This is a genomic window from Azospirillum rugosum, from assembly GCF_017876155.1.
Lineage (GTDB): Bacteria > Pseudomonadota > Alphaproteobacteria > Azospirillales > Azospirillaceae > Azospirillum > Azospirillum rugosum.
Window position 1 is genome coordinate 1 of sequence record NZ_JAGINP010000036.1, and the last position, 54,649, is coordinate 54,649.

Sequence of the window (54,649 nt, forward strand, 5' to 3'; positions counted from 1 at the left end):
ATCGCGTGGTCGTTCTGGCGAAGACGCCACCAGCAGCGGGCGCGGCGCTCTCATTGGAAACGCCGCACCCAAACCGATAGAGCCCGGCTGTAGTATTAGGGGCTCGGCCATGCCGGGCTCCTAACACTCCGTCTGTTGCGGCGGCTGGTGTGGCCAGTGCCACGCCGCATGATGAGCGGCAGCGGTCAGGTACTGGCCGGGATCTTCGCGCTCGCTGTGCACAAACGCAAAGAAACCCGGTTCCGTTTCCGGACCGGGCTTCTTGGGCCTGTGAATTTGGTTGCGGGGGCAGGATTTGAACCTGCGACCTTCAGGTTATGAGTCAGTTTTCAGCCCTCTACGCCAAGCTTTCCGGTCGCTCTCCACAGTATCCGTTACTTCTATAACACCTTGATTCCACTTGCACAATCCCAGGAACCGGCCATTTCTTTCTTACGCCACAGCCCCACGCGATTTTCATCCTGGTGCTTCCACGGCGCTGCCACGAACCGGATGGAATTATGCCCGGGGGACGGAGGGAAGACATGCCGAAACTTACCAAGCGCACCGTTGAGGCACTCGAAACCAGAGCCAAGAACTACATCGCCTTTGACGCCGAACTGCCGGGATTCGGCGTCCGGGTGATGCCCAGCGGCAAGCGCTTCTTCCTCGTCCAGTACCGGCGCCATGGCCGCACCCGCCGCATCATGATTGGCCAGTTCGGCCCCGTGACCGCGGAGATCGCCCGGCAGAAGGCGATGGCCCTTCTCGGCCAGGCGAAGGGAGGTGGCGACGACCCGGCGTTCACCCGCGACGCCCTGCGCCAATCGACGACCATGGAACAACTCGGAGCCCGGTTCCTGAAGGAGCATGTCGCCATCCGCTGCAAGCCGACCACCCAGCGGGAGTACCAGCGGTCCATCGACCTGTTTCTCAACCCCTTCTTCGGCACCCAGCGTGTCCGGTCGGTCACCGCTGCCGATATCGCCGAACTGCACGGCTCGCTGGCCCACATCCCCTACCAGGCCAACCGGACCCTGGGCGTCCTGTCGAAGATGATGAGCCTGGCCGAAGTCTGGGGCTTGCGCGACCGGCACACCAACCCCTGCGAGGAGGTCGAGCGGTATCCCGAGCACAAGCGCGAGCGGTTCCTGTCCCAGAAGGAGGTCGAAGCGCTCGGCCGGGCGCTTGCGGACGCGGAAGCAGAATGCATGTACGCGGTGGCCGCCTTTCGCCTTCTTCTGCTGACCGGCTGCCGGCTGGGCGAGATCCAAACTCTCCGCTGGGAGCATGTCCATCTCGCCGAGGGGGAACTCCGATTGCCGGACAGCAAGACCGGGGCAAAGGTCGTGCATCTGGGCACTGCGGCCATCAACGTGCTCCGCTCCATTCCGGTGGCAGACGAGAACCCATTTGTGATTGTAGGAACGAAGCCCGGAACCCACCTCACCGACCTTCAACGCCCCTGGCGGCGGGTCCGCGACAAGGCGAACCTCAAACAAGTTCGCATTCACGATTTGCGGCATACTTTCGCGTCCGGTGGGCTTGCGGTCGGCGAGGGACTCTCCATGATCGGTAAGCTGCTGGGACATACGCAGGTGCAAACCACCGCTCGCTATGCCCATCTCGCCGCCACACCAGTGAAGATGGCAGCCGACAAGATTGCCGAGCGTCTTGCCTCCGCTCTGCTCATAGCTACTGGTGAATCTGGCGGGCGTTGATGAACACCTTAACGGCAATATTAGCCGGCTGCTGAGACACATTCAGATTTAGACCACCACTTCAGATTCAGACTACCACCCGCTGCACCCTTCCCCCGAGGCAATGGATATCTCTGTCAAGCTCCCGTCGGGGGCGGAGAGGTGGTTGATGGCGACAACACGGCGCTTTTTCTCGGACGAGATCAAGCAGGAGGCGGTGGCCCTACCGGAAAACAGCGACCGTCGCCCTGGAGCAGTGGGCAGGCAGAGGCGCAGGTCCACATGCTGAAGCTGCCCAGACATCAGATATGGACGTGCTAACTTCGATTCGCCTCGCCATCGCGCCCTGCTCGCAGCCTGATCCACGCAAAGTGCAAAAAAGCTATAGCTCCGGAGGACGCTCAGTAATTCTTTCCCATGACCCGCTCAGCCTATTTACCCGCTGCAACGCATTCACCGCCTCATCCGAGATCCGCTCCACGATGCGCGCCATCGGTTCGACGCGGTCCGCAAAGGCTACTGACTGGCCCAGCGACAGCATTCCCGTCTGCGTCTCGCCCGTCTCGTAGGCCTGCCGGCCAAGCTTGCCGCTGATCAGCGGCATCAGTGCCGCGAGGTTGCCGGGGGTCTCCTTCTCAATCGCCTGGATGCGCTCCGTCGTCTCGTTACGCAGCGCGCGCACCGTGTTGCGCAGGGATTGCATGACCAGCATCGTGTCAGCCTCCTCCGCCTTCACAAGACGGCGCTTGTACGCGGGGTGCGCCCACACTTCCTCAGCGACCAGGAAGCGCGTCCCCATCAGAACGCCGTCCGCCCCTAGTGCCAGGGCAGCCACCAGTTGCGCGCCGGTGCCGATTCCACCGCCAACCACCAAGGGTATGGTGATATCCCGCGCCGCTAGTGCAGCTTGGACGATGGTGCCGACCAGCGCCATACCCGGATGGCCCCCGGCCTCCGCGCCGATGATCTCCACCATGTCCACGCCCAGCGCCTGCGCCTTGCGGGCGTGCTTCACCGTGGACACCTTATGCACCACCTTAATGCCGGCAGCGTGCAGGCACGGCAGGTGGGGCTCCGGATTGCGGCCTGAGGTTTCGACGAAGCGTACCCCCTCGTCGGCGATCAGGTCAAAGATCGCCTCGGCACGGTCGCCCTCCACCAGCTTGGGCAGCATCGACACGTTGACACCGAAAGGCCCCCCCTCGCACAGGTCGCGGCAGCGCCGAATTCCGGCGCGCAGGGCCGGCAGGTCGGGGAAACTGGCTGCGGTCATGAAGCCCATGATGCCTGCACGCGATGCCGCCGCAGCATAGTCGGCGGTCGCCAGCCATTGCAGGCCGCTGGCGACGATGGGCAGGCGGGTCTCGAAAAAGGCGGTGACACGGGTATTCAGCATCGTTCACCCCACCCCGCCAAAAGCCGCGGGGCGCTTCTCGCGGAAGGCGGCGATCCCTTCCCCCGCATCAGCGTGGAACAGGTTGGCAACGAAGCTGTCGCGCTCGCAATCCAACTGCGCATCCAACCCGCCAGCGTACGCCGCGTCCAGCAGGCGCTTGATGGAAGCAATTGCCTCCCCCGGCCCCGTGGCCAGCGTTCCGGCGCGGGCGAGCGCCGTGTCCAGCGCAGCGCCCGGTTCGCACAGAGCGTTGACGATCCCCGCCTGATGCAGGCGCTCGGCCTCCACCACGCCACCCTCCATGGCGAGTTCCGCCGCCAACTGGCGCGGGAGGGTCTGCGCCAGGAAGGCCGTGGCACCGCCGTCCGGGCTCAGCCCCACCTTGACGTAAGCCAGCACGAAGCGAGCGCCGCGCGCCGCTACGACCAAGTCACAAGCCAGCATCAGGGAGAAACCGGCCCCGGCCGCCCCGCCCTCCACGGCGGCAATCACCGGCTTCGAGCAAGTGCGGATCGCCTGCACGAAACCATGCAACCCCTGGATCCCTGCGCGCACCGCCTCCGGTGTACCGTCGCGCAGGCCGGCCAGCCGGTTCAGGTTACCGCCGCTGCTGAAGGTCGCGCCGGCACCGGTCAGCACTACAGCGCCGATGCCGGGATCCTCACCGGCACGCCGCAGCGCCTCCGCTCCCGCTTCGTAGATGTCCGGCCCCAGCGCGTTGCGTGTCGTCGGGTCGTCGATGGTGAGAACGAGCACCCGCCCCCGCCGTTCCCCGTGCAGTACCGCCATGCTTCACTCCCTGTTCGATATTGACTTCCGTTCGCCGAGCTACGCTCGCCGACATCACATACCCGGATAGTTCGGCCCGCCGCCGCCCTCCGGCACGGTCCAGGTGATGTTCTGGGCTGGGTCCTTGATGTCGCAGGTCTTGCAGTGGACGCAGTTCTGCGCGTTGATCTGCAGGTGCGGATCGGTGCCATCCTCGCTGCGGACGATCTCGTACACGCCGGCCGGGCAGTAGAGCGTCTCCGGCGCGTCGTAGAGCGCCAAATTGACGCGGATCGGCGTCTCCTTGTCCTTCAACTGAAGGTGCGCCGGCTGGTTTTCTTCGTGATTGGTGTTGGACAGGTACACCGACGACAGCCGGTCGAACGACACCACACCGTCCGGCTTGGGGTACGCGATCTTCGGTGCCTCGCTGGCCTTCACCAGCGTCTCGTTGTCGGCGTGGCGGTGATGCAGCGTCCAGGGCGACCGACCTTTAATAGCGGTCTCATAAGCCGCGTTCGCCAGCCCGGCCCACAAACCCTTCTGGAAGCCGGGGCGGATGTTGCGCACCTCCCACAGCTCCTTCCACAGCCAGGAGTCCTTCAGCCGCTCCGGGTAGGCGGTGACCTCGGGGCCATCGGCGCCGCCAACCAGATGGTCGAACACCGCCTCCGCGGCCACCATGCCCGACTTCATGGCGGTATGGTTGCCCTTGATTTTCGGCACGTTCAGGAAGCCCGCGGCATCGCCGACGATCAGCCCGCCGGGGAAGGTCAGCCTGGGGATGGACTGGAACCCGCCCTCGCTGAGCGTCCGCGCGCCGTAGGCGATTCGCCGGCCACCTTTGAAGGTCGGTCGGATCGCCGGATGCGTCTTGTAGCGTTGGAACTCTTCAAACGGCGAGAGATGCGGGTTGCTATAATCCAGCCCGACCACGAAGCCCACTGACACCAGATTGCCATCCATATGGTACAGCCAGGACCCACCATAGGTCTTCTGATCGAGCGGCCAACCGATGGTGTGGACGATCAGGCCCGGCTGCGATTTGGCCGGGTCGATCTCCCACAGCTCCTTGATGCCGATGCCGTAGGTCTGCGGGTCAACGTCGTCACGCAGGTTGAAGCGCTCCATCAGGGCCTTGGTCAGCGAGCCTCGACAGCCCTCGGCGAAGATCGTCTGACGAGCGTGCAGTTCGACACCGCGCGTGAAGTTGCCGGTGGGCTGGCCGTCCTTGCCGATGCCCATGTCACCGGTCGCCACGCCAGTCACCGTCCCGGACTCGTCGTACAACACCTCGGCCGCTGCGAAGCCGGGATAAATCTCCACCCCCAGTTCCTCAGCCTGGACGGCCAGCCAGCGGGCCAGATTGCCCAAGCTGATGATGAAGTTGCCGTGGTTGCGCATCTGTGGCGGAATCACCGGCAGGCGGTACGCGCCCGTCCGGGTCAGATGGATGAACCGGTCCTCGCAGGCGGGCGTGGCCAGCGGCGCGCCATGGTCACGCCAATCCGGAATCAACTCATCCAGGGCGCGCGGCTCGAACACAGCACCCGACAGCAGGTGTGCGCCGACCTCCGAACCCTTCTCGATCACACAGACGCTCACCTCCTGCCCGGCGGCGCGGGCGCGCTGCTTCAAACGGATGGCCGCGCTCAGGCCCGAGGGGCCGGCGCCGACCACGAGGACGTCGTACTCCATCACCTCGCGCACAAGCGACATCACAGATCTCCGGCAACAGGGCCGGGCTGCTCACCGCCCGACCAGGGAATGGGGAAGCGCTGAGCGGGACTGCCCAAGCTCTTGGAATAGTCATAGAAACCGCGGCCGGTCTTGCGGCCGAGCCAGCCGGCTTCCACGTGCTTCACCAGCAGTGGACACGGGCGGTACTTGCCGTGCGCCAGCTTTTCGTACAGTGCCTGCAACCCGATCAGGCAAGTATCCAAGCCGATCAAGTCCGCCAGTTCCAGGGGACCCATGGAATGGCCCGCGCCTAGCGTCAGCGCCGCATCGATGCTCCGCGCCGTTCCGATCCCCTTGTGCAGCGTGGTGACGGCTTCGTTGATCATCACCAGCAAGGTGCGGTTCACGAGAAAGGCCGGAACGTCCTCAGCCACCACCGTGGTCTTGCCGAGTTGCCTGGCCAAGCCGCGGATCGCGGCGAAAGTCTCCTCATCCGTGGCGAGACCGCGTACCAGCTCGACCAGCGGCACGGCCAGCGCGGGGTTCAGGAAATGCATGCCCATGAATTTGGATGGGCGGTCTGTCGCGGCAGCCAGATTGGTGACCGACAGCGACGAGGTGGTGGTAACGATCAGCGTCGCTGGCTGCAGATGTGCCGCCAGCGCGGCGAAGACGGCGCGCTTCACCGCCTCGGACTCGGTCGCGGCCTCAATCACCAGATCGACCCCGTCGATAATCGAAGGATCGGTACCGATGCTGATGCGGGCGAACGCGGCGGCGGCCTCAGCCTCGCCCATGCGGCCCTTGGCGACCCGACCTTCCAGCCCCCCGGAGATCCGGGTGATGGCGGTGTTGAGAATCTCGTCTCCCACGTCCAACAGCACCACCGGGAAGCCCGATTGTGCGCAGAGCTGGGCAATGCCGCCACCCATCTGGCCGGCACCGATGACAGCAATCGTCCTGATCGACGGCATGTGCGCCTTTGCTGGGAGAAGGACCGGTGTTGGAGAAAGAGGGACCGGGCGCGCGAACGCCCGGTCCAAGGTTCCACACCCGAGAGGAACTACCCAAGTGCGGGGGAACGCTTCGTTCGATACCGAGTCGCCGGCTTGGCGGCTGCGTCCGGCATCAAAGGTGGCGACAAAGGAGACACTAAAGGGCAGCGACCAGCTCCGGCACCGCCTTGAACAGGTCGGCGACCAAGCCGTAGTCGGCGACCTGGAAGATCGGCGCCTCCTCGTCCTTGTTGATCGCGACGATGACCTTGCTGTCCTTCATGCCGGCGAGGTGCTGGATGGCACCGGAGATGCCGACCGCGATGTACAGCTCGGGCGCCACGATCTTGCCCGTCTGGCCGACCTGGTAGTCGTTCGGCACGAAGCCGGCGTCCACCGCGGCGCGCGACGCACCCACCGCCGCACCCAGCTTGTCGGCCAGCGCTTCCAGAAGCGTGAAGTTCTCGCCCGACTGCATGCCACGCCCGCCTGACACGACGACGCGTGCCTGGGTCAGTTCCGGCCGTTCCGACTTCGTCAGCTCCTGGCCCAGCAGTTTGGACAGGCCGCCGCCGCCCGCGGCGGCCACGCTCTCCACCGCCGCCGCACCGCCCGTGGCGGCGGCGGCCTCAAAGGCGGTGGCACGCACGGTAATGATCTTGACGGGATCGCGGGACTGCACGGTGGCGATGGCGTTGCCAGCGTAAACCGGGCGCTCGAAGGTATCGGCCGACACGATGCCGGTGATGTCGGAAATCTGCGCCACGTCCAGCAGCGCCGCCACGCGCGGCATGACGTTCTTCCCCTCCGAAGTGGCGGCGGCCAGCACATGGCCGTAGGCGGGTACGAGGGAGATTACCAGCGCCGCCACGGGCTCCGGCAGGCGGTGCTCGTACTCGGCCGCATCGGCCAGCAGCACCCTAGTGACGCCGGCCACCTCGGCAGCCGTATCGGCCACAGCTCGGGCACCCTTGCCCGCGACCAGCACATGGATGTCGGATCCGATCCTGGACGCGGCGGCCACGGCGTTCAGCGTGGCGGGCTTCAGCGTCGCGTTGTCATGGTCGGCGAGGACGAGAATAGCCCCGTTGGAACTGGTCATGTCAGATCACCCGTGCGTCGTTCTTCAGCTTATCGACCAGCGCGGCGACGTCGGCCACTTTCACACCGGCCTTACGCCTGGGGGGCTCGACCACCTTGAGCGTCGTCAGGCGCGGCGTCACATCCACGCCCAGGCTGCCCGGCGTGAGGGTTTCGAAGGGCTTCTTCTTCGCCTTCATGATGTTGGGCAGGGAGGCGTAGCGCGGCTCGTTCAGGCGCAGATCGGCGGTGACCACGGCCGGCAGCGTGAGTTCGATGGTCTCCAGGCCACCGTCGATCTCGCGCGTCACGGTCAGGGCGTCGTCGCCCACGGCGACCTTGGAGGCGAAGGTTCCCTGCGGCCAGCCCAGTAGGGCGGCCAGCATCTGGCCGGTCTGGTTGCAGTCGTCGTCAATCGCCTGCTTGCCGAGCAGGACGATCCGCGGCTGCTCTTTGTCCACCAACGCCTTCAACACCTTGGCGACAGCGAGCGGCTGCACCTCGGCGTCGGTCTGCACAAGGATGGCACGGTCGGCGCCCATCGCCAGCGCCGTGCGCAGGGTTTCCTGTGCGGCGGACGGGCCGAGGCTGACCACGACCACCTCGGTGGCCTTGCCGGCCTCCTTCAGGCGGACGGCCTCCTCGACGGCGATCTCGTCGAAGGGGTTCATAGAGAACTTCACGCTGGCGGTCTCGACGCCCGTGCCGTCCGCCTTCACGCGGATCTTCACGTTGTAGTCGACCACCCGCTTCACGGGCACAAGGATCTTCACGACGACCTCACGGAGCAAAGGCTTGTAGGCCGGTGATGGCCCGGCCAAGGATCAGAGCGTGCACGTCATGCGTGCCCTCGTAGGTGTTGACCGCCTCCAGGTTCATGGCGTGGCGGATGACATGGAACTCGTCGGCGATGCCGTTGCCGCCATGCATGTCGCGGGCGACCCGCGCGATGTCCAGCGCCTTGCCGCAGTTGTTGCGCTTGATCAGCGAGATCATCTCCGGCGCCACCCGGCCTTCGTCCATCAGCCGGCCGACGCGCAGCGCCGCCTGAAGGCCCAGCGCGATCTCCGTCTCCATGTTGGCGAGCTTGAGCTGCGGGATCTGATTGGCCGCCAACGGCCGACCGAACTGCTTGCGGTCGAGCTGATACTGGCGCGCCTGATGAAAGCAGAACTCCGCCGCTCCCATAGCGCCCCAGGCGATGCCGTAGCGCGCCCGGTTCAGGCAGCCGAACGGGCCGCTCAGCCCGTCGGCGTTGGGCAAGCGGTTCTCCTCCGGCACGAACACCTCGTCCATGACGATCTCGCCGGTGATTGAGGCGCGGAGGCTGAACTTGCCTTCGATCTTCGGCGCCGACAGGCCCTTCATGCCCTTTTCCAGAACGAAGCCATTGATCCGCCCGGCGTCGTTCTTCGCCCAGACGACGAAGACGTCCGAAATGGGGGCGTTGGTGATCCACATCTTGGATCCCGTGAGAATGTAACCGCCGTCCGCCGATCGCGCGCGCGTCTTCATGCCTGCGGGGTCGGAGCCGGCGTCCGGCTCGGTCAGGCCGAAGCAGCCCACCCATTCGCCGGCGGCGAGCTTCGGCAGGTATTTTTCCCGTTGGGCCTCGCTGCCGTAAGCGTGGATGGGGTGCATGACCAGCGAGGACTGCACCGACATGGCCGAGCGGTAGCCGCTGTCCACCCGCTCCACTTCGCGGGCGACCAGCCCGTATGAGACGTAGTTCACCCCCGCACAGCCGTATCCCTCGATGGTGGAGCCGAGGAAGCCCAACTCGCCCATCTCGTTCATGATCTCCCGGTGGAAGACCTCGTAGCGGTTTGCCTCGACGACACGCGGCAACAGATGGTCCTGGCAATAGGCGCGTGCGGCGTCGCGAATCATCCGCTCGTCTTCGGTCAACTGGTCGTCAAGCAGAAGCGGGTCGTCCCACGCGAAGGACCCCAGCTTGGCCGAGGAAGGGCCGGTCTTGGTCACCATGATTTTCTCTCCCGTCCTCAGACCCGCTCGATCACGGCGGCGATGCCCTGACCGATGCCTATGCACATGCTGACCAGCGCGTAACGCCCGCCGGACCGCTCCAACTGGCGCAACGCCGTCAACGTCAGGCGCGCGCCGCTGGCGCCCAGCGGATGCCCAACCGCAATGGCGCCGCCGTTGGGGTTCAGCCGGCTGTCCTCCGCCGACAGCTCCAGCAACTTGGCGCAGCCCAGCACCTGGACGGCGAAGGCCTCGTTGATCTCGATAACGTCCATGTCCTTGAGGGCAAGGCCGGCACGCTCCAGCGCTTTGCGAATGGCCGGGACGGGACCGAGGCCCATGGTGCGCGGCTCCACGCCGGCGATGGCGCCGGCCAGAATACGCGCACGCGGAGCCACACCCACCGCCTCGCCCTGTGCACGGCTGCCGATCAGAACCGCCGCCGCGCCGTCGTTGATGCCCGACGCATTGCCGGCGGTAACCACGCCGCCTTCGAACAGCGGGCGCAGCTTCGCCAGCGTGTCCATGTCGGTGTCCGGCCGGGGGTGCTCATCCTCCGACACCACCACCGGTGCAGCCTTGCCGCGGGTCGGCAGTTCGATGGGCAAGATCTCGCCGGTGAAGAAGCCCTCCCCTTGGGCAGCGTGGAACCGGGCCTGAGAGCGCGCGGCGAAACGGTCGCTCTCTTCCCGCCCGATGCCCAGGTCCCGGGCGACATTGTCGGCGGTCTGCGGCATGGTGTCGGCACCGAAGTCCTTGGTGATCTTCGGGTTGGGGAAGCGCGCTCCCATGGTTGTGTCGTAGATCTCGGCGCTGCGGCTGAAGGGCGTCTCCGTCTTCGCCAGCACGAAGGGAGCGCGCGTCATGCTCTCCACCCCGCCGGCAACGAACAGCGTGCCCTCGCCGGCGCGCACGCAACGTGCCGCGTCCAGCACCGCGGCGAGGCCGCTGCCGCACAGCCGGTTGACCGTCAGTCCTCCGGTCTCGATGGGAAGCCCGGCCAGCAGGCCGGCATGGCGCGCCACGTTGCGGCTGTCCTCGCCGGCCTGGTTGGTGCAGCCGGCGATCACGTCCTCGATCCCGGCCGCAGCCAAAGGAGTGCGCTTGACAAGCGCGGTGATCACGACGCCCAGGAGGTCGTCGGGGCGGATTCTGGACAGGGCACCGGCATGGCGCCCGAAGGGGGAACGCAGTCCGTCGTAAAGAAAGGCGTCGGTCATGGGGGCAGATCCAATCAAGCTTCCGGGGTGGACAGGGAGACGCCGAGCATGGCGCGGCGCTTGAGCCACGGGCTGGGGCGATAACGGGGGTCGCCGGTCTGCGCGAGAAGCGCTTCCAGAACGGCCAAAACCCGTGCGGGCCCCAGCCGGTCGCCCATGGCAAGCGGCCCCTGCGGGTAGCCGAGCCCCAGCGGCACGGCCTTGTCGATGTCGGCGGGGGCGGCGATTCGCTGCTGGGCGATGTCACAGCCGATGTTGACGATGCAGGCGACGACCCGCTGCGACACAAAGCCGGGGCTGTCGTGGATCACGGTGACCGGCACGCCGTCCGCAGCCAAAGCGGCCCAAGCCGCGTCGCGCGCCTCGGTGCTGGTGACCGGCGTGGTCATCAGCACCCGGCGCCCCTGCAACCCGAACAGCGTGTCCACCGCCAGCGTGAGAGTCGGGTCCAACCCCGCCGTCAGAGCGGCGGTGGTGGCGTCCTCGCCCAGCGGCGTCACCAAGCACACCGACCCGGCGGCCGGCCGCTCGCCATGGTCCAGTGCGGCGCCGCCAGCGGCCAGCCGCTCCGTCAGCGCCATATGCGCCGTCGGGTCACGACGGCTGACCCACAGTGGCCGGCGGGCGGCAGCCGGCACTTCGGGTTCAGGGTCCACCACCGGCTTGCCGTCGGCGTAGCGGTAGAAGCCGCGACCGGTCTTGCGGCCCAGCAGCCCGGCAGCGACATACTGTCGCGGCAGCACCGAGGGGCGGAAACGTGTCTCGTGGAAGAACTGACCGTAGATCGACTCCATCACCGACTGCGACACGTCGATGCCGATGAGGTCCAGCAACTCGAACGGCCCCATGCGGAAGCCGGCCTGCTGCACCAGAACGCGATCCACGGTGGCGGGATCCGCCACCCCCTCACCAACCACGCGCAGCGCCTCGGTGCCGTAACCGCGTCCGGCGTGGTTGACCAGGAAACCGGGCGTGTCGCGCGTCTCCACCGCGGCATGGCCCATGCGCGTGCCAAGCCCCACCAGGGCGTCGGTGACCGCCGGGTCGGTCAGCACGCCCGGTGCCACCTCGACAATCTTCATCAACGGAACGGGATTGAAGAAGTGGAAGCCGGCCACCCGGTCCGATCGATCGACCCCGGCTGCAATGGCGGTGACGGAGAGCGAGGAGGTGTTGGTCGCCAGCACGCAGTCCGGCGACACCACAGCCTCCAGCGCGGCGAACAGCGCGCGCTTGGCCTCCAGATCCTCCACGATGGCCTCAACGACCAGATGGCATGGGGCGAGACCGTCCAGTCCGCCCACCGGGCACAGCCGCGCCGCGGCCGAGTCGGCCGCCGCGTCGCTCATGCGTCCCTTGCGGGCCAGAGTACGGAAGGTATCAGCCACCGCGGCCACGGCCTCACCCGCCGCGCCTTCGCGGGCGTCGTGCAGCAGAACATCGATGCCGGCCACAGCCGCGATCTGGGCGATGCCACGCCCCATGGTGCCGGTTCCTACGACGCCCAGCACGAGCGCGCCGTTTTGTGGATCGAAGCTCATCCTGTCCCCTTTCGTCGCAATCGGGAGTCGGCCGGCGGTGCGCACCACCGCGCCCTTCCGTTCGGTGCCGGCTACGCCAGCCACCTCTCTTCCCGATCAAATTCCGTTGTGCGGAACCAAATTTCATTCTCTTGACGCCGACCATAAACGCTGCCAGAGTGTCTTTCAATGAAATCTTTCGCCCCGCATTCTTGCGGAGCATCAACAAAACGCCCGAGGGAAGAAATCCATGCGCAAGCGGGATGAAGGCCTTGCCGTCGACGATCATGATATTGACGAGGATAAAGACCCTCGATTCGTGACGGCCCTGGCCAGAGGACTCGACATTCTGCGCTCGTTCCGGCGGAATGAGATCGAACTTGGCAATCAAGACTTGGCAGCTCGTACCGGATTGCCCAAGGCGACGGTGTCGCGTCTGACTTACACCTTGGGAAAACAGGGCTATCTGGTCTACAACGCCGCGTCCGGGAAGTACCGGCTGGGCACGCCGGTGCTATCGCTGGGCTACACCTGCCTGTCGGGCATGGGCGTCCGGCAGGTGGCGCGCCCGCTGATGCAGGAACTGGCCGACCACACCGGTCTGTCGGTGGCGCTGGGCGGGCGGGACCGGTTCAGCATGATCTATCTGGAATGCTGCCGCGGCGACAGCCCGGTCACGTTGCAGCTCGACGTCGGCTCGCACCTGAAACTGACCACCAGCGCCATGGGGCGCGCCTATCTGGCAGGCCTGCCCGACACCGAGCGGGCGGCGCTGATGGACAAGCTGGAAGCCCACGAGAACGAACGGTCCCCCGGCCGCTGGCCGGGAATCCGGGACGGCATCCTGCAGGCGGTCGAGGAATACCGGATGAAGGGGTATTGCCTGTCGCTCGGTGCCTGGAAGACCGAGGTGAACGCGGCCGGCGTGCCCTACGTGCCGCGCGACGGCTCTCCCGTGCTGGCTTTCAACTGTGGTGGCCCGTCGTTCCTGCTGCACCGCAAGACGCTGGAAGAGGACCACGCCCCGCGGCTGGTGGAGTTGGTCCGCCGCATCGACGCCGTCCTCTTCAATTCCTGAACAAATTCTCTCCCCGAGGAGACACGAATGCCATTGGATCCGGAGACGCTCGGCCAATTGGTCGGCACGGTGTCGCGCTTCGTGCGCGAGCAGTTGATCCCGCTTGAACACAAGGTCGCGGACGACGACGCCATCCCGCCGTCGGTCGTCGCAGCCATGCGTGAGATGGGCCTGTTCGGCCTGTCCATCCCCGAGGAATACGGCGGCATCGGCTTGTCCATGGCCGAGGAGGTTCAGGTGGCCTTCGAACTGGGCCAGACCTCCCCCGCTTTCCGTTCGCTGATCGGAACCAACAACGGGATCGGGTCGCAGGGCATCGTCATCGACGGCACCGACGAGCAGAAGCGCGCCTACCTGCCCCGGCTCGCCAGTGGCGAAATCGTCGGTTCTTTCGCCTTGACGGAGCCGGAGGCCGGTTCCGACGCCGGTTCGCTGCGCACCACCGCGCGGCGCAACGGCGACCATTACGTGCTGAACGGTACCAAGCGCTTCATCACCAATGCGCCGCATGCCGGCCTGTTCACCGTCTTCGCCCGCACGGGCACTCAGGAGGAGGGCGCGCGTGGCGTCACTGCCTTCCTGGTGGAGGCCGGCACACCCGGCATCACGCTCGGGCCGCTGGACAAGAAGATGGGCCAGAAGGGCGCCCACAGCTGCGACGTCATTTTTGAGGATTGCCGGGTTCCCGCCACCGCCGTGCTCGGTGGCCGGGAAGGCCAGGGCTTCAAGACGGCGATGAAGGTGCTGGACCGCGGGCGTTTGCACATTTCCGCGGTATGCGTCGGCGCCGCCGAGCGGCTGATCCGCGACAGCTTGGCCTACTCCATGGAGCGCAAGCAGTTCGGCCAGCCCATCGCCGAGTTCCAGCTCATCCAGGCGATGCTGGCCGACAGCCGGGCGGAAGCCTACGCGGCGCGCTGCATGGTGCTGGAAACGGCGCGCAGGAAGGATGCGGGGACGGACGTCTCCACCGACGCGGCCTGCTGCAAGATGTTCGCGTCCGAGATGGTCGGGCGCGTCGCCGACCGCGCCGTGCAGATTCACGGCGGTGCCGGCTACATCGCCGATTACGGGATCGAGCGATTCTACCGTGATGTGCGCCTGTTCCGCATCTACGAGGGGACGACCCAGGTCCAGCAGCTCGTCATCGCCCGCAACATGATCCGCGAGGCGGCGTGACGATGGACCGTTTTGCGAGCATGATTGCAGCGCTGCCCGCCCGCATCAGCCATCCGGTCCTGGACTGGGCCGAGCGCACCCCCGATGCCCCCGCGCTGCGCGAAGACGACACCGAATGGAGCTACGGCCGCTTCGGCGCGGCGATCCGCCGGATGCAGCAGCACCTTTCCGCGCTGGGCGTGCGCGGTGGCGACCGGGTGATGATCGTCTGCGAGAACGGTCTGGCCGTCGCCACCCTGGTGATGGCCGCCAGCGAGCTGGACGCTTGGCCGGTCATCGTCAACGCCCGCCTGTCGGAGCGCGAGGTCGATACGATCCGTAACCACTGCCTGCCGCGCCGGATCGTCTACACCGACGCCATTTCCCGCGACGCGGCGGCGCACGCCGCCTGTCACGGGGCCACGGCGCTGGATGATCCGGAGCTTCCGCCCATGGCGGTCGGCCCGCTGCTGGAGGCCGATCCGGAGCCGGTGCATGCCGATGCGGCGAAGCAGGTCGGCGCCGTCATTTACACCTCGGGCACCACGGGGCACCCCAAGGGTGTGATGCTGTCCCATCGCGGACTGCTGTTCGTGGCGTGCATCTCCGGCCACATGCGCGGGCTGAACCGCAACGACCGGACCTACGGCGTGCTGCCGATCAGCCATGTGTTCGGACTGGCCTCCACCTGCCTCGGCACGCTGTACGCCGGCGGCTGCCTGCATGCCATCGCGCGCTTCGACCCGAAGGCCGTATGGGACGCGCTGGCGCACGACGGCGTCACCGTCTTCCAGGGCGTGCCGGTCATGTACGCCAAGCTGATCGAGCACGGCAAGGTCACTGGGCAGGCGCCGGCCGCCCCACACCTGCGCTATCTCTCGTCGGGCGGTTCGGTGCTGGACTTGGCGCTGAAGCAGGCGGTGGAGGCCACCTTCGGGTTGCCGCTCCACAACGGCTACGGCCTCACCGAATGCTCGCCCACCATCACACAGACCCGCCTGGACGCGCCGCGCGCCGACACCTCCATCGGACCGCCGCTCCCCCTGGTCGAGGTGCGCTTCGTCGACCACGCCACCGGTGTCGACGTCCCGGCGGGTGGCTCCGGCGAGCTGTGGGTGCGCGCGCCCAACGTCATGCTGGGCTATTATCGCGAGCCGGGCCTGACGGCCGAGATCATCACGCCCGACGGCTGGCTGAAGACCGGCGACCTCGCCCGGATGGAACCGGACGGGTGCCTCAGCGTGATCGGCCGCCTCCGCGAGATCATCATTCATTCCGGCTTCAACGTCTACCCGGAGGAGGTGGAGGGCGTGCTGTGCAGCCATCCCGCCGTGACCTTGGCGGCGGTGGTCGGCCATTCGGAGGCCGGCAACGAGTCGGTGGTCGCCTTCGTCCAGCTTGCCCCCGGCCGCACGGCCACCGAAGAGGAGTTGAAGGCGTTCGCCGCCGAACGGCTGGCTCCCTACAAACGCCCCGCACGCGTCGTGGTCGTGCCGGCTCTGCCCGCCAGTTCGACCGGCAAGCTGAAGAAGAACGACCTGCGCACGGTTGCCAGCCAAGTGATGGCGACACGCTCCTGACCGCCGACGCCCCGTCGGTCCCTTGATACCAAGAAGCCGCCAACGAAACCCAGGAGGAAACAATCTATGGTGCGAATGACTGGCCTTATGACCGCGGCCGTCGCCCTGACACTGGCGCTGGGTGCGCCCGGCGTTGCGGACGCGAAGGACTACCTGCTGGGATCGCAACTGCCGCTCAGCGGCAATCTCGCCCGCGTCGGCCAGGGCATGAGTGAGGGCATCGCCGTCGCTGTCGACTTGGCGAACAAGCAGTACGCCGGCAAGCATACCTTCAAAGTCACGACCATCGACGACGAAACCTCGCCAGCCAAGGGCGTGGCGGCGGTGGAAAAGCTGATCGCGCAGGGTGTCGTTGCACTCACCGGCGGCTACGGCTCCAACATCATCGGCCCGGCGTCGGAAGCGGCGCAGAAGGCCGGCATGGTCTACATGACCTCCGGCGGGGTGACGCCCGACCTGACCGGGCGCGGCTACAAGACCTTCTTCCGCATCAACAACACCGAAGGCTACGCCAAGGCGATGATTGGCCTGCTGGGCGACATGCAGGTGAAGAAGGTGTCGGTCGTCTATCTGAACAAGGAAGCCACCAGCAACCTCGCCAAGCAGGTGCAGGCGGATCTGACGGCCAAGGGCGTGACGGTCGGGATGCATGAATTCGACGGGGCCACCAGCGATTTCAAGCCGCTGCTGAACAAGGTCAAGCTGCAGGACCGCCCCGACGCCATCGCCATGGTCGGCTACGAGAACGATTATGTGGGCGTTCTGCGCGCCGCCAAGGTGCTGAAGCCGGACGTCAAGGCGGTGGTCGGTGTCTGGTCGCTGGCCACCGCGCAGATGGCAAAAGAATTTCCCGATTTGATGGAGAACGTCTACGGCACCTCCATGCTCCCCTACCCGGTGGAATTCACCCAGCCCGAAGCCATCGAGTTTTCCAAGACCTACGCTCGGCTGTTCAATAAGGAACCGGACTATCTGGGCCAGTTCGGCTATGTGCAGACGAAACTGCTGATCGAAGCCGTGCTGCGCGCCGACGAGGCCGGCACGCTCGACAAGGGCGGTCTGGCCGACGAGTTGCGCAAGACCGACGCCCAGACCCTGATCGGCCGCGTCACCTTCGACGAAAAGGGCGACAACCCCAATTTCTCCCACCGCATGGGCCAGCACCAGCAGGGCAAGGTCGTGCTGGTCTGGCCGCCGGAAGCGGCAAACGGAAAGATGAACTTCCCCGCCAGGCCGTGGTGAACGGCATGCTGTCCCTGACCCTGCAAGCCCTCTTTTCCGGCGTTCTGGCCGGCGGATACTACGCCATGGTGGCCGTCGGTCTGGCGCTGGTGTTCGGCACCATGCGCATCATCAATCTGGCCCACGGCGAACTGGTTCTGCTGGCGGCCTATGTCGCCTATGCCGCGGAATCCCAGTACGGGCTGAACCCGGTGATGGCGATCCCCTTCGCGCTGGTCATCGTCGGGGCCAGCGCCGCCCTGGTCTATGCGCTGCTCAGCCGGATCGATCAGGACCGGGAGATCAATTCCCTCATCCTCACCTTCGGGCTTGGCATCATCCTGACCAACGCGGTGCTGATGATCTGGGCCGCCGACATCCATTCCACCACCGCACCCTGGTTCCAGGAATCGGTGGTGGTCGCCGACACGCTGTTCGCCATGCGCAGCGAGGTGGTGTTCTTCGTCGGCGGGCTGGTGCTGATGGCCGGCGTCCACGGGTGGCTGAACCATTCCTGGCAGGGGCGTGCGGTGCGCGCCCTGTCGTCCAACCGCAACGCCGCCAAGCTGATGGGCGTCAACCCGCGCCGGACGGAGATCCTGTCCTTTCTGGTCGCGGCCCTGCTCGCCACCTTTGCCGGCATCGCGATCTACACGGGCAAGACCATCTTTCCATCCCTGGGTCATGTGATGACGGTGAAGGCCTTCATCATCACGGTGCTGGCCGGCATGGGGTCGATCCCCGGCGTGCTGATCGGCGCCGTGATGATCGGGTGCATCGAATCCCTGACCGTCACCTACGTCTCCGCCTCGCTTCAGGAGCTGGCCGGGATGATCCTGTTCCTCGTCGTGCTGTTCGTCATGCCTTCGGGCCTGTTCGGCGGCAGAAAGGCGATCGCCCGATGAAACGGTTTCTCGTCCCCGCCGCGCTGGCGGTGGCCTATGTGGCTGTACCGCTGGCCTTCGGCGGCAACCCTTACGTCATGGGGCTGATCGTCGCCGCCCTGACCATCGGCGGGATCGCGGTGGCCTGGGCGCTGCTGGGCAATCTGGGCGGCATGGTCAGCTTCGGGCACGCGGCGTTCTTCGGCGTGGGATCCTACACCTCGGCGGTGCTGTCCATGAAGCTGGGGGTGCCGCCCCTGGCCGGGCTGCTGCTGGGCGGGCTGGGGGCGGCCATCGCCTCCATCGCCACCATGCCGGCGCTGCGGCTGAAGGGGCCGTACTTCGCGCTCGCCATCCTGGCCTATGCCCACATCTTCCAGATCCTGGCGACCGAGATGACCGGCGTCACCGGCGGCGCCGGCGGCCTGCTCAGTATTCCGCGCTTTCCCACCCTGCTGGGGGTCGATCTGGGGTCCAAGACGGGCGGCTACGTCATCATCCTGACCATCGTGGTGCTGTCGGCCGCGGCCTACGCCGCCATCCGGCGCAGCGCCTGGGGGCTGGCGCTGAAGGCGATGCACGACACCGAAATCGCCACCCGCGTCATCGGCGTGCCCAGCACCCACCTGAAAGCGGCGATGCTGGCCCTGTCGGCCTTCATCACTGGGGTGGTGGGTGCCTTCAACGCCCATTTCATCAATTTTCTGGAACCGGACTACGCTTTCAGCGGCGCATGGACGGTGCTGCCCATCGCAGCGGCCATCTTCGGCGGCTACCGCACGGTGTGGGGGCCGGTGATCGGGGCGCTGACCATCTACCTGCTGGACCAACTCGTCTTCAAGGAACTGATGCCGCACGGCCACCAGTTCGTCCTGGGCATGCTGCTGGTTGGCATGATCCTGTTGAGCCCCGGCGGTCTCGCGCCGATCCTGGGCCGCCGTCTGGAAGGAGGGCAACGCCATGCTCACGCTTGACGGAGTGCAGGTCAGCTTTGGTGGCGTGTCCGCGCTGAAGGGTGTGTCGATGACGGTGAGCGCGGGCGAGACGGTCGGGCTCGTCGGCCCCAACGGAGCCGGCAAGACGACGCTGTTCAACGTGATCTCCGGCATCGTCCGCCCGACCGCGGGGGATATCACCTTCCGCGGCCACTCGGTCCTGAAGGCGCCGGAATGGAAGCGGGCGCGCCTGGGCATCGGGCGCAGCTTCCAGATCGCACGGCCACTACACCACTGCACGGTGCGCGAGAACCTGATCGTCGCCCAGCGTTTCGGTGCGGGCCGCGTCGACCACGAGCGCATTGACGAGATCCTCGACCTGCTGAAGCTCGGCCACAAGGCCGACCGCGATGCGGTGAGCGAACTGGCTCTGACCGAGCACAAGGCGCTGGAGGTCGGCAAGGCGCTCGCCACCAACCCGCACCTGCTCCTGCTGGACGAGGTGCTGGCCGGGTTGGAGACCAACGGCAAGCGGGCTTTCATGGAACAGCTCGCCCTTGTGCGCGACCGCTTCAATCTCGCCATGGTCGTCATCGAGCACGACATTCCCACCATCTCTGCACTTTGTCCGCGCGTGGTGGTGCTGAACTTCGGCGAGATCATTGCCGAAGGGAACCCCGGCGCCGTGTTCCGGGACCCCAACGTGGTCCGCAGTTACACCGGCGAGGCCGCGGCCTGACCGCACTCAATCGAACAGAAAGGAACGCGGATGGCCCCGCTCCTGGAGATTGCGACCCTGCGCGCCGGCTACGGCGCCATCAACATCCTCTGGAACGTCTCGCTGACCATCGCGGAGGGACAGACCACCGTCATCGTCGGGCCGAACGGTGCCGGCAAAACGACGCTGCTGCGCGCCATCATGGGGCTGGTTCCGGTGGCGTCGGGCGACATCCGCCTGAACGGCGCCAGCATCCGCAACCGCGCCACCTGGGACACGGTCAAGGACGGGCTGGTCATGATCCCCGAGGGACGCATGATCTTCCCCGACATGACGGTGGAGGACAATCTGATGATGGGGGCCTTCCCGCCGGCCTGCCGGCGGAACTGGAAGGCCAACCGGCAGATGGTGTTCGACCTGTTCCCGCGCTTGGCCCAGCGCCACGACCAGATCGCCGGCACCCTGTCGGGTGGCGAGGCGCAGATGCTGGCGATCGGACGCGGCCTGATGGAACAGCCTCGCGTCTGCCTGATCGACGAACCCTCGCTCGGCCTCGCCCCCGTGATGGTGGACGAGATCTTCCGCATCGTCGAGCACCTGAAGGCGCAGGGACTGACCATTGTCCTGGTGGAACAGAACACCAACCGCGCGCTTAAGGTGGCCGACCACGTCTACCTGATGCAGTCCGGTAAGGTCGTCCTGTCGGAACGCGGCGACGCCGTCAACCTGGACCGCCTGCACGCCCTCTACTTCGCCCATGAAGAGGCGGCCTGAGGACGGCCGACATCGGCCACTCCCCACGCCGTCCGGAGGAGATCATGTACAAAGACATCCTGCTGCACGTCGACGGTTCCCCGGCGTGCGCACACCGGCTGGGCGCCGCGCTCGCGCTGGCCGGCACCTTCGGCGGCCGGCTCAAGGCCGTCTTCGCCCGCCGTGACCACGACCGCGCCGCCATGGTCGCCCGCACACCCAGCGAGGCACTTCGACAGGAGGCCGCACAGGCCAGGGCAGGCGCAGAGGAACGCGCCGCCGCCGCTGGTGTCCCTATTGCGTGGCTGGAGGCGTCCAGCGGCCACCCCGGAGATATGGTGCGCGAGTTGGTTGTGGCTGCGCGCTTCTCGGACATTGCCATCGTCTCGCAGCCGGACAGCGAGCATTGGCTGCCCGACGTACCGAACAGTCTGGTGGAGGACATCGTCCGCCATTCCGGCCGCCCCGTACTGGTGCTGCCGGCGACCGGCTGGACGGGAACGCTGGGCAAACGCGTCCTGCTGGCCTGGAACGCCAGCCGTGAAGCCGCGCGCGCGCTCGGTGACGCACTTCCACTGCTGCGCGACAGCGTAGAAGTTGTTGTGCTGTCTCGCCGGCCTGCCGACAGCCGCGATCATACGCACGACCACTGGCCCGGCATCCTCGAACATCTGGACAGCCACGGCGTTGTCGCGACCCGCGAGGACATGGCCGGCGACGACATCGGGGTCATGGACATGCTGCTCTCGCGCGCCGCCGACCACGGAAGCGACCTGATCGTCATGGGCGCACACGGCGAGCACGAGTCCCTGTTCGCCCGCAGCGGCGTGGGGACGCGCTTCATCCTGCGGCACATGACCGTGCCCATCCTGATGGCTCATTGAGCCGGTGCCGGAGGTAACGGTGGACAATTCCGAACCCGCGTCGCTGATCGAAATGGTCGGCTTCAATAAGGCGCTGGGCTTCCGCCTGGTGGAATGGTCGGAGGCCCACGCCGTCCTCGAAGCCACGGCACGCCCCGACCTGCTGAACCGGTCGGACATCCTGCATGGCGGCGTTGTCGCCACGCTGATCGACGCGGCCGGCGGTTTCGCCGGTGCCTACACCGGCGAGTTCAGTTCGGGGCGGCTGGTCCTGACCCTGTCGCTGACCACCAGCTTCATCGGCCAGGCCTCCAACGGGGTGGTGCGGGCGATCGCCCGCAAGCGCGGCGGCGGGCGGCGGATCTTCGCTTCGACCATCGAGGTGACGGACGCGACCGGCCAGATTATCGCGGTGGGGGAGGGCACATACCGTTACCGGGAATAGGTGGTCGCTGCCGGAACTGGGGCTGCCGTCGGGAACGACGGTCGCCGACCGGGCGGCCGCTGGCGGCACGCCGACCAAAAGAACGAACACCGACAGAGGGTCGACATGAACAACGAGGTTCGGTACGCGCGGGAAGGACGGACGGGCGTCATCACGGTGAACTTCCCGCCTGTCAACGCGCTGAGCGTGGCGGTGCGCGCTGGCTTGCTGGAGGCACTGGAGGCCGGACTGGAGGATGCGGACGCCGAGGCGCTGGTGCTCACCACCGCCGGCCGCACCTTCATCGCCGGCGCCGACATCCGTGAGTTCGGCAAGCCGCCGCAATCTCCGATTCTGGGTGACGTGATTGCTCGGTTCGAGGCCAGTCCCAAGCCCGTGGTGGCGGCCCTGCACGGCACGGCGCTGGGCGGCGGGCTGGAGCTTGCACTGGGCTGCGCCTTCCGCGTGGCCTTGCCCGGTACCAAGTTGGGCCTCCCGGAGGTCAAGTTGGGCCTGCTGCCCGGCGCCGGTGGCACGCAGCGACTGCCCCGTTTGGCTGGAGTGCGGAAGGCGTTGGAAATGATAACCAGCGGTGATCCCGTGGATGCCGCCGAGGCGCTCGAACTCGGAATCATCGACGCGGTGATGGACGCCCCTTCGGCGCTGGAGGCCGGGTTGCACTTTGCCCGGCAGGTGCTGGCGGAAAAGCGGCCAGTTCGACCAGCGCGAGAACGGAGCGAGCGGATCGCCGGCACCGACCCCACCCTATTCGCCGCCTTCCGCGAGGAGTTGGGCGCACGGGTACGCAACCTGTTCTCCCCATTCCGCTGCGTCGACGCGGTGGAGGCGGCGTGCACGCTGCCATTCGAGGACGGGCTGAAACGCGAACGCGCGCTGTTCCTGGAATGCATGGCGTCACCCCAGCGCGCAGGCCTGATCCACGCCTTCTTAGGCGAGCGCGAGGTCGCCAAGGTTCCTGGCCTCCCGGCCGGCACGCCGATACGCCCGCTGCGGAGCGTGGCGGTGATCGGCGCCGGCACCATGGGCGGCGGCATCGCCATGTGCTTCGCCAACATCGGCATACCCGTGACCCTGCTGGACAGCGGGCGGGAAGCGCTGGACAAGAGCGAGGCCGCCATCCGCCGCGCCTATGAGGGCATGATCCGCAAGGACCGTCTAACCTCGGTGGAGATGGACTCGCGGCTCACCCTGATCCGCCCGGCTCTTTCCGGTCAGGCGGATTCCGAACAGGCCCTGGCCGAGGCCGATGTGATCGTGGAGGCGGTGTTCGAGGACTTGGTCGTCAAACGGGAAATCTTCGCCCGCTTGGACGCCGTGTGCAAACCCGGCGCCATCCTGGCGACCAACACCTCGACGCTTGATGTCAACGCCATCGCTGCGGCAACGCACCGCCCGCAGGACGTGGTCGGCCTGCATTTCTTCAGCCCAGCCAATGTGATGCGCCTGCTGGAGGTCGTGCGCGCTGAGCATACCGCCGATGACGTGCTGGCGACGGCCATGGCGCTGGCGAAGCGGATCGGGAAGGTCGGCGTACCGGTGGGCGTCTGCTACGGCTTCGTCGGCAACCGCATGCTGCACCAGCGCGGGCGCGAGGCAATTGCCCTGGTGGACGAAGGCGCCAGCCCGCAACACGTGGACGCGGTGTTGACCGGCTTCGGGTTCCCCATGGGCCCCTTCGCCATGAACGACTTAGCCGGACTGGACGTCGGCTGGCGCATCCGGGAGGAACGGCGCAAGGCCGGCGATTCGGACTCCCTGCCCGTCACTTGGCTGGACCGGCTGGCCGAGGGGGGGCGCTTTGGCCAGAAGACGGGCGCGGGCGTTTACCGCTATGAGCCAGGCGGGCACACGCCGCTGCCCGATCCGGCGGTGGAGGCGCTGGTCGAGGAGCACCGCCATGCGCGTGGCATCACGCCCCGCCCCGTCAGCGATCAGGAGATCCAGGAGCGCTGTCTGTACGCCATGGTCAACGAGGGCGCCCGGATCCTGGAGGAGGGGATCGCGGCCCGCCCGCTCGACATCGATATGATCTGGATCCACGGCTACGGCTTCCCGGCCTACCGCGGTGGCCCGATGTTCTGGGCGGACCAAGTGGGGCTGCCGGGGATCCTGGAGGCGGTGCGGGGCTTCCACGACCGCCTCGGGGGTACCCACTGGCGCCCAGCGCCGCTTTTGGAGCGGCTTGCCGCTGAGGGCAGGGGATTCCGCGACCTTTAACCGCGCCTTTCGGGAGGCACGATCTTGATCCGGCGCGCGCCATTACTCGCGCCCCTGCGGGGGACGGCCGTCCGCGTCGCATGACAATTCTGGTGTGGAGAATACGAATGGACATCACCTACACGGCGGAGGAGCGCGCATTTCGCGACGAGGTCCGCCGCTTCCTGCACGACCGGCTGCCGGCCGACATCGCCGCCAAGGTCCGCGAGGGCAAGCGCGTGACACGCGAGGACCATGTGCGCTGGCAGTCGATCCTGGCCGAACAGGGCTGGTTCGCGGTGCATTGGCCGAAACAGTACGGCGGCACCGGCTGGACGCCCATCCAGCGCCACATCTTCGACGAGGAATACGCAAGCGCCCACGCCCCTTATTTGGTGCCGTTCGGTGTCAGTATGGTCGGGCCGGTCATCATCAAGTTCGGCACGGAGGAGCAGAAGCGCCGCTACCTGCCCCGCATCCTGTCGCAGGAGGATTGGTGGTGCCAGGGCTATTCGGAACCGGGCGCCGGCTCCGACCTCGCCTCGGTCAAGACCCGCGCGGTGCGCGACGGCGACCATTACGTGGTGAACGGCCAGAAGACGTGGACCACGCTGGGCCAGTACGCCAATATGATGTTCTGCTTGGCGCGCACCGATCCGACGGCCAAACAGCAGGAGGGCATCAGCTTCCTGCTGATCGACATGGACACGCCGGGCGTCACCGTGCGCCCGATCATCACGCTGGACGGTGCGCACGAGGTCAATGAGGTGTTCCTCGACGACGTGCGCGTCCCGGTGGAGGACCGGGTGGGCGAGGAAGGCAAGGGCTGGACCTGCGCCAAGTTCCTGCTGACCTACGAGCGCACGGGTATCGCCGGCGTCGGCCATGCCAAGCAGGCGTTGGCGCACCTGAAGGACGTGGCTCGGCACCAGACTGCCAACGGTCGCCCGCTGTACGAGGATCCGCTGTTCCGCGCTCGCATCGCCGAAGTGGAAGTGGATCTGATGGCGCTGGAAATGACCAACCTGCGTGTCATCTCTGCCGCCCAGAACGGCGGCGTGCCGGGGGCCGAAAGCTCGATGTTGAAGGTGCGCGGGACGGAGATCCGGCAGGCCATAACGGATTTGTTGCGGCGCGCCGTTGGCCCCTACGCCCTGCCCTTCCTGCCCGAGGCGCTGGAGGGCGGCTGGGACGGCGAACCGGTCGGGCCGGACTACGCCGCCCCTCTGTCGGCCCAGTACTTCAACCGCCGCAAGCTGTCGATCTACGGCGGCTCCAATGAGATCCAGAAGAACATCATCGCCAAGATGATCCTTGGCCTGTGAGGAGTAGGGGAATGGACTTCTCGCTCAATGACGAGCAGCGCATGCTTGACGAGACGGTGAGCCGTGTGATCAGGGAGGAGTACGGTTTTGAGCAGCGTCGGGGTTTCGCCGGCGAACCCGATGGATTCAGCGCCGCGAACTGGTCGCTGTTCGCCGAACTGGGCCTGCTGGCGATTCCCTTTGCGGAGGAGAACGGCGGCTTTGGTGGCGGCGGGGTCGAACTGATGATCGTGCAGCGCGCCTTTGGCCGCGGTCTGGTTCTGGAACCCTATCTCGCCTCAGTGGTGCTGGGGGGCGGACTGGTGGAACAGTTGGGCAGTCCGGCGCAGCGCGAACGCCTCCTCTCTCCGCTGCTGGCCGGCAAATCCCGCTTGGCGCTCGCTTGGGCAGAGCCGGAGGGACGCTACGACCACCTCGCGGTCGCCACGCGGGCAGAGCGCGACAGCGACGGCTACCGCCTGTCGGGCCTCAAGGCAGTGGTGCTGCATGGCGACAGCGCCGACCGGCTGCTGGTCACCGCACGCACGGCTGGCGGCCCGACCGGCCGCGCCGGGTTGTCGGTCTTCCTGGTCGATTCCGCTCAGCCAGGGGTAGGTGTGCGCGGCTATGCCACCATTGACGGGCTGCGCGCCGCCGAGATTCGGCTGGATGATGTGCGTGTCGGCGCCGACGCTCTACTAGGGCCGGAGGGCGGTGCAGCGGACGCGCTGGAGACGGTGCTAACCCTGGGCTGCGCCGCGCTGTGCGCCGAGGCGGTGGGCGTTATGGAGGCGGCGTGCGAGTTGACGCTTGACTACCTGAAGACCCGCCAGCAATTCGGCGCTCCCATCGGACGGTTTCAGGCGCTCCAGCACCGGATGGTGGACATGCGCATCGCCTTGGAACAGGCGCAGTCCATGGCAATTTTCGCCGCGTGCAGCCTCGGCCTGCCAGGGGCAGAACGCGACCGCCGCATCGCCGCGGCCAAGGTGGTGATCGGCAACAGCGGTCGCTTCGTGGCGGAGCAGGCGATCCAGTTGCATGGTGGCATGGGCATGACCGACGAGGCGATGGTGTCGCACTTGGCCAAGCGCTTGGTGATGATCGACCACCATCTCGGCGACGTCGACCACCATTTGGGGCGCTTCGTCGCCCTAAGCGACTGAAAGCACGGCAGTGGTTGAAGCGGGTTCATTGGCCTCAAAGCCAATGCCCGAGAATAGGGGTCGCCCTGCGTTTGAGGGGAGCGGAAACATGACATGTCAGGTGTTCCGCTCGCCGAGATGTTGTCGGATCGTGACAGCTGATTGCGATGCGGAGAACTTCGGTGTTGTATTGGAGCAGATACTTATTAGTTTTCTAAAAAATAAAGGAGTGTGCTGTGGATACGTAAATTCTTGAAATATGCAATATAACTATATCTGAGGCATATTATGGAATTGCGGCACTTACGCCACTTAACAGTCTTGGCTGAAACAGGTAGCTTTCACAAAGCAGCCCGCCAGCTTGGACTGCGTCAACCTGCGCTCAGCCAATCGATCCGGTCACTTGAGTCGTATATTGGCGTAGATCTTGTCTCAAGAAGCAGCTCAGGAAGCCATCTGACACGAGCCGGAAGCGCGTTCTTAAATGAAGCTCAGCGCATTCTCGCGGCTCTTGATTCAGCTGTTGTGACTGCCCGAGCTTCATCTATCGAAGATTCAGCACCATTTCGCCTTGGTGTTTCCGCTGATATTGCAACTGGACAAACAATGAATATACTACAAGCATTTTTGAGGAAAACTGATTGTAGGATTGCTGTGTGCGATGATTCGCCATCACATCTTCTCTCCATGCTTGATGACGGACGACTAGACCTTTCACTGATACCGTCTTCAACCAACCGATCCTCTGTAGCTATTGAAAAATTGTGGATAGAAGAAATACATGTAGCACTAGCAGCCAACCATCGGCTTGCCCAAAAAGTCGCCGTCGACATTTGCAGTCTTTCTGATGAGCTTATTGTTATTGGACCGCGAGACAGAGATAGTATCGCTGATTTGTTTTTTAACGCGTGCCGGATCTCAGGCATTAACCTAAGTAGGGTAGCAGCATTGCTGCACCAAGAAGTTCGGTTGGCATTGGTTGGTGCCGGAATCGGCGTGACGGTGCAGGCCGCTTCCAATCAGTGCTTCTTTGCGGTCACTAGAATTGTAACGCGGCCAACAGTGCCGCCATTATCTATTGAAATAGCTGCCGCATGGCCAAGATCTGGAATGAGCTCCTTGGCGCAACAGTTTATTGAAATCGCACACTTATCAAAGTCGGATCACGAATCAATAATATCGCCATGAAAATGTATTATATGCATGTAGGCACATTATATTAGTATAGAATATAAAAATTCGCCTTGTATTCTGTGTCATGCTGATAGCTATTTCAGATAATCGATCTATTTTACTTTTAGTATATCCAAAACGATCTATCCAATAGCGCCCCAATGTACGTCCTCACGGGCTTCGACCCTAAGGCGCCGGAGCAGACTCTACGGATATTCAGGCGACAATCGTTATGCCATTCGGAGTGATGAAACTAGTGCGCGAAGGTGCCTGTACATCGTCAATCGCCGCAAGGATATCGACGTAGTCAGCGGCTTCAACGTTTAATCCGCCGAGATCAAGCGCGGTCATTGGATAGGTGGATAGTATGTCGCCGAACTCAAGCAACATCTGATGACGTATCGCAAATGGAACGGTTATGAAAAACACAGAAGCCATAGATCCAGCCGGCACATCGATGGACCATCAGTCCACAACAGGTCTAAACCCGCAAACCCATCGGCTCCTGGTTGCCCCTATCGTCCCAATGTTACTGCGCATGGCTTGGCCCAATGTGCTGATCATGGTGGCCCAGGCATCGACTGGCCTGATCGAAACTTGGTGGCTATCGCATCTCGGCACACATGCGCTGGCGGGAATGGCGCTCGTGTTTCCGCCCGTGATGCTGGTCCAGATGATCTCGGCCGGCGCCCTGGGCGGCGGAATCTCTTCGGCCATTGCCCGTGCTCTCGGTAGCGGTCGCCGGGAGGATGCTGATGCCCTGGTTCTCCACGCGGTCGCCATCAACGTCGGGTGCGGGCTCATCGTTTCCATCGTGATGCTTGCCTTTGGCAGGCCGATTTACCAGGGATTGGGCGGGAGAGGGGGAGAACTCGACGCGGCGCTGACCTACTCCAACATCGTCTTCTCTGGCAATGTCCTGTTGTGGGCGATGAATGCCCTGGCCAGTGTGATCCGGGGCACCGGCAACATGCTGGTACCGGCCGTGGTGATCTGCTGCGGCGTGGTCGGCTTGATACCACTCTCGCCCCTGCTGATCTTCGGTTGGGGTCCCATCCCGGCCCTCGGCATCGCAGGCGGCGGTGTGGCATTGCTGGTCTTCTACGCAGCTGGTACGGCAACGCTGGCTTGGTATGTCGTGTCCGGACGGAATCTGACCCGTTTCCGCTGGGTGGCATTGCGCTGGTCGATGTTGCTGGGCATCCTGCGGGTCGGCGCATTCTCCGCGATCAATTCACTTCAGACGAACGTGACCATCGCGCTGGCGACGGCTCTGGTGGCGTCTATCGCTGGTGCCGATGCTGTCGCCGGTTTCGGAACCGGAGCGCGCCTCGAATATTTCTTGATTCCAATCACATTCGGCCTGGGCGCTCCAATGGTCGCGTTGGTGGGGGTGAACATCGGTGCAGGGTTGCACCACCGAGCTCTGCATATCGCGCTGATTGGCGCGGCCCTTGCCTTTTCCTTGACCGAAGCCATTGGCGTTGCAGCTGCAATTTGGCCAGACAAATGGCTGCTCCTTTTCAGCGTCGAACCACATATAATCGAAACAGGCGCCGCTTATCTGCGGATCGTCGGGCCAGTCTATGGCTTCTTCGGGCTCGGATTATCTTTGTATTTCGCTTCGCAGGGAGCGGGGCGGTTGTTCTGGCCTCTTTTAGGCGGAACATTGCGCATGGTCGTGGCCCTCGGCGGCGGGTGGCTGGCGCTGCGTTTGACGAACTCATTAGACGGGCTGTTCGTCGCGCTCGCGCTTGGTCTTGCGGTCTACGGATTGGTGCTCGCTGCCGCGGTCCGCTCTGGGGCGTGGTTTCGATAAACGTTGCTGCCCCAATCGTTGCCCGCCATGTGCAAGTCCGAATGACAGACACCGCAGTAGAGTATCTCCATGACAACGTCGTTGGCGCGCAATGCTCGCCGTTCGAAAGCGTAGGGCTTGAGCGGCCAGCCCGCCGTCTCAGCGGCATAACTGATGGTCTTCATGGTCATCATTCTGAGATGCGAGAAAGGAACGGGTGATTGTGAGGGCCGCTCGCCACCGTGCCGTGTAGCCGCCGTCCACAGCGAGGCCCTGACCGATCATGAAGCTGGTGCCGACGAGCCCGCCGAGCGACGATCAGTTGATGATTGCACCGCTTCCCTGCTCGCGCATCCGGCGCGGTTCACACTTCATGCAGTTCCAGACGCCCCGAAGACTGGTTGCATTCACGCGGTCGTATTCTTCGCCGTCGAGATCGGCAGTTCCCACGGCGGCGCTCTGCACGCCAACATTGTTGAACGCCGCATCCAGCCGTCCGAAGGTGGAGACGGTCCGCTCGGCCATGGCCACCACCTCGACCTCATCAGCGACGTCACAGCGGGTGAGCAACCGGCGCCGGTAGCCGCACAGCCGCTCAGTGGGCTCCGCCGAAGTCATCAGCTTTGAGGCCGCCCCGCAACAGCAGCAGCACCGGTTCCCCGGCGTCGAGCGTGATGACAGGGGCCCGGTCGAGCAAGTCCTTGGCCGTCTTGTCGAGCGGACGATCGATGCTGTGCCCGAGGATGCCGCCGATCAGGCTGCCGCCGCCGGTCAGCGCCGCCGCCGCGACATCCACCGCCGTGCTGGCGGCGATCAGCAGACCGGTCTGGAGCCACGGCACCTCCACTGAGCCGGCCAGCCCCGCCGCGCCAGTGGCGTCCGTCCCGATGGCAACGACGCGCACTGTGTCGTTGCGCGGCCAGGGCCGGGTGATCACCGGGTTGGCCACCTCGATACGTTTCTGGCCCTTGGTGACACCGCTCCCCACGTCCAGCGTCACCACCGAGCCGGCCGGCACCGCCAGGCAGGAGAAGCCGGCGTCCCAGACATCCTGCGTCACCCGCGCCGTGACGATGCCGCCGCGCTCGGTCACCACCCGGTTCACGGTCAGCAAGGGGATCGGCGTGCCCGGCGGCACGAGGCAGTCGGAGCCGGCGGCGGCGAAGTCCGACGCCCCGGCCTGGGCGGAGGCGGCGGCCGTCCCCTCCTCCTTGCGGCTCCAGCCACCGACACCGGCCTCCATCGCCTTCTTGCGCAGCTCGTCCTCCTTTGGGGCCGCCTTGGCCTGCGGCCGGGCTGGCGGGGCCGGTTCCCTCTTCTCGATGCGGGGGGCCGGTGGCGGGGCGGGTTTGGGCGCCATGTCCTCGTAACTGGGCAGCCGCGGCTCCGGCTGCATCGGACCGAGGGCGACGGACAGCTTGGGCAGCCCCCCTGCTCCCTGGCTGCGGCCCAACATGTAGGCCGCCAGCCCGAGGCCGATCACGACGGCCGCCACCAGCAGGATGCGGACGACGTGCGGACCGGAGGTGATCACCCGGTGGCGGGCCAGCGGATCGGGCGGCGGCGGGGTGTCGTTGGTCGCGGTCACGGGCGGGTCCTCCGGATGTGCACCTCCTGCGCGCCGATTGCCAGCAGCAGGTGGTCGTGGATGCCGGCGACGCGGTAGGTGGCGTTCATCCGGCCGTACTGGACGGGGATGCGGGTGCCGTCGGCGTCGATGCGCCAGAGGATCGGCGCCCCGTAAGCGCCGAGTGCGCCGGGGGTGAAGTTGATCACCGTCACCTCGCCGTCGTCGCACACCGGCGGCTGGCCATCGGCCGTGGGCACCGGCCGCCACTCCGGCGTGTCGCCGTCGAGCGTGTAGGTGCAGCGCCGGTCCCGGTAGGCCAGCTCGGTGGTGCGGTCGCGCCGGTCGCCGGCGGCGGTGGGAAGGACGGCCTGACCGTTCAGGGTGGCGAGATAGTCCTCGGGGTAGCGCCAGCGCACCTCGACGTGGTGGACCCGCTTGTGGGTCTCGACATTCAGATCGTATTTCCGCTCGCTGGTGAAGAGGGAGATCTGCTGGTTGAGGCCGGACCGGCGCGGCATGAAGGCGATGCACTCGGTGCGCTGCGGCCCCTTGCCGAAGCTGTAGGGCTGGTGGGGAATCCACACCTGGGCGCCGGGGGCGACGATGTCGCGCACCACCTCGCCGGGCTTCAGGCAGACCAGCGTCTGGTTTCCCTCGGCCATGTAGACAAGGTATTGCAGGTCGGGCTGGTACCAGTACTCGCAGCTCTTGCCCTTGAAGCAGGTCAGCGTCGGCAGGTCGAGCGCCGCCTCGTTGGCCTGCCCGACCCAACTGCGGGTCTGCGCCCGCGACGGCCGCGGCCCGGCCTTCTCCTTCGGCTCCCGCTCCATCGCCGTCGGCGGGATGTGCAGGTCGGCCAGGGTGTAGGGGCGCTGCGGAATGGCGGGACCGGCGGTTGGCGCCGAGGCCGGCTCGGTGGCGCAGGCGGCGAGCAGCGGCAGCACCAGCAGGGAAACCGGGAGTCTCATGGCTGGGGCTCCATCGTCTCGGATTGGGGGATGGGGTGGGCTTTGGGCGATTCCTTCGTCTCGGCCTTCAGCGGGGTGCCGCTGGGCTCGGAGAAGCCGGAGATCGACACGCCGTCGAGCGCGCCGTCGCGCGAGGGACCATCCACGGTGACCACGGCGGCACTCATCAGCGTCTTGGACCGAGGCTTGAAGTCCCGGTAGACGGTCTCGGTCCACACCACGTAGAAGGCGGTAGCACCGGTCTTCGGGTCGGCCTCGCGCTCCTGGACGCGGACGTCGGCGACGTCGCGGGTCCAGCCCTCGGCCGGGGCGAGGTCGGCGGCCAGCAGGGCGTCCCACTTGCGCTCGGCGCCGCCGGTCAGCCGGGCGCGGGCGGCGACGCGGTCCCTGGCGAGCATCACCGGATCGGTGCCGATCTGGCGCTGCCAGCGCACGAACCACTGGACGGCGTTCATCCGTGCGCCCTTGGTCACGGTGATGGTGTTGTCGAGCAGCACGAGGCGCTGGTGGCCGTCCATCGCCGGCTCGACGCGGTAGACCGGCTTGTACTTGGCGATCTCCACCAGCTTGCCGGCGATGCGCAGGTTGTCCCAGGTCATCAGCGAGCCCCAGGACAAGCCGAGTGCCGCCAGGGCGAAGGTCCAGCGCTTCAGCCGCAGCGCTTTGGCTTCGCGGCTGGCGCGGTAGGTCATGGCGGCGAGGTACTTCGCACTGTCGGGCACGGCCGCCGGCGGCGGGTCGTAGACGTTGACGACGCGCTCCTTCATGACGGGTCGGTCTCCTTGTCGTCGGCGCGGCGATCCGTTCCGGGCGTCCTGCCCGGCGGGCCCTGCGGCCGTTCGGTGGCGTTGGAAGCGGAGCGGCGCAGCCACGACTCTTCGCCGCCCCAGCGTTCGATGAGCCGGCTGGCCTGCCCACGGGTGAGATTGGGATCGACGGTGCGGCCAGCGGCGAGGCGGTCGAGTTCGCCGCGCTGGGCGTCGGTCATCGGCTTGTCCCAGCCGCTGCCGCGCGAGGCCGATGCCCGGGACCCGCCGAAGCGGCCGGCCGGGTAACGGCGCCCGGCCGAGGCGCCGGCGGAACCACCGCCGGTCCCGCCACCAGCGCCGCCCCCGGTCCCGCCGGTGCTGCCGACGGACGCGGTTGCACCCGTCGTCACATGACGAAGGCCGCTCCACAGCGCCGACGCACCGACGGCGAGGCTGCCGGGCGCCCCGGTGGTGGCGGCCGCCGCCCCGGCCATGGTGCGCATGCCGAGCCAGCCGGCCGTCCACAGCGCGGCCAGCGCCGTCATGCCGTCCATCACCGGGCCGCCGTTGACCAGGCCGGCGGCGGCGCGCGGCGCCTTGATGGCGAGCACGAAGATCGCCGCCGCCAGCACCGCCACCCCGAAGGCCTGGGCCAGGGTCGGCGTGCCGGTGAAGGTCAGCGCCAGCAGCGTGGCGCTGCACATGGCGATGATGCAGCCGAGCACCAGCAGCTTCAGCGCGGTGGCGGCGATGTAGCCGATGGCCCGCTCGGCCACGAAGCTGGTCGGCCCCAGCACGGCGAAGGGAATGGCGAGGTAGGCGGCCAGCGACAGCAGCCGGTATTCCAGGAAGGCGAGAAACACCTGGATGGCCAGGATGCAGAAGCTGACGATCACCACCAGGGCCGCCAGCAGGAAGATGACGATCTCGACGAAGTTCAGGAAGAAATCGACCGGCCCCAGCATCTCCTTGACGCGCTGCATCAGCGGGATCACCGCCTGGATGCCGAGATGGGCGATGTAGCCGGGGTCGTCGAGGGCGAAGCCGCCGCCGGGCACGAGGTTTAGGCCCTGCTGGGCGGCGGCCTGCACCAGCGCCGCCGAACCGGCGGGGAACCACTCGACCAGGGCGCCGATGGCGGCGAACTTCAGCAACATGCGCAGGAAGGGGCCGTGCACCGCCGCCTTGCCCTCGAACAGCCAGAGCAGCAGCGCCAGCGTGTAGGAGAGCATCATCAGCAGGCGCAGCGCCGTTCGCACATCCGGCCCGAGCAGGCCGAGGCCAGTCACTACCGCGGCGGTGAGTTGGTGCAGGACGACCGACAGGGCGCTGACGTCCATGGCCGCTCACTCCCGCACGGGGCGGGGCGGCACCGGCCGCTCATACCGGCCGATGCCCTCCCAGGCCGGGTTGCTGCGCTCCAGCCGCTCCAGGGCGGACGCCCCGTCGTCGGAGCGGACGTAGAGCACCAGGATGATGGCACCGATGATGCTGGCGAGGAGCATCGCGCCGAGGGCGAGGAGAATGTGCCGGAGTCCCATGGCTCAGCTCCCCGGTGCGCCGTAGGTGTCGAGGCCCTGCCAGTTGATGCGGGTGTGCTGGCGGGCACGTTCGACGGCGGCCTGCTCGTAGTCGAGCTGGGCTTCCGCCGCCCGGTGGTGGGCCGCCTGCATCATCAGGAGCTGGCCGGCGACCTCGGCGTTCAGCAGCGTCGCCTGCGTGCCGGCGTCGATGGCGCAGGTCTGGCCGTCGCACGCCTTCAGCGCCGCCATGAGCGCCCGGGCGCGGGCCGGGTAGTCCTCGATCCCGGTCATGACGTCGGCCGAGACCAGCTTGCTGGCCCGGCTGGCGTCCCGGGCGAGCCGCGCCTGCTCGGCCTGATGCTCGGCCAGGGCCGCGGCGCTCATCCCCTCCGGCAGGGCGTCGGGGTAGAGGTCGGCGAACTGCTGGCCGACCCCGTCCAGGCTCCACAGCACCCGGTCCACCAGACCGGCCGCACGGCGGGCGTCGCCGAGCCGGACGGCCACGTCGACACGGGTGTCGAGGTCCGACAGCCGGCGCATGCGGATCATGTTGTCGATCTGGGTGAGCATGTGCGCGGTCTGGGCGATGATCTCGACTTCCTGGCGCTGCACCATCTCCTCGACGATGCGCGGCCGGCTCTCCACAATCGGGCAGCCGGGCGCCTGGGAGCCGCCGCTCCCCGTCACGCCGGATGCGGCCCCCATGACGGCTCCGGCGGCTCCGCCGGTGACGTAGCCGGCAACGACGGACAGCGCGGTGCCGAACAGCCCGTCGCTCTCCTCGGAGAAGCAGCCGCCTCCGCCACCACCGCCGAAGAAGCTGTTGAGCAACCCGCCCAGGAAGGCGTGGGCCGGAGGCGGGCCGGCGGTCAGGCCGACCGTGAGGGCGAGCGCCGCCGTGGCGGCGCGCAGGGTGCGGGTCCTCATGGGGTGTCTCCTTCATGAAGCGTCTCCAGGGTGTCGGCGGCCTCGTCCAGGCCGTTGCGGCGCAGCCATTCGGCGGCGAAGCGTTGCGGCCCGACCTCGGTCCTCAGTTCGAAGGCCCGGCGCTTGTGGGCCGCCCCGCCGCAGCCGCACACGGCGAGCGCCACCGGGTCGAGGGTGAGCTGGCCTAGCCGGCTGCCCTCGGGGGTCTTGAAGAAGAGGTCGCGGCGCGGCATGGCGCGGGCGACCTGAGCGGCCTGGGTGGCGTTCAGCCCCCAGTCGCGCAGGATGCTCCGCTTGGCGGCGTTGGGGTCGGCGAGCAGCACCAGGACCTGGATGGTCTTCAGCATCGCCGCGATGGCCGAGCCCTCGATGTCGTCGAGCTGGTGGGTGGCGAGCACCAGGGCGACGTTCTTCTTCGGCCCGCGCCGACGCAGCTCGTCCAGCTCGGCCGGCTGGTGCTTCAAGGCCTTGAACGCCTCGTCCACCAGGAACAGGGTCGGCCGGCCGTCCTCGAACAAGCGGTAGAAGCGGCGGAACAGCGCCTTGATCACCGGTGCGGCGCCGGGGCCGCGGTCGATCAGCGCGCCGATGTCCACGGTGGTCCAGGCGGAGCCGAGGAAGCGGTCCTCCGCCGCATCGACGAGGTCGCCATAGGGACCGCCGCGGCAGTACGGCTCCAGCGCGATGCGGACGATGTTGTCCTGCACCAGATGGGCGAGGTGCGACAGCGTGCGTTCGGCCGAGGGCGAGACGGCCAGCAGATGCAGGGCCGCGTCCACCGCGTCGCCGGCTTCGGCCGCCGAGAGGTTGCCCGGCGCCAGCACGCCCTGGAGGCGCAGCAGGTCCATGACGAAGCCGTGGCCCCAGGCGAAGCCGTTGGGGGTGTCGACGTCGACCAGCGGCTGCAAGGCGAGGTCGCCGAGCGCGCCGTCGCCCGAGCCCATGGACAGGAACTCGCCGCCGGCCGCCCAAGTCGCCACCAGCGACGTGCTCTCGGTGGCGTCCACGTCGATCCAGACGACACGTCCCTGTGGAACACGGGCGAGGAACTGCTGCCCCATGAAGGCCAGCACGGTGGACTTGCCGGTGCGCGGCGGGCCGATCACCAGCGCCGCCCCATCCTGGCCCTGGTGGATGTCGAGCATCAGCGGGGTGCCGCCCTCGGCCTCCAACTGCATGAGGGGATCGCATTTGAGGTGCGGGTTGCGCTCCGGCCCGCCCCAAGCGGAGGAGAGGATCAGGAAATCGGCGAGCTGGACCTGGGTCAGCGGCACCTTGCGCGGGTTGGGCCGCACATGGCCGGGCAGCGTGCCGTACCACGCCCGCTCCGCCCCCCAGGTCTCCTCGATGACGGTGAAGCCCAGCGTGCGCAGCGCCTTGACCAGTTCGTCCCGGCGCTCCTCGACCTCCTCGACGCTGCGGCCCCACAGCACGGCGGTGGGGGTCATCCAGCCGGAGCTGGTGCCGGCCTGTTCGGCTTCCAGGCGGGCGGCCTCGGCCTCCAGCGCCTCCATGACGCCGACCGGGTCGTGGCGCAGGGCGGCGTAGCCGCCGACGGCGCGCAGCAGCACCGAGCGCCAGTCGTAGGAGGTGTCGTCGTGCTTGCGCCACAGGGCGGCGAAGACGCCGCGCGCCTGGACGTGGTCCATCGCCTCGAAGCGCACCGACCAGCGGAACTCGAAGGGCAGCTTGTCCAGCACGTTGAGCAGGCCGGGGTGGCTGACCTTGGGGTAACCGCCGATGCCGATCATCCGGACCGGCCACTCGGCTCCGCCGTTGCTCCAGGCCGGGAACGAGCCGGGCTTGAAGCCGACGTCCACGAGGTTGGCCTTGATCGGGAAGCCGGGAAGGTCGGGGGCGGTGACGTGGCGCTGGTAGAGGGGCGAGACGCAGTTGTGCAGCAGGGTCTGCACGCCGTCGTCGTCCAGCATGCGCGCCCAGCCGACGGCGCGGCCGAGCAGGGAGGCGAACTGGAGCACCAGTTGCCGAAAGGGTTCGACGTGGTCGCGCATCACATCCGGCCGGGCGCGCTCCGGCGGGTTGCGAGTGAACCAGAACGCCACGGTGCGCGTGCTTGGCCGGGACGGCGTGTAGGTGATCGCCACGAAAGTGCGCGTCCGGAGCTGCTGGCCGGCTTGGTCGAGCCGCGCCCGACGCTCTCGATCAATCAGCTCGGGCACCGGGTGTGCTCCGGTGGAGCGTGGGTAGCCGCCGGCCGCACGCCGCTGCATCTCGAAATGGAAGGTCCAACCGCCGGTGAAGGGGAACAGGACGTTGCCGGCGGCGAGCGCCGTCTGCATCCGCTCGGCCGGGTCCTGGCCGTCCTGGTCACGCCCGCCGTACTCGACGACGGCCATCAGCGCGCCGTCCTCCTCCAGCAGCACCACGCCGGGCCAGACGAAGCAGTCCCATGGCAGGTGCCGCGACAGGGAATCGAAGCCGTCGTCGAAGGCGGTCAGGTCGAGCATGGAAAGGCAGTCCTCGTTCCGGTCAGCGGGGAGCGCGGTAGGATGAGAGGGACAGCGAGCCGCCGCGGGTGCGCAGCGCCCGCAGCAGCCAGGCCGAGGCGTTCTGGCGGACGATCTCCAGCCACCAGGGATCGCGGCGCGTCAGGTAGCGCGCCGTCAGGAAAACCAGCAGGAACCCCGCCACCGCCTGGGGGATGGCGCCCAGCGCCAGCCACAGCTCCGCGGCCAGCCAGATCGCGATGGCCAGCAGCTCCATGGGCACGCCGAGCGGCATCTTGGTCGGCCGCACCGAGGTGCGGCGCACCGGCTTCTCCCAGCCGTCGGGGACCGACGGCAGCGGCAGCGGGGTCTCCACGACTCAGCCCCCCGCCAGCGCGATGATGGCGTCGCGCGCTCCGTAGGCGGCGGCACCGGCCACGGTGAAGACGAACACCACCACGCCGGCGATGCGGGAGAACATCGCCGCGACCAGCGCCAGCAGCAGCCCGGCGGTGACGGCGATCGGCACGAAGTTGGTGTCGAACACCGCCTGCCAGGACAGCAGCTCCGCCCCAAGGTTGGCGATCACCTGGGCGTGCGCCGACATCGCCGTCCACGCCAGGACCAGCGCCAGGGCCAGTCCCCGGCGCGCGTTACCGTTGCGTCGCATCCTCACCTCCACCGTCAAGCTCCCCCGCCCCCAGCGGGCGGAGGACGAAGCCGCGGTCCGGGTCGAAGCGCTCGACCCGGACGATCTCGTTGACGAAGCGCTTGCCCGAGCCGTCCCGGGCGAGATGGACCACCGCGTGCACCGCCTTGGCGATCCAGCGCATCTGCAGGGCGTCCATGGCGACACCGCCAAGCCCGACCATCTGGGCGATGCGGTCGAGCGCGTCCCAAGCCGAGCCGGCGTGCACGGTGCACAGCCCCGGATGCCCGGTGGTCCAGCCGACCACCATCTGCCGCGCCTCGGCCCGGCGGACCTCGCCGAGCACCAGGTGCGTCATCGGCACGCGCAGCGCGTTGGCGACCAGCGTCTCCAGGGTGACCGGCGGCTCGGCCCACGGGTCGGCGACCATGGCGTAGGCGTGCGGGCACGGCGGTTCGAACTCGTAGGGGTCCTGGAGCACCGCCGGCAGGCCGCTCATGAAGGCGGACTCCTCCAGGCAGGCGCGCAGCAGCGTGGTCTTGCCGGTGTCGACGTCGCCGGCGATCACCACCGTGCGGCGCCCGTCGATCAGCCGGCGGAGAATCCGCGCCTGGAGCGGTGTCGCGGCGCCAGACCGCACCCAGTCGTCGAGCGTGATGCGGCCGCGGTAGGGCTTGCGGATCGAGCAGGCCGGGCCGGTGGTGACCGGCTCGATGTCGGCGTGGATGCGCTCGCCGGTCTCCGGCAAGGTGACGTCGAGCGTCGGGCGGTCGCGGCGCAGCTCCTTGCGCTGGAAGCCGGCGACGTAGGCGAGGAAGCGGCGGACCTGATCGGGGTCGGCCTCGCGGACGAACTCCGGCGAGGGGCCGTTCTTGACCAGCACCCGGCAGGCCCCCTGCCCGCGCAGCGGCGGCAGCACCAGGACGTTGGCGACGTCCTTGCGGGACAGCAGGTCGCCGAACAGCCCGTCCATCAGCCGGCGCAGGGCCAGCAGCAGCATCTCGCGCCGCGCCGGCTCGTCGATCACCACCAGCCCGGTCATGCTGCCCCTCCCGGCCGGCGGCCGCGGCGTTTCCATTCCTCCAGGATCGCCGCCCGGGTCTCGGCCACCGCCTCGTCGTCCACCTCCAGCCCGACGTTGAGCAGGGCGAGCTGGGTCACCACCATGTCCTCGATGCGCAGGATGGTGGCCTCGATCTGGTCCTCCTCGACGCGGGCGCGGGCCAGCGCCGACAGGCCGCGGTCGACCACCAGGGCGACGGCCTCGGCGAAGTGGCGCAGCCGGTGGCGCTCCTGGACGATCTCGATCTGCCGGGCCAAAGCCTCGGGGATGCGGGCGGAGATGTGGCGGAGTTTGCCCGGGGTGTCGGCGTCGTGGCTCATGGTGGGGCGGTTCCCTTCACATGATGGTCTTGCGGCGGGACGGGCGGACGGGGCGCGGCGGCTTCGCGGGGACGTTCGATCCGCCCCCCTGCCCGCTCGGTACCCCGAACCAGCGGTTGGCCTCGGGCCGCGGCGTCCAGCCGCGGGCCGGCGGGCCGTAGAAGGGTTTCCAGACCGGATCGGCGTACGGGTGCAGGCGAGTGGCGCGTATCGGCTTGCCGTAGCCGAAGACGATCAGGTCGTTGCCGTCCATCTCCAGCGCCGCGTGCATCGGCAGCACCGGCCGGCGGTCCACCCGCACCCCGCGGCTGACGGTGGGGAAAAGGTCGAACAGGCCCTTGGAGGTCGAGCGCGTCGGCACCTCCTCGATGGCCTCGCCAACCATGCGGCTGATCCGCTCGGCCTCGTCCGACGAGTTCGGCCGAAAGACGACGAGGCGGGTGTTGGCGGTCAGGCCTTTGCCGTAGCGCTCCTCGACCTCGCCCAGGCTCTGGGCCAAGAGGAGCAGGCGGATTCCGTATTCGCGAACGTAGCGGATCCATTCCGCCGCCTCGGCCATGCGGAACTGCAGGAACTCGTCCAGCGCCACCAGCAGCTTCCAGCGCCGCGCCCGCCCGTCGTCGGCGAGAGATCGGTCGACGGTGAGGAAGTCGATCATCTGGGTGAGGATCAGGGTGAAGACCCGGCGCAGGCGCCGCGCGTCCATCGGCCGGGCGACGATGTAGAGCGTCACCGGCCGCTCGCCGGCCACGAGGTCGGCAATCGAGAAGTCGCTGGCGGCGGTCTGCGCCTCCAGCACGCTGTCCTCGAACTCGGCGAGCAGCACCGAGGCGGTGACGTAGACCGACTTGCGGTAATGCAGGCTCTTGTCGACCGCCCCACCCCGCCCGCCCTTGCGGGCCGGGCCGTCCTTCTTGCCGTCCTCGTCCGGCTCGGCGTCGGCGGCGACGCTCTTGTCCCAGAGCTCCTGGGCGGCGCGCTGGGCGGTCGGGTGGACGCCCTCGGCCAGCATCAGCGTCAGCCCGTCGTCGCCGAGCAGGATGTGCCGCCGCGCCCCGGCCAGCGACTTCTCGGAATCCGCGGCGGCGGTCAGCAGGTAGACGAAGACGCCGGTGAGATAGGAAAAGGCGGCGTTGCGCCAGTGCCCCTCCTTCTCGCCCTCGGTGAGGATGCGGGCGGCGTGCTGGCAGTCCGGCACCAGATGGGGGCCGAGGCGCACCGCCATCAGCGGGTTGTAGCGGGGACCGCCGGGCCGGGCGAGGTCGAGGACGATGACGTCGCCGAAGCGCTCGCGCGCCGCCCCGCTGTCGCCGGCCATGGCGCCCTTGAAGTCCCAGACGACTGCGCTCTCGCGCCAGCCGGCGAACAGGGTGGGCAGCACCGTGGTGGTGGTCTTGCCCGAGCCGGTGGGGCCGATCACCAGCACCGGCTGCAGGGTGCGCTCACACAGGGGCCGGCCGTTCCAGGCGCCGAGGACGATGCAGGAGTCCGTCATCACCCCCTCCTCACAGCAGGCCGCTGCGACGGACGTCGGCGCCGTCGGCCCAGCGGCCGACGCCGAAGCGGGGACTGCGGTCGCCGCGCAGGGCGAGGCCGACGCGCACCACCAGCGCCAGGGCGGTGGCGGTGCAGACCAGGACGGCGACGGTGACCATCCAGCGGTGGCCAGGGGCCAGCAGATCACGCCAGGTCAGGAACTGGCCGGGCCAGTAGAGCGCGACGGTGCCAACGCGCAACCCACCGAAGACGGCCGGCCAGCCGAACAGCCAGCCGACCAGCTCGGTGACGACCGCCACCGTCAGCAGCCACGCAGTACAGCACCCGAGCAGGGTGAGGAGGAGGGAGCGCGTCACAGCTCGCGCCCTCCGAGATCGTCCAGGCCGTCGCGCCCGATCTCGCGGCCGCGCTCCTCGCGCAGGCGCTGCATCTCGACGAGCTGGCGCTCGTAGGCCTGCCGCTCGCGCTCGTCCATCCAGCCCAGCGTCCGGGTGGTGACCTCGACCGCGTCATGCCGGAACCAGTGGGTGACGACGTCGCGCTCGAAGTACAGGTCGCGGTCGTCCTGGACGCCGCGGATCATCACGTGCAGGTGCTGGTTGCCGTCCGGGTGCGCCATGTCGGGCTTGCGCTCGACCGCCGCCACCCACTCGAGTTCTCCCACCCGGCGCTCCCAGGCGGTCATGACCTCGCGGCCATAAGCCACCATGTCGTCGATGCGGTGGCCGTCGTTCGGGCTGACGATGACGTGGAAGACGCGGCGGTCGTCCGACCAGGCGGCGGCCACCTCGCCCTTGTCGATGCCGAGGCGGTCGCGATCGAACAGCGGGCCGTCCTTGGCGAGGTAGTTGGCCAGCACGGCGACCGAGTTGGGGAAGGCGCCGCGGGCGCGGTCGTGGTAGAGCAGCTTGACGTTGACCGGACGGGCGTAGGCGTTCGGGCTGGCCGGCGCGGCCCGCACTCGAACCCGGCGCTCGGAGCGGCGGACATAGTCGCGGGCCAGGGCCCGGCCGCGGTCGGCCAGCGCCTTCATCCGGGCCTTGAAGCCGTCGTCGGCCGAGAGGCCGTCGAAGATCGACCCGCGCCACCGCATGCCGGTACTCCTCCGCGAACCACGACCGGCTCCAGGGCCGGCCGGAAGACAAAACCGGATCGACGATGCAGAGAAAGCCGCTATATGACCAGAATTCAAAGGGATTATCGGGATTTCAAAGGACAGGTTCGCCAATGTTCGCCCAGTAAAGCGCGTACACAGGAAAACTATAAGGAAATCAACGGCCACGAACGACGGCGAACCGCCCCTTTATCTTGCTGACCGTTGATTTCTCTTCTTCCGCATGCCCTCACGAAAGCCCGCCGAAGCTTGGACACACTGTCCGATTTCCTGTCTTTGCGCGCCGTTGTGCGAATGTCTTCGCTCCGGGGGCAAAGCAGGCCGCCGCCCTGCCCGATCAGCCCGCCACCGGGACCGATCCCAGGCCGAAGACCTCCGAGACGAGGCCGCGGACATCGGCCTCGGCCCGCCCGGCCATCTCCAGCTCCGGCACCAGCAGCCCGGTGCTCCGGCTCGTCGCGAAGGCCAGCCGCTGCCGCACCACCGCCGCCGACACCGGCAGACGCAGCCCCAGCACCCTCGCCTCGGTGCCCGGTTCGACCAGCAGCCCCTCCGGCGCCCGGGTCAGCACCAGCGACGCACTGAGCATTGGCTCAGCCGCCAGCGCCTCGACGACCAGCTGCATCGTGGCGGCACAGCGCCCCACCGCCTCCCGGTCCGGCAGCGTCGGCACCAGCACGGTCTCCGCCGCCAGCAGGGCCGCCCGCACCGCTGCCGGCGAACGGGCCGGGGTGTTGATGACCACATGGTCGAAGCTGGTGCCCAGCCCCCACAGCCCGCAGCGCAGCTGGGCGCTGGTGATCGTGACGGTGTCGAACAGGGCCGGCAGGTCGTTGCGTCGGCGCATCCCCGCCCACTCCCGCACGCCCGAGGCGCCATCGACGTCGAGCAGCGCCACCCGCTTGCCCTGCAAGGCCAGCTCGCCGGCCAGGTTGACCGCCAGCGTGGTGCGGCCCACCCCCGGCGCCAGGTTGACCAGGGCGGCGATCATGCCCCCTCCTCCCCGGCGAAGCGAGTTTCCAGCAGCTCGCGCAGCAGCGCCGCCATGGTGACGCCCCGGCGGAAGGCGGCGATCCTGATCCGCCCGCGCAGCTCCGGCGTGATGTCCACCGTCAGCCGCGCGGTGTAGACCTCCGCCTTGGCCGGCCCGCCCTCGCCCCGGCGCACCCAGGCGTCGGGCGCACCGGGACGGGCGCCGAAGCCGATCCGCTCCCCGCTCATGGCCCGGTCCCCAGCAGCTCGGCGGCCAGGGCCGCGATCTCCAGCGCCGCCGTGGAGCCCGGTTCGCTCTCGAAGGCCAGCCGGCCGGAGCGGACACAGCGGGCGAAGACGACGCGCTGGCCGACCGACGTCGCCATCGCCGGCGGCACCACCCCGGCCAGCTCGCGACGGGCATCGGCCAGCAGCCGGGTGCGGGCGATGCAGCGGTTCAGCAGAAAGCGCGCGGTCAGGTCCGGTTTCCAGCCGCGCGCCTCGTCGAGCAGGCGCAGCAGCTCGGCCGAGGCCCAGGCGTCGAACGGGCTGGGCTGCACCGGGATCAGCACCCGCTCGGCAGTCAGGATCGCCGAGCGCGCCAGCGCCGTCACCCGCGGCGGCCCGTCGATCACCACGTGCTCGACCCCGGAGGCCAGGTCGGGCACCTCGCGGTGCAGCGTCTCGCGCGCCAGCCCGACCATGGCGAACAGCCGGGGCAGCCCCTCGCGGTTGCGCTGCTCGGCCCAGTCGAGCGCCGAGCCCTGGGGGTCGGCGTCGATCAGCAGTACGCGATGGCCACGCCGGGTCAGCTCGCCGGCGAGGTGGAGGGCGAGCGTCGTCTTGCCGACGCCGCCCTTCTGGTTGAGGAAGGCCACGATCATCGCGGCGCCCTCCCCGCTCCGGAGGACTTATCCACAGGCGGAGGAGTCGAGGAGTCAGCCGCCAAGAGTCTGTTATTGTTTAAGTTATATAAGTTATAGGGGCGAATCGGTGAGGCGGAACAAGGGCTTGACTCCGAGTCGGGGTGGTGTTCCCCCGCGACTCGGCATGGTGATCTCCCGTTTTCCGATAGATATGATGTCCCGACATCATTCACAGGTTGTCCACAGGGGGCTGTGGACAGGTTCGCCAAGGGTCGCGCTCGGGAGAACAGCAGGCGCTCCTCGCCACCGCCCCGCTCGATGGACAGCCGATAGCCCGGCAGGCCGATGGACGCGATCCGCCGGATGTGGCGGGCGAACTCGGCCGGGCGCACCGGACTGCCGCTGCGGGCGTGCAGGCGGCGCACCCCGATGGCGCCGCCGCCGCGCTGCCGGCCGCCCATCTTGCGCACCAGCCGGTACAGCCAGCGCGCCACCCCGCCGGTGAGGTCGAAATAGCCGGGATCCAGCGTCAGCACGCGGCGCTCACACACCGCCGCGAACAGCCAGTCCGGCAGCGTCAGGCGGACGCCGGCCCCGGTCGGCTCCCACCCGTCGAGCCAGCGGAAGCGGGCCGGTCCCTGCGGACCGGCGCGCAGCGTGGTCTCGACGCGGGTGGCCGCCAGACGGTCGAAGGCGGCGCGCAGCAGCGCGTAGTCGTGCCGGCCGACGCCGCGACCGAGGAAGCGCAGAAGCTGATACGCCGGGGTTTCCAGATGCCGGCTGGGCGTCCGGCCGGCGTCGAGGGCCTCGGTCAGCTGGCTTGCCGCCCAGACCAGCACGTCGGCGTCCCAGAGGGTGGCGATGCCGAGGTCGCCGGCCGGCTCGACCCGGATGCGCACCGCCCCCTGCTCGAAGGTGATGGGCGCGTGGCGTGGGGATTTGGCGAGGCTGAACCACGGCCAGACCATCAGGTCGGCCACGTCGCGCAACGCGATGTCGGTGCGGCGGGCGGGAAAGCGAGGGTCGTCCATACTCCCCTCCCCTCAGCGGCGGGCCGGCCGCACGGCGCTGGCGCCGGGGTCGGAGGTGGAGGTGCGCAGGCCGCGGTCGGCCCAGGCCTTCAGGTCGTCGAGCGCGTAGACCACGCGCCCGCCGATCTTGCGGTAGCGCGGGCCGGTGCCGTAGACGCGGTGCTTCTCCAGCGTCCGGCCGGACAGGCCGAGGAAGCGCCCGGCCTCGGCCGTGCGCAGGAAACGTTGCGGCAGGTCGTCGGTGCTGTCGTGCATGGTCGAGCCTCCGTGTTCCGGAGCGCGCCGCCGGGAGCGGCGGTGCGCGATGGCGGAAGGCTCGCGGAAACACGAAAGCGCCGGGGAGGGGAAAGATCGGAGGGGCCGGAGTCCCCCGGCCCCTCCCTCCCCGGAGCGGTCTACCGCTGGCCGCGCCCGAGGCGGCCGGCCAGCAGCTCGCGGTAGCCGCCGGCCATCAGCCGCCGCCCGCGGCGGACCAGATAGCGGACCTGGTCGCGCAGGGGGCTGGAGCGGAACCAGTCGGCCGCCACCCGCCGCTCGCCGAACACCGCCTCGGCGGTGTCGCGCAGGCTGGCGCCGGCCAGGGCGGCGTCGAGCGCCTGCAGGGCGTGGCGCAGCAGGCCGGTCTGGGTGGGCGTCAGCTCGGGCATCGGCGGCCGGCCCGCCATCAGCGCCGCCAGCCGCTCGATCCCGGCGACCTGTGGCGCCCGCGGCCGGTCGAACGCCACGGTGGCCCACAACGGCGTCCCCGGTGGCGGCAGGTCGGGCGCCAGGACCAGGAAGCGCCGCTCGCGGGCGCCGTCGGCGATCACCACGTGGAAACCGTCCGGCGTCGGCAACACGGCCCGCCGCCCCGGCCCGGCCAGCGGGTCAGCGTCCGGAGCCACGGGGATCGGCTGCATGGGAACCGGAATCAGCCGCACCAGGTCCGGCAGCAGGTCCGGCGTCCAGAAGATCGCCGTGTCGTGGGCGGTCCGGTCCGGGTCCTCGGCGAAAGGACAACCCCCAGCGCCGGCCCACGGCGGCGTGTTCCGCCGAGCGCGGTACGGCGGCCCGCGTCGCGGCCCTGTACTCGGGATTGCGGCGCAGGAACTCCCACGCCCAGCCCGCCACCGGCAGCGCTGCCGTGTCGGCGTAGGCGGCGGCGGACCGCCAGTCTCTCGTGCCTGTCATGAAACCGTCCTCGTCGTGGATGAAGGGACGGATGCGCATCCAAACGCTCAGGTTGCGAAGCGCCAAACGCACCGGTAGGCCGGTGCGGCGTATCGGGGGGTCGATGCAACCGGCACACCCCGATCGAAAGGGGTGGAAGCGCTTGATCGGACAGGAAAAGAGCCGCCCAGCCGGTGTTCAGCGATGCCGGACGGGTGGGATGGCGATGACGGCTTAATTCGAAACGAGCAGGTGGCGGTAGCCGCTTTCGGTCATCCAGCGGGCGCGGGCGAGATGGCTGGCGTGGGCACGCCGGGCGCGCTCGGGCTCCTCGTCCGGGTCGATGCGCAGCACAATCCGGGCGACCTCGTCGGGGTCGGCGCCGTCCGCCGCGGCGTCGAGAAGGCGCAGGTAGGTGACCAGATGCAGCCGGTCGTAGTCGGTCAGCGTTTCGCCGGTGGGCGCTACGTCGAACACCGGCGCGTCGATGCGCGGCTTCCTCATGCGCAGGCTCCTTTCCCTTCGGTGTTGGAGACCACCCGTCGGCCATGGGCCGACGACCGAATGGTATATGTATCCCGTGGCGACTTTTCCCTCAATGGGGCTCCATCCTGGCGATGGAGGACCTTCCCGACATACTGGCCGCGAACATCCGGCGCCTGCGGCGTGAGCGCGCCATCACGCAGGAGGAGCTCGCCCATATCTCGGGCATCGACCGCAGCTACGTCGGCCAGATCGAGCGGGCCGAGCACAAGGCGAGCGTGGTGACGCTCGGCCGGCTGGCGCGGGCGCTGAAGGTGCTCCCCGGCGATCTGCTGGCGCTGCCCCCCGATCACCCCTTCCTCTCCGAACTGGCCGGCCCCACCCAAGACGGTGACGGCGGTGCGTGACGACATACGTGGGCAGGACGCCACATTTCCGCCACCATTGCTTTTGGGGCGAAAGAGTTGGCGATGCCAACGATTTCCGGGAGAGGTGCGAGACTTTTTTGGCGTATGCCAGTCAATCCGGGCAGTGGCCGGGAGTGCATTCCCGTGTTCACGGCGATCCGGAGTCCCGGATCGGCGGACAGCCGGACATCCGGATCGCCGGTTCTCCGTAAATCCGGGTAGGAAGGAGCTGCGCGCCCGATGGCGGCGACCGGTGGAGATGGAGGAGAATCACTGGCGCACCGCCGGACAGATGGATGGCCGATGTGTGCGACGGCAGGCCGGTCGAACTGGCCGTCGATGCGGCCGGCATCGTGCCGTGCACCCTCTGCGCATGGGTCCGACGCCACATCAGCGCGCCACGACGTCGAGCTGCTTATGCGCCAGTCGCAAAATAAAGGGCCACCAGTCGCACGGTTAGGGGCCATGTTCGCAGAATTATGGGGCCGACTGCTGATTTATCGGCCCCGCTCGCGTCTTTGGGAGCCGACGACACCAGCAGGCGGCCTCCGGCCGCGCAACGAGCCTCCTGGCCACGACGCACGACGCCGCCTCAGGCGGGCGACGCCTCCTTGACGAACACCAGCGCGTCGGTGGCGCGGTCCATCCTCGCCTGCCGGGCGAGGAGGCGGTCCAGTTCGGCCCGGGCCTGGGCGCGTTCGCGGCGGGTCAGGGCACAGGACGCCAGCTCGGCCCGCAGTTCCCGGACTTGGTCGTGGATGGTGAGCATCGGTCCCTCCTCTGGTTTTGAAGACGAGGGGGCGTCACGATGCCGGGGCGGTCCGGGTCGAGGATCGCCGCAGGCGACCGGCGTGCCGGCGAGCGGTCCCCCCAAAAGGCGCAGCCTTTTGGGGGGACCGCTCGTCCTCGAGGCGGGCCGCCCCGGCATGGTAGGCTGGGACGTCCGAAGAGACAGACGGACTTTCGGGAGCACAGGGGCCTCCCCGTCTCGCCCCGCCCCCCAGTCGCACGGCAATCACGGCCATCATGAGCCGCGGCGGTCGCTTGTCGCATTCCAGCACGTCCGTTGTGGCCCGGAGCCGGCCGCGGCGCTCGGATGGAGCGCCGCAACCGGTGGCCGGCCTCAGCGGGACCAGATCAGGGCGTAGCCGCCGTCGACCTCGACCAGGCTGGCGTAGATCGGAGCCGGGAAGCTGGGGTCGTCCAGCTTGACCGAGTGGTAGTCGCGGCCGGTCTCCTTGGCGGTCTTGCGCCACCCGGCACCGATCTCGATCCCGTTGCTCTGGGCGCGCAGGTCGGGAGCCTTGTCGCTGTCCTTCGCGGCCGGGACGAAGCGGGCCTTGATGTTGAGGGTGAGCGTCTTGATGGTGCCGGTGAAGGAGCCGTCGTCGTTGCGGGTGAAGGTGCCGATCTGAGCCATGATCCTCTCCTGCGGGGTTCGACCGCGACCACCGCGGCCTTGATGGCGATCACAAGGGCGCCGGGCGACCGGCCCGCACCCGCAAGGGCCGCAGCGCAGCGGAGGACGGCCAGGGGCCGGGCTTCTTGCCTCGCGAGGAAGCCGCGCACAGGCGCAGCCGAGCACGGCGGGGAAGAAGGCCGGCCCCCGGCCGTTGCGGGATCGAGGTCGGGCTGCTCCGCAGCCACACCCGGCGTCAGGGTCGCCAGCAGGAAAGGCCGCCGTGGTCGAGCCGCGAGCCGTTCAGCCGGAGACAACACCGCTCACGGCGCCGCAGCGCAATGCCGGATGCAACCGTGCCGGAAATAGCCGCGTTTCCCAGTCACATGGCCTCGGTCCGGGAGAAGGACCATCAACAGCTCCCACCCGCCGTGATAGCGTCGCCCGATGGAGCGGTTGGGCGGAGATGGATGCATGACCCCGGAGCGGTGCCGGCTCTTCCGGCGTGAGCTGGGATGGTCGCAGGAGGCTCTCGCCGAGAAAGCGACGCTGTCGGTGTCGGCGGTGCGCGCCTTCGAACTCGGCAGGGGCTCGTCGCGGGGCTACGTGCCGGGCAGCCTCCGGCGGGCCTTCGAAGCCGCGGGCGTCCGCATGGACAGCGACGAAGCCCCATGAACCACTGCGGCGATCAGGAGTTGAAACTTCCTGGCACGGGAGACGGCCGGCGGCGGATGATCGCCACGGGAAAGCGCCAAAGATTGACGGTGATGATCGTCGTCGGGGGCTCCTGACGTTCCCGCCGTGGTTGGAGTCGCCCTGCACCCGGAAGCGGCTCCTGCCGTCGCCAGCCTTGCAGGAGGAAGGCACGTCGCGGGAGATGCGCCAGGGATCGACGGTCGTCAGACTCGAGACTCCGCAGGAGGCTCGATTCACGAGAGCCCGGCGCGCGGGCTCGTCCGCGCGGGCGCCAGTTTCATTTGTAACGAAGGACCGCGGCACCCTTTGAGACAGCAGGAGCGGCAGCTGGGACACGATCAAGCGCGTTCTCGTGGGCCATCGCGGAACGCATCCCGAAGAACCATGAGCGGGTCAACCATGCTTTTGCCGCGACGGACTGGACACGTCCTGCTGCGCGGCCGGCATGCCTTCCGGCTGATCGACCAGCATGACGCCAAGCCCGCGGGCCGACGACAGGAAGATGACGCCGTGCTCCTCCAGCGCCTTGCGCACGGCATCACGGGTCGTGTCCCGCACATCAAGGCGGTCCGACTCCAGCCGCTTCAGGGCGGTCAAGGCGACCAGAGCCGTATCCGCCAGCGTCTCCTGGGTCCAGCCGAGGAGCGCCCGTGCCGCCCGTATTTGCCTGGGTGTGATCATTGCAGATCACATTCCCGATGCTCGCGCCCGCCGCTACAAAAACGACTATTTTAGTCGCATCAGAGGCCTGAAGGGGATACACTCTCCGGCTGCAGCGATCCGCCGCCTTTTCCCGGCCGCAGGGTGGCGAGGGAGGGGCCGCATCGCCGTCCCGCCTCGTCACCGGCCTTGTCCAGCCGCGCGCGGCGACAAACGCCTGGGAAAAGCCGACAACGGTGTGGAGGACAGGGCGATGCGGCGTGTCTGGGAATTGGCCGCCTTGGTGACGCGCTACGACCGGTGCATGAACGACGGCGACGCCTTGACGCCCACCGACCTGCCCGCCGCGGTGGAGAGCTATTGGCAGGCGGCGGCCATCAAGGAGCTGATCTACGACGAGACGGCGCGCTTCGGCGTGCCCCTGCCGTACACCGGCTGCTGGCAGGGCGATCTGCGGACCGTGCAGGCCTTCATTGCCGGAGGCGGCTGGCAGTAGATGGCCGAAACCTCTCATCACTTTCTTTTCCCAACGCCTCGCTCCATGCAGACCACGGCCCGGTCGAACCGACACCTCTGCCGGATGTATCGGCTCAAAACGATGGTGCGTTGCTCGCCGTCCTCCGGCGAGACCGCGGCGAGACGGTGTTCGGCGGTGTCCTGGCGGCGCTCAATGGTCGGCCCGAACGGGGGTGACGCGGTGACCGCCGGCGTGCGGCCGGCGTGCAGCCGGCGCGGAATATCATACGCGGATAAGCATGAGGACAACCACCATGGCCAGCGATACACCCGTCCATGTCCTCGTCGCCGACGACGAGGTGCTGGTCGCCTAGGCGCTGCGTTCCATCCTGGAAGAGGCCGGCTACCGGGTCACCGTCGCCCACGATGGCGAGCAAGCGCTCGCCCTTCAGGCCAGGGATCCCGCCGACGTGCTGCTGACCGATCTCCAGATGCCCCGCCTGGACGGGCAGGGATTGATCCGCGTGCTGCGGGCCGAGCACCCCATGTTGCCGGTGATCGTGATGACGGGCGCCCCCGACCCCAGCAGCTTCGCGGACCTGCGCGGCGCGGCGGCCGGCACCATTATCATGGTCAAGCCGGTCGGCCCCCAACCGGTTCTGACAGCCCTCCGAAACCTGCTTGGGGTGCGGTGACCGCATCGGGGGCCGGTGTGCCGGCAAGATGATCGAGAACCACACAGCCACTATGAAATTGTGGATTCTTGGCTGCCGGAACCGTTCCATACCGTCCCGTGCAACGCCAACGCGGAGCGTTCCGAACCATGACCGATGTGATCACACAGACTGCCAGGATCGTGGCCGCTTATGTCCGAAACCACCCTGTCGGCGTGGATGAGGTGCCGCTCCTGATCGCGACCGTACGCGGGATCCTGGAAACCCTTGGTACGCCCGAGGAACCGCGGCACGTTGAACGGAAGCCGGCGGTGCCGATCCGCCGCTCGGTGACGCCCGACTGCATCGTCTGCCTGGAAGACGGCAAGAGGCTGAAGATGCTGAAACGCCACCTGCGAACCGTCTACGGCATGACGCCGGAGGAGTACCGGGCGCGCTGGAACCTGCCGGACAACTATCCGATGACCGCTCCGAACTACGCGGCGGCCCGCTCCGCGTTCGCCAAGGCGCGGGGGCTCGGCCGAACCGGCCGGCGACCGAAGAACGCAGGGTGAAGGCGTCGCCGGAACAGGCGACGGGTCGGCGGCGGCTGATCAGGCCGCACCGCTGCCGCAAGCGGGATGTGAAGCATCCCCGCATCCCTGAAGCACCACCCGGTTCTTGCCGGTGCGCTTTGCCTCGTACAGCGCGACGTCCGCCTGCCGGATCGCCTCCTCGGGCTCCAGCGCGGCGGCCGCCCACACCGATACGCCGGCCGAGCAGCCGACCCGCACGGGCCGGCCGGCGATGACCGCACTCTGCCCCACCGTCGCGACGATGCGCTCGGCCAGGGCCAGCGTGCCGCATGCCGTCCCGCAGGCCGACGGAACCAGCACGGCGAACTCGTCGCCGCCCAGCCGCGCCACGAAATCGCCGTCGCGCAGGCAACTCCGGAGCCGGCCGGCGACGATCCGCAGCAGCTCGTCGCCTGCGGGGTGCCCCAGCGTGTCGTTGACCGCCTTGAAGTCGTCGAGGTCGAGCAGCATCACTGCCTGCCGGGCGCCGTCCGCCGCCGCCCCGGTCAAAGCCGTCAGGCGCTCGGTCAGGTAGGCGCGGTTCGGCAACCCGGTCAGCGGGTCGTGGTTGGCGGCGTACCGGGCGCGGTCCTTCTCCGCCTCGGCCGCCCGGTGGGCGGCCTGCACCAGCAGTTCGCGCTCCCGGCGCTCGGTCACGTCGGTCATCATGCCGACCATGCGCAGCGGCTCCCCGTCGGCACCGAACTGCGCCCGGCCGCGGACGAACAGCCAGCGCCAGGAGCCGTCCTTGTGGCGCACGCGACATTCGGCCTCGACCTGCTCCGACCGCCGCTCCAGGTGCGCCTGCACGGCGGCCCGGAGGACCGGGCCGTCGTCCGGGTGCAGGAGGTCCCAGAACTCCCGCGAGTCGTCGCCCATCTCGTGGTCGGCCAAGCCGTACAGCGCCTTCATCCGGGCCGTCCGGCGGACCTTGTTGGTGCGGAGATCCCAATCCCAGATGCCGTCCGCCGTGGCGGCCACCGCCATGTCGAAGCGCTCCTCGCTTTCGCGTACGGCCCGCAGCGCGTCGCGCAGGGCGTCGGCCTCGCGGCGCGCGGCGCGCAGGACGAGGACGCTGAGCGCCAGGCTGAGCGCCACGCCGCCGCCGCCCACCGCCCAGACCAGCAGGGTCCGCGACCACCAGGGGGCGAACAGCGCGTCCAGCGGCCGGCCGGCGATCACCACCAGCCCCTCCGGGTCGAGGCGGCGGAAGGCGTACAGGCGCGCGACCCCGTCGATCGGGGAAACGTGTTCATAGACCCCCGCCTCCTCGGTCAAGCGCTCATGAACATAAGAGCCCTCCGGCCAGCCCTTGGGCGGCTCGGCGGCGGGCAGCGGAGCACGCACGACGACATCGCCGTTCAGCTTCCGGATGGCGACCGAGGCGTTCTCATCGCCGGCGATGCGGCGGTAGAAGTCGGCGAACCGGTCGGCAGGCACCCCGGCCACCACGATGCCGCGGAAGGTGCCGGAGGGATCCTCCAGGCGCCGGGACACGACGAAGAAGAAGCCGCCGGTCACCCGCCCCCAGATGAGCGGGCTGAGGAACAGCCGCTCGCCGGCCCTGGCCGCCTGGAAATACTCCCGGTCCGCCACGCTGAGGCGGCCCAGCCTCTCCTCGGCGGTGGAGAACACCGCGTCGCCGCGCTCATCGTACACCCACAGGGAATCGACACCGTCGGCGTCCCGAAGCATCGCCCGTAGGGCCTCCCGGTCGGCATCCGCCGCTTCGGGGGTCGGCAGCGGCCGGCCGGCGAAATGGTCAGCGACCCGCCCGAGCAGCATGACGTCGGTCCGGATCACCGCCCGGACGTGCTCGGCCACCAGGATGGTGCGCTGGTCCAGCTCCCGCTCCGCGTGCAGGCGGGTGGTCCGGTGATCGATGATGATGGTGGCGCTCACGGCGATGATGGTGACGGCGACCGCCGATCCGACCAGCGCGGCAACGAGGCTTCGTATGTTGGCCGTCAAAGGATCCTGACTCTCGCGCCCGAACATGATTCCTATGGTTGCGGACCTTATCCGGTTTTCTCTTGGAGATCACTTGCCGAAGACGCGGAGGAGGCACGAAGCACGCTACGCTTCCTTTGCGGTCAGCGCGGTCAGGTCGGCGAGAACGCCGCGGATGAAGTCCCAGGGATAGCCGTCGGCGTCGGGTTCCAGCTCGCTCCATTCGGTGGCGATGGCGAGCTTGGCGATCACGCCGGGGATCGACCGTGCGGGCGTGCGGGACGCGGTCCGGAGCAACTCGTCCACCCGCCGGTCGGCGGCGGCCTCCCGCTCCATGGCACTGGTGAGACCGACCGCCACCGCCTCGGCGTCCCAGCGCGCCTGCGCGGCGGCAAGGTCGCGCTTCAGCCGTCGGCGCAGGGAGCGGGTGGCCGGTGCTGTCCCCAGCACCCGGTCGATCTGGCGGGCGTCCGTGGCGACGACCGAAGGGCGCCCCGGGCCATCGAGGGGGATCTCGACACGGGGAAAGCCGATCTTCTCGGCCAATTCCCGTTCCAAGCGCTGAGCCTCGTGGCACAGCCGCTGCGAGGAGGCAAAGGTTTCTCGCCAATCCTTCCAGAGCAGGATGAGTGGGTCGGTGTCCTGACTCTCTCTCAAAGTAGAGGTCAGTAGACGAGCAGCGGCAGCGATGCTCCCTCTCCGGGATGCGCGACTCATCTTCGGCGCTCGCGTCCTTGGAGACACGTCACCTCCTTTGCGGCTTTCGACGCAACTGATATGATGCAAAATGACATTGATAATGACACCACAAAAAATGACTGATGCCAAGAATAATGTTATTTCCCCCGCGCAATGTCGTGCTGGGCGGGCTTTGGTGCGGATGAACCAGCAGAGCCTTGCGCAGGCTGCGGAGGTTTCGACGAAGACCGTAGCCGACTTTGAGCGGGAGA

At 67.9% G+C, this 54,649-nt stretch carries 60 protein-coding genes (1 of these 60 cut by a window edge); 22 read left to right on the forward strand and 38 right to left on the reverse strand.

Annotated features, from left to right (window positions below; genetic code table 11):
* Positions 1-524 precede the first annotated feature (524 nt).
* Positions 525-1,700: a site-specific integrase gene (locus J2851_RS32955; RefSeq protein WP_209772464.1), complete on the forward strand. Its 1,176-nt coding sequence runs from the start codon at positions 525-527 to the stop codon at positions 1,698-1,700.
* A gap of 361 nt (positions 1,701-2,061) precedes the next feature.
* Here the strand turns inward: J2851_RS32955 and J2851_RS32960 are convergent, their stop codons facing one another.
* From J2851_RS32960 to J2851_RS33000, 9 genes are all read right to left on the reverse strand, one after another.
* Entirely contained in the window at positions 2,062-3,075 is a 1,014-nt protein-coding gene (locus tag J2851_RS32960) for an NAD(P)H-dependent flavin oxidoreductase (protein ID WP_209772466.1), read from the reverse strand.
* A gap of 3 nt (positions 3,076-3,078) precedes the next feature.
* The gene (locus J2851_RS32965; RefSeq protein ID WP_209772468.1) at positions 3,079-3,864 is read right to left on the reverse strand and encodes an oxepin-CoA hydrolase, alternative type; all 786 of its coding nucleotides are present in this window, start codon (positions 3,862-3,864) and stop codon (positions 3,079-3,081) included.
* Between the two features lie 54 nt (positions 3,865-3,918).
* Positions 3,919-5,562, reverse strand: a complete 1,644-nt coding sequence (locus J2851_RS32970) for an electron transfer flavoprotein-ubiquinone oxidoreductase (protein WP_209772470.1) — start codon at positions 5,560-5,562, stop codon at positions 3,919-3,921.
* The gene (locus J2851_RS32975) at positions 5,562-6,497 is read right to left on the reverse strand and encodes a 3-hydroxyacyl-CoA dehydrogenase NAD-binding domain-containing protein (protein ID WP_209772472.1); all 936 of its coding nucleotides are present in this window, start codon (positions 6,495-6,497) and stop codon (positions 5,562-5,564) included. Before J2851_RS32975 ends, J2851_RS32970 begins: the two co-directional genes overlap by 1 nt.
* A gap of 178 nt (positions 6,498-6,675) precedes the next feature.
* A complete protein-coding gene (locus tag J2851_RS32980) occupies positions 6,676-7,620 on the reverse strand; it encodes an electron transfer flavoprotein subunit alpha/FixB family protein (protein ID WP_209772474.1) in 945 nt (314 codons plus the stop codon).
* 1 nt (position 7,621) lies between these two features.
* Entirely contained in the window at positions 7,622-8,371 is a 750-nt protein-coding gene (locus J2851_RS32985) for an electron transfer flavoprotein subunit beta/FixA family protein (RefSeq protein WP_209772476.1), read from the reverse strand.
* A 7-nt stretch (positions 8,372-8,378) separates the two neighbouring features.
* Positions 8,379-9,584, reverse strand: a complete 1,206-nt coding sequence (locus tag J2851_RS32990) for an acyl-CoA dehydrogenase (protein ID WP_209772479.1) — start codon at positions 9,582-9,584, stop codon at positions 8,379-8,381.
* Between the two features lie 17 nt (positions 9,585-9,601).
* On the reverse strand, positions 9,602-10,804 hold the full coding sequence (locus J2851_RS32995) for a 3-oxoadipyl-CoA thiolase (protein ID WP_209772482.1): 1,203 nt from the start codon (positions 10,802-10,804) through the stop codon (positions 9,602-9,604).
* 14 nt (positions 10,805-10,818) lie between these two features.
* Positions 10,819-12,345: a 3-hydroxyacyl-CoA dehydrogenase gene (locus tag J2851_RS33000; RefSeq protein WP_209772483.1), complete on the reverse strand. Its 1,527-nt coding sequence runs from the start codon at positions 12,343-12,345 to the stop codon at positions 10,819-10,821.
* A gap of 229 nt (positions 12,346-12,574) precedes the next feature.
* Between J2851_RS33000 and J2851_RS33005 the strand changes: the two genes are divergently transcribed.
* The 14 genes from J2851_RS33005 (at position 12,575) to J2851_RS33070 (ending at position 27,792) form a co-directional block, all read left to right on the forward strand.
* On the forward strand, positions 12,575-13,402 hold the full coding sequence (locus tag J2851_RS33005) for an IclR family transcriptional regulator (RefSeq protein ID WP_209772485.1): 828 nt from the start codon (positions 12,575-12,577) through the stop codon (positions 13,400-13,402).
* Between the two features lie 27 nt (positions 13,403-13,429).
* Entirely contained in the window at positions 13,430-14,581 is a 1,152-nt protein-coding gene (locus J2851_RS33010; RefSeq protein ID WP_209772487.1) for an acyl-CoA dehydrogenase family protein, read from the forward strand.
* A 2-nt stretch (positions 14,582-14,583) separates the two neighbouring features.
* A complete protein-coding gene (locus J2851_RS33015; protein ID WP_209772489.1) occupies positions 14,584-16,140 on the forward strand; it encodes a class I adenylate-forming enzyme family protein in 1,557 nt (518 codons plus the stop codon).
* Positions 16,141-16,206: 66 nt separating this feature from the next.
* A complete protein-coding gene (locus J2851_RS33020; RefSeq protein WP_246501100.1) occupies positions 16,207-17,382 on the forward strand; it encodes an ABC transporter substrate-binding protein in 1,176 nt (391 codons plus the stop codon).
* Positions 17,383-17,387: 5 nt separating this feature from the next.
* Complete coding sequence (locus J2851_RS33025; protein ID WP_209772491.1) at positions 17,388-18,266, forward strand: branched-chain amino acid ABC transporter permease; 879 nt, start codon at positions 17,388-17,390, stop codon at positions 18,264-18,266.
* Positions 18,263-19,219 carry a branched-chain amino acid ABC transporter permease gene (locus J2851_RS33030; RefSeq protein WP_209772494.1) on the forward strand — a complete coding sequence of 319 codons (957 nt, stop codon included), beginning with the start codon at positions 18,263-18,265 and terminating at the stop codon, positions 19,217-19,219. Before J2851_RS33025 ends, J2851_RS33030 begins: the two co-directional genes overlap by 4 nt.
* A complete protein-coding gene (locus tag J2851_RS33035) occupies positions 19,206-19,919 on the forward strand; it encodes an ABC transporter ATP-binding protein (protein WP_209772496.1) in 714 nt (237 codons plus the stop codon). Before J2851_RS33030 ends, J2851_RS33035 begins: the two co-directional genes overlap by 14 nt.
* Positions 19,920-19,949: 30 nt before the next feature.
* A complete protein-coding gene (locus J2851_RS33040; RefSeq protein ID WP_209772498.1) occupies positions 19,950-20,672 on the forward strand; it encodes an ABC transporter ATP-binding protein in 723 nt (240 codons plus the stop codon).
* Between the two features lie 44 nt (positions 20,673-20,716).
* A complete protein-coding gene (locus tag J2851_RS33045; protein ID WP_209772500.1) occupies positions 20,717-21,535 on the forward strand; it encodes a universal stress protein in 819 nt (272 codons plus the stop codon).
* 19 nt (positions 21,536-21,554) lie between these two features.
* On the forward strand, positions 21,555-21,959 hold the full coding sequence (locus J2851_RS33050; protein WP_307420877.1) for a PaaI family thioesterase: 405 nt from the start codon (positions 21,555-21,557) through the stop codon (positions 21,957-21,959).
* Positions 21,960-22,064: 105 nt separating this feature from the next.
* On the forward strand, positions 22,065-24,176 hold the full coding sequence (locus J2851_RS33055) for a 3-hydroxyacyl-CoA dehydrogenase NAD-binding domain-containing protein (RefSeq protein WP_209772502.1): 2,112 nt from the start codon (positions 22,065-22,067) through the stop codon (positions 24,174-24,176).
* A gap of 107 nt (positions 24,177-24,283) precedes the next feature.
* Positions 24,284-25,480 (forward strand): acyl-CoA dehydrogenase family protein, encoded by a 1,197-nt coding sequence (locus J2851_RS33060; RefSeq protein ID WP_209772504.1) that lies wholly within the window; start codon positions 24,284-24,286, stop codon positions 25,478-25,480.
* A gap of 11 nt (positions 25,481-25,491) precedes the next feature.
* On the forward strand, positions 25,492-26,625 hold the full coding sequence (locus tag J2851_RS33065; protein WP_209772506.1) for an acyl-CoA dehydrogenase family protein: 1,134 nt from the start codon (positions 25,492-25,494) through the stop codon (positions 26,623-26,625).
* 267 nt (positions 26,626-26,892) lie between these two features.
* Positions 26,893-27,792, forward strand: coding sequence for a LysR family transcriptional regulator (locus J2851_RS33070; protein WP_209772509.1), 900 nt, complete (start codon positions 26,893-26,895; stop codon positions 27,790-27,792).
* A 201-nt stretch (positions 27,793-27,993) separates the two neighbouring features.
* On the opposite strand, the gene J2851_RS33075 is transcribed toward J2851_RS33070, so the two are convergent.
* Positions 27,994-28,167 (reverse strand): hypothetical protein, encoded by a 174-nt coding sequence (locus J2851_RS33075; protein WP_209772512.1) that lies wholly within the window; start codon positions 28,165-28,167, stop codon positions 27,994-27,996.
* 28 nt (positions 28,168-28,195) lie between these two features.
* Between J2851_RS33075 and J2851_RS33080 the strand changes: the two genes are divergently transcribed.
* Entirely contained in the window at positions 28,196-29,596 is a 1,401-nt protein-coding gene (locus tag J2851_RS33080) for an MATE family efflux transporter (protein ID WP_209772515.1), read from the forward strand.
* 297 nt (positions 29,597-29,893) lie between these two features.
* On the opposite strand, the gene J2851_RS33085 is transcribed toward J2851_RS33080, so the two are convergent.
* The 23 genes from J2851_RS33085 to J2851_RS33190 form a co-directional block, all read right to left on the reverse strand.
* Positions 29,894-30,193, reverse strand: a complete 300-nt coding sequence (locus tag J2851_RS33085) for an SDR family oxidoreductase (protein WP_209772518.1) — start codon at positions 30,191-30,193, stop codon at positions 29,894-29,896.
* The gene (locus J2851_RS33090) at positions 30,171-31,163 is read right to left on the reverse strand and encodes a TraB/TrbI/VirB10 family type IV secretion system protein (protein ID WP_209772521.1); all 993 of its coding nucleotides are present in this window, start codon (positions 31,161-31,163) and stop codon (positions 30,171-30,173) included. Before J2851_RS33090 ends, J2851_RS33085 begins: the two co-directional genes overlap by 23 nt.
* Positions 31,160-32,113, reverse strand: coding sequence for a TrbG/VirB9 family P-type conjugative transfer protein (locus J2851_RS33095; protein WP_209772524.1), 954 nt, complete (start codon positions 32,111-32,113; stop codon positions 31,160-31,162). Before J2851_RS33095 ends, J2851_RS33090 begins: the two co-directional genes overlap by 4 nt.
* A complete protein-coding gene (locus J2851_RS33100) occupies positions 32,110-32,880 on the reverse strand; it encodes a hypothetical protein (RefSeq protein WP_209772527.1) in 771 nt (256 codons plus the stop codon). The genes J2851_RS33095 and J2851_RS33100 overlap by 4 nt, the downstream gene beginning before the upstream one ends.
* Positions 32,877-34,202 carry a type IV secretion system protein gene (locus J2851_RS33105; RefSeq protein WP_209772530.1) on the reverse strand — a complete coding sequence of 442 codons (1,326 nt, stop codon included), beginning with the start codon at positions 34,200-34,202 and terminating at the stop codon, positions 32,877-32,879. Before J2851_RS33105 ends, J2851_RS33100 begins: the two co-directional genes overlap by 4 nt.
* Before the next feature lie 6 nt (positions 34,203-34,208).
* Complete coding sequence (locus J2851_RS33110; RefSeq protein ID WP_209772533.1) at positions 34,209-34,403, reverse strand: hypothetical protein; 195 nt, start codon at positions 34,401-34,403, stop codon at positions 34,209-34,211.
* A gap of 3 nt (positions 34,404-34,406) precedes the next feature.
* Positions 34,407-35,312 (reverse strand): TrbJ/VirB5 family protein, encoded by a 906-nt coding sequence (locus tag J2851_RS33115; RefSeq protein WP_209772535.1) that lies wholly within the window; start codon positions 35,310-35,312, stop codon positions 34,407-34,409.
* Entirely contained in the window at positions 35,309-37,780 is a 2,472-nt protein-coding gene (locus J2851_RS33120; RefSeq protein ID WP_209772537.1) for a conjugal transfer protein TrbE, read from the reverse strand. The genes J2851_RS33115 and J2851_RS33120 overlap by 4 nt, the downstream gene beginning before the upstream one ends.
* A 22-nt stretch (positions 37,781-37,802) precedes the next feature.
* Positions 37,803-38,135: a VirB3 family type IV secretion system protein gene (locus tag J2851_RS33125; protein ID WP_209772539.1), complete on the reverse strand. Its 333-nt coding sequence runs from the start codon at positions 38,133-38,135 to the stop codon at positions 37,803-37,805.
* A gap of 3 nt (positions 38,136-38,138) precedes the next feature.
* Positions 38,139-38,429, reverse strand: a complete 291-nt coding sequence (locus tag J2851_RS33130) for a hypothetical protein (RefSeq protein WP_209772561.1) — start codon at positions 38,427-38,429, stop codon at positions 38,139-38,141.
* The gene (locus tag J2851_RS33135) at positions 38,413-39,450 is read right to left on the reverse strand and encodes a CpaF/VirB11 family protein (RefSeq protein WP_209772572.1); all 1,038 of its coding nucleotides are present in this window, start codon (positions 39,448-39,450) and stop codon (positions 38,413-38,415) included. The genes J2851_RS33130 and J2851_RS33135 overlap by 17 nt, the downstream gene beginning before the upstream one ends.
* Positions 39,447-39,791, reverse strand: a complete 345-nt coding sequence (locus J2851_RS33140) for a hypothetical protein (protein WP_194913851.1) — start codon at positions 39,789-39,791, stop codon at positions 39,447-39,449. The genes J2851_RS33135 and J2851_RS33140 overlap by 4 nt, the downstream gene beginning before the upstream one ends.
* Positions 39,792-39,807: 16 nt before the next feature.
* Complete coding sequence (locus J2851_RS33145) at positions 39,808-41,286, reverse strand: type IV secretory system conjugative DNA transfer family protein (protein ID WP_209772574.1); 1,479 nt, start codon at positions 41,284-41,286, stop codon at positions 39,808-39,810.
* Positions 41,287-41,296: 10 nt separating this feature from the next.
* Positions 41,297-41,644: a hypothetical protein gene (locus tag J2851_RS33150; protein ID WP_209772575.1), complete on the reverse strand. Its 348-nt coding sequence runs from the start codon at positions 41,642-41,644 to the stop codon at positions 41,297-41,299.
* On the reverse strand, positions 41,641-42,381 hold the full coding sequence (locus J2851_RS33155; protein WP_209772578.1) for a hypothetical protein: 741 nt from the start codon (positions 42,379-42,381) through the stop codon (positions 41,641-41,643). Before J2851_RS33155 ends, J2851_RS33150 begins: the two co-directional genes overlap by 4 nt.
* Before the next feature lie 358 nt (positions 42,382-42,739).
* Positions 42,740-43,393 (reverse strand): AAA family ATPase, encoded by a 654-nt coding sequence (locus J2851_RS33160; RefSeq protein WP_209772580.1) that lies wholly within the window; start codon positions 43,391-43,393, stop codon positions 42,740-42,742.
* Complete coding sequence (locus J2851_RS33165) at positions 43,390-43,623, reverse strand: chromosome partitioning protein ParB (RefSeq protein WP_209772583.1); 234 nt, start codon at positions 43,621-43,623, stop codon at positions 43,390-43,392. The genes J2851_RS33160 and J2851_RS33165 overlap by 4 nt, the downstream gene beginning before the upstream one ends.
* Positions 43,620-44,258 carry a ParA family partition ATPase gene (gene parA, locus J2851_RS33170; RefSeq protein WP_209772586.1) on the reverse strand — a complete coding sequence of 213 codons (639 nt, stop codon included), beginning with the start codon at positions 44,256-44,258 and terminating at the stop codon, positions 43,620-43,622. Before parA ends, J2851_RS33165 begins: the two co-directional genes overlap by 4 nt.
* Positions 44,255-45,271 (reverse strand): replication initiator protein A, encoded by a 1,017-nt coding sequence (locus tag J2851_RS33175; RefSeq protein WP_209772589.1) that lies wholly within the window; start codon positions 45,269-45,271, stop codon positions 44,255-44,257. The genes parA and J2851_RS33175 overlap by 4 nt, the downstream gene beginning before the upstream one ends.
* A gap of 12 nt (positions 45,272-45,283) precedes the next feature.
* Positions 45,284-45,526, reverse strand: a complete 243-nt coding sequence (locus J2851_RS33180; protein WP_209772592.1) for a helix-turn-helix transcriptional regulator — start codon at positions 45,524-45,526, stop codon at positions 45,284-45,286.
* A gap of 140 nt (positions 45,527-45,666) precedes the next feature.
* A complete protein-coding gene (locus J2851_RS33185; RefSeq protein WP_209772601.1) occupies positions 45,667-46,170 on the reverse strand; it encodes a DUF2285 domain-containing protein in 504 nt (167 codons plus the stop codon).
* Entirely contained in the window at positions 46,139-46,480 is a 342-nt protein-coding gene (locus tag J2851_RS36155) for a transcriptional regulator domain-containing protein (RefSeq protein ID WP_343206629.1), read from the reverse strand. Before J2851_RS36155 ends, J2851_RS33185 begins: the two co-directional genes overlap by 32 nt.
* Before the next feature lie 174 nt (positions 46,481-46,654).
* Positions 46,655-46,924 carry a DNA -binding domain-containing protein gene (locus tag J2851_RS33190; RefSeq protein WP_209772603.1) on the reverse strand — a complete coding sequence of 90 codons (270 nt, stop codon included), beginning with the start codon at positions 46,922-46,924 and terminating at the stop codon, positions 46,655-46,657.
* A gap of 113 nt (positions 46,925-47,037) precedes the next feature.
* On the opposite strand from J2851_RS33190, the gene J2851_RS33195 reads away from it, so the two are divergent.
* A complete protein-coding gene (locus J2851_RS33195; RefSeq protein ID WP_209772605.1) occupies positions 47,038-47,310 on the forward strand; it encodes a helix-turn-helix domain-containing protein in 273 nt (90 codons plus the stop codon).
* A gap of 592 nt (positions 47,311-47,902) precedes the next feature.
* Here the strand turns inward: J2851_RS33195 and J2851_RS33200 are convergent.
* Together J2851_RS33200 and J2851_RS33205 are read right to left on the reverse strand one after the other, a co-directional pair.
* Positions 47,903-48,079, reverse strand: a complete 177-nt coding sequence (locus J2851_RS33200; protein ID WP_209772607.1) for a hypothetical protein — start codon at positions 48,077-48,079, stop codon at positions 47,903-47,905.
* Between the two features lie 354 nt (positions 48,080-48,433).
* Positions 48,434-48,730 carry a DUF736 domain-containing protein gene (locus tag J2851_RS33205; RefSeq protein WP_137106478.1) on the reverse strand — a complete coding sequence of 99 codons (297 nt, stop codon included), beginning with the start codon at positions 48,728-48,730 and terminating at the stop codon, positions 48,434-48,436.
* Between the two features lie 453 nt (positions 48,731-49,183).
* On the opposite strand from J2851_RS33205, the gene J2851_RS33210 reads away from it, so the two are divergent.
* Entirely contained in the window at positions 49,184-49,384 is a 201-nt protein-coding gene (locus J2851_RS33210) for a helix-turn-helix domain-containing protein (protein ID WP_209772609.1), read from the forward strand.
* Positions 49,385-49,798: 414 nt separating this feature from the next.
* Here the strand turns inward: J2851_RS33210 and J2851_RS33215 are convergent, their stop codons facing one another.
* Positions 49,799-50,086: a helix-turn-helix domain-containing protein gene (locus J2851_RS33215; protein ID WP_209772611.1), complete on the reverse strand. Its 288-nt coding sequence runs from the start codon at positions 50,084-50,086 to the stop codon at positions 49,799-49,801.
* 232 nt (positions 50,087-50,318) lie between these two features.
* Here J2851_RS33215 and J2851_RS33220 point away from each other — a divergent pair, with 232 nt between their 5' ends.
* The 3 genes from J2851_RS33220 to J2851_RS33230 all read left to right on the forward strand — a co-directional run bounded on the left by J2851_RS33220 (position 50,319) and on the right by J2851_RS33230 (position 51,749).
* Positions 50,319-50,561: a hypothetical protein gene (locus J2851_RS33220; RefSeq protein ID WP_209772613.1), complete on the forward strand. Its 243-nt coding sequence runs from the start codon at positions 50,319-50,321 to the stop codon at positions 50,559-50,561.
* 349 nt (positions 50,562-50,910) lie between these two features.
* Positions 50,911-51,216, forward strand: a complete 306-nt coding sequence (locus J2851_RS33225) for a response regulator (RefSeq protein ID WP_246501105.1) — start codon at positions 50,911-50,913, stop codon at positions 51,214-51,216.
* Positions 51,217-51,344: 128 nt separating this feature from the next.
* Positions 51,345-51,749, forward strand: coding sequence for a Ros/MucR family transcriptional regulator (locus tag J2851_RS33230; RefSeq protein ID WP_209772615.1), 405 nt, complete (start codon positions 51,345-51,347; stop codon positions 51,747-51,749).
* A 39-nt stretch (positions 51,750-51,788) separates the two neighbouring features.
* Here the strand turns inward: J2851_RS33230 and J2851_RS33235 are convergent, their stop codons facing one another.
* Both J2851_RS33235 and J2851_RS33240 read right to left on the reverse strand, forming a co-directional pair.
* Positions 51,789-53,720 carry a bifunctional diguanylate cyclase/phosphodiesterase gene (locus J2851_RS33235; protein ID WP_209772624.1) on the reverse strand — a complete coding sequence of 644 codons (1,932 nt, stop codon included), beginning with the start codon at positions 53,718-53,720 and terminating at the stop codon, positions 51,789-51,791.
* A gap of 105 nt (positions 53,721-53,825) precedes the next feature.
* On the reverse strand, positions 53,826-54,257 hold the full coding sequence (locus J2851_RS33240; protein ID WP_246501101.1) for a hypothetical protein: 432 nt from the start codon (positions 54,255-54,257) through the stop codon (positions 53,826-53,828).
* 256 nt (positions 54,258-54,513) lie between these two features.
* Between J2851_RS33240 and J2851_RS33245 the strand changes: the two genes are divergently transcribed.
* On the forward strand, positions 54,514-54,649 hold the 5' end (the start) of the coding sequence (locus J2851_RS33245; RefSeq protein WP_307420866.1) for a transcriptional regulator. It continues 143 nt past the right edge of the window; only the first 136 of its 279 coding nucleotides appear in the window; the start codon lies at positions 54,514-54,516; its stop codon lies off the right edge, out of view.

Excerpts from the sequence above, each read along its gene's own strand:
- J2851_RS33140 (WP_194913851.1), bottom strand. The coding sequence starts at position 39,791 with ATGAGCCACGACGCCGACACCCCGGGCAAACTCCGCCACATCTCCGCC.
- J2851_RS32960 (WP_209772466.1), bottom strand. The coding sequence starts at position 3,075 with ATGCTGAATACCCGTGTCACCGCCTTTTTCGAGACCCGCCTGCCCATC.
- J2851_RS33100 (WP_209772527.1), bottom strand. The coding sequence starts at position 32,880 with ATGAAGGAGCGCGTCGTCAACGTCTACGACCCGCCGCCGGCGGCCGTG.
- J2851_RS33005 (WP_209772485.1), top strand. The coding sequence starts at position 12,575 with ATGCGCAAGCGGGATGAAGGCCTTGCCGTCGACGATCATGATATTGAC.
- J2851_RS32995 (WP_209772482.1), bottom strand. The coding sequence starts at position 10,804 with ATGACCGACGCCTTTCTTTACGACGGACTGCGTTCCCCCTTCGGGCGC.
- J2851_RS33190 (WP_209772603.1), bottom strand. The coding sequence starts at position 46,924 with ATGAGGAAGCCGCGCATCGACGCGCCGGTGTTCGACGTAGCGCCCACC.
- J2851_RS33165 (WP_209772583.1), bottom strand. The coding sequence starts at position 43,623 with ATGAGCGGGGAGCGGATCGGCTTCGGCGCCCGTCCCGGTGCGCCCGAC.
- J2851_RS33070 (WP_209772509.1), top strand. The coding sequence starts at position 26,893 with ATGGAATTGCGGCACTTACGCCACTTAACAGTCTTGGCTGAAACAGGT.
- J2851_RS33200 (WP_209772607.1), bottom strand. The coding sequence starts at position 48,079 with ATGCTCACCATCCACGACCAAGTCCGGGAACTGCGGGCCGAGCTGGCG.
- J2851_RS33065 (WP_209772506.1), top strand. The coding sequence starts at position 25,492 with ATGGACTTCTCGCTCAATGACGAGCAGCGCATGCTTGACGAGACGGTG.
- J2851_RS33160 (WP_209772580.1), bottom strand. The coding sequence starts at position 43,393 with ATGATCGCCGCCCTGGTCAACCTGGCGCCGGGGGTGGGCCGCACCACG.
- J2851_RS33115 (WP_209772535.1), bottom strand. The coding sequence starts at position 35,312 with ATGAGGACCCGCACCCTGCGCGCCGCCACGGCGGCGCTCGCCCTCACG.
- J2851_RS36155 (WP_343206629.1), bottom strand. The coding sequence starts at position 46,480 with ATGCGCATCCGTCCCTTCATCCACGACGAGGACGGTTTCATGACAGGC.
- J2851_RS33110 (WP_209772533.1), bottom strand. The coding sequence starts at position 34,403 with ATGGGACTCCGGCACATTCTCCTCGCCCTCGGCGCGATGCTCCTCGCC.
- J2851_RS33210 (WP_209772609.1), top strand. The coding sequence starts at position 49,184 with ATGACCCCGGAGCGGTGCCGGCTCTTCCGGCGTGAGCTGGGATGGTCG.
- J2851_RS32955 (WP_209772464.1), top strand. The coding sequence starts at position 525 with ATGCCGAAACTTACCAAGCGCACCGTTGAGGCACTCGAAACCAGAGCC.
- J2851_RS33030 (WP_209772494.1), top strand. The coding sequence starts at position 18,263 with ATGAAACGGTTTCTCGTCCCCGCCGCGCTGGCGGTGGCCTATGTGGCT.
- J2851_RS32965 (WP_209772468.1), bottom strand. The coding sequence starts at position 3,864 with ATGGCGGTACTGCACGGGGAACGGCGGGGGCGGGTGCTCGTTCTCACC.
- J2851_RS33060 (WP_209772504.1), top strand. The coding sequence starts at position 24,284 with ATGGACATCACCTACACGGCGGAGGAGCGCGCATTTCGCGACGAGGTC.
- J2851_RS33220 (WP_209772613.1), top strand. The coding sequence starts at position 50,319 with ATGCGGCGTGTCTGGGAATTGGCCGCCTTGGTGACGCGCTACGACCGG.
- J2851_RS33045 (WP_209772500.1), top strand. The coding sequence starts at position 20,717 with ATGTACAAAGACATCCTGCTGCACGTCGACGGTTCCCCGGCGTGCGCA.
- J2851_RS33180 (WP_209772592.1), bottom strand. The coding sequence starts at position 45,526 with ATGCACGACAGCACCGACGACCTGCCGCAACGTTTCCTGCGCACGGCC.
- J2851_RS33145 (WP_209772574.1), bottom strand. The coding sequence starts at position 41,286 with ATGACGGACTCCTGCATCGTCCTCGGCGCCTGGAACGGCCGGCCCCTG.
- J2851_RS32980 (WP_209772474.1), bottom strand. The coding sequence starts at position 7,620 with ATGACCAGTTCCAACGGGGCTATTCTCGTCCTCGCCGACCATGACAAC.
- J2851_RS33010 (WP_209772487.1), top strand. The coding sequence starts at position 13,430 with ATGCCATTGGATCCGGAGACGCTCGGCCAATTGGTCGGCACGGTGTCG.
- J2851_RS33135 (WP_209772572.1), bottom strand. The coding sequence starts at position 39,450 with ATGACCGGGCTGGTGGTGATCGACGAGCCGGCGCGGCGCGAGATGCTG.
- J2851_RS33195 (WP_209772605.1), top strand. The coding sequence starts at position 47,038 with ATGGAGGACCTTCCCGACATACTGGCCGCGAACATCCGGCGCCTGCGG.
- J2851_RS33215 (WP_209772611.1), bottom strand. The coding sequence starts at position 50,086 with ATGATCACACCCAGGCAAATACGGGCGGCACGGGCGCTCCTCGGCTGG.
- J2851_RS33000 (WP_209772483.1), bottom strand. The coding sequence starts at position 12,345 with ATGAGCTTCGATCCACAAAACGGCGCGCTCGTGCTGGGCGTCGTAGGA.
- J2851_RS33015 (WP_209772489.1), top strand. The coding sequence starts at position 14,584 with ATGGACCGTTTTGCGAGCATGATTGCAGCGCTGCCCGCCCGCATCAGC.
- J2851_RS33130 (WP_209772561.1), bottom strand. The coding sequence starts at position 38,429 with ATGCGACGCAACGGTAACGCGCGCCGGGGACTGGCCCTGGCGCTGGTC.
- J2851_RS32990 (WP_209772479.1), bottom strand. The coding sequence starts at position 9,584 with ATGGTGACCAAGACCGGCCCTTCCTCGGCCAAGCTGGGGTCCTTCGCG.
- J2851_RS33175 (WP_209772589.1), bottom strand. The coding sequence starts at position 45,271 with ATGGACGACCCTCGCTTTCCCGCCCGCCGCACCGACATCGCGTTGCGC.
- J2851_RS33230 (WP_209772615.1), top strand. The coding sequence starts at position 51,345 with ATGACCGATGTGATCACACAGACTGCCAGGATCGTGGCCGCTTATGTC.
- J2851_RS33055 (WP_209772502.1), top strand. The coding sequence starts at position 22,065 with ATGAACAACGAGGTTCGGTACGCGCGGGAAGGACGGACGGGCGTCATC.
- J2851_RS33095 (WP_209772524.1), bottom strand. The coding sequence starts at position 32,113 with ATGAGACTCCCGGTTTCCCTGCTGGTGCTGCCGCTGCTCGCCGCCTGC.
- J2851_RS33185 (WP_209772601.1), bottom strand. The coding sequence starts at position 46,170 with ATGCAGCCGATCCCCGTGGCTCCGGACGCTGACCCGCTGGCCGGGCCG.
- J2851_RS33040 (WP_209772498.1), top strand. The coding sequence starts at position 19,950 with ATGGCCCCGCTCCTGGAGATTGCGACCCTGCGCGCCGGCTACGGCGCC.
- J2851_RS33020 (WP_246501100.1), top strand. The coding sequence starts at position 16,207 with ATGGTGCGAATGACTGGCCTTATGACCGCGGCCGTCGCCCTGACACTG.
- J2851_RS32975 (WP_209772472.1), bottom strand. The coding sequence starts at position 6,497 with ATGCCGTCGATCAGGACGATTGCTGTCATCGGTGCCGGCCAGATGGGT.
- J2851_RS32970 (WP_209772470.1), bottom strand. The coding sequence starts at position 5,562 with ATGTCGCTTGTGCGCGAGGTGATGGAGTACGACGTCCTCGTGGTCGGC.
- J2851_RS33155 (WP_209772578.1), bottom strand. The coding sequence starts at position 42,381 with ATGCGGTGGCGCGGGTCGATCTTCGACGGCCTCTCGGCCGACGACGGC.
- J2851_RS33075 (WP_209772512.1), bottom strand. The coding sequence starts at position 28,167 with ATGTTGCTTGAGTTCGGCGACATACTATCCACCTATCCAATGACCGCG.
- J2851_RS33105 (WP_209772530.1), bottom strand. The coding sequence starts at position 34,202 with ATGGACGTCAGCGCCCTGTCGGTCGTCCTGCACCAACTCACCGCCGCG.
- J2851_RS33085 (WP_209772518.1), bottom strand. The coding sequence starts at position 30,193 with ATGACTTCGGCGGAGCCCACTGAGCGGCTGTGCGGCTACCGGCGCCGG.
- J2851_RS33025 (WP_209772491.1), top strand. The coding sequence starts at position 17,388 with ATGCTGTCCCTGACCCTGCAAGCCCTCTTTTCCGGCGTTCTGGCCGGC.
- J2851_RS33120 (WP_209772537.1), bottom strand. The coding sequence starts at position 37,780 with ATGCTCGACCTGACCGCCTTCGACGACGGCTTCGATTCCCTGTCGCGG.
- parA (WP_209772586.1), bottom strand. The coding sequence starts at position 44,258 with ATGATCGTGGCCTTCCTCAACCAGAAGGGCGGCGTCGGCAAGACGACG.
- J2851_RS33205 (WP_137106478.1), bottom strand. The coding sequence starts at position 48,730 with ATGGCTCAGATCGGCACCTTCACCCGCAACGACGACGGCTCCTTCACC.
- J2851_RS33080 (WP_209772515.1), top strand. The coding sequence starts at position 28,196 with ATGAAAAACACAGAAGCCATAGATCCAGCCGGCACATCGATGGACCAT.
- J2851_RS33035 (WP_209772496.1), top strand. The coding sequence starts at position 19,206 with ATGCTCACGCTTGACGGAGTGCAGGTCAGCTTTGGTGGCGTGTCCGCG.